Annotated in this window: 48 protein-coding genes and 1 riboswitch (2 of these 49 running past the window's edge); of the genes, 36 read left to right on the top strand and 12 right to left on the bottom strand. The window is 28.3% G+C overall.

Annotated features, from left to right (window positions below):
* From ACZ5TJ_RS02745 to ACZ5TJ_RS02785, 9 genes are all read left to right on the top strand, one after another.
* Positions 1-4481, top strand: the 3' portion of a protein-coding gene (locus ACZ5TJ_RS02745) for a fibronectin type III domain-containing protein (protein ID WP_464201130.1). It extends 682 nt beyond the left edge of the window; 4481 of the gene's 5163 nt are visible here — the last part of the coding sequence; its start codon lies off the left edge, out of view; its stop codon occupies positions 4479-4481.
* A gap of 16 nt (positions 4482-4497) precedes the next feature.
* The gene (locus ACZ5TJ_RS02750; RefSeq protein ID WP_464201131.1) at positions 4498-5373 is read left to right on the top strand and encodes a hypothetical protein; all 876 of its coding nucleotides are present in this window, start codon (positions 4498-4500) and stop codon (positions 5371-5373) included.
* Between the two features lie 301 nt (positions 5374-5674).
* Positions 5675-7534, top strand: coding sequence for a BglG family transcription antiterminator (locus ACZ5TJ_RS02755; protein ID WP_464201132.1), 1860 nt, complete (start codon positions 5675-5677; stop codon positions 7532-7534).
* A gap of 8 nt (positions 7535-7542) precedes the next feature.
* Positions 7543-8625 carry an aminopeptidase gene (gene ypdE, locus ACZ5TJ_RS02760; RefSeq protein WP_464201133.1) on the top strand — a complete coding sequence of 361 codons (1083 nt, stop codon included), beginning with the start codon at positions 7543-7545 and terminating at the stop codon, positions 8623-8625.
* Positions 8626-8628: 3 nt separating this feature from the next.
* A complete protein-coding gene (locus ACZ5TJ_RS02765) occupies positions 8629-8952 on the top strand; it encodes a PTS lactose/cellobiose transporter subunit IIA (RefSeq protein WP_464201135.1) in 324 nt (107 codons plus the stop codon).
* A 1-nt stretch (position 8953) separates the two neighbouring features.
* The gene (locus ACZ5TJ_RS02770) at positions 8954-9286 is read left to right on the top strand and encodes a PTS sugar transporter subunit IIB (protein ID WP_464201136.1); all 333 of its coding nucleotides are present in this window, start codon (positions 8954-8956) and stop codon (positions 9284-9286) included.
* 116 nt (positions 9287-9402) lie between these two features.
* Entirely contained in the window at positions 9403-10716 is a 1314-nt protein-coding gene (locus ACZ5TJ_RS02775; RefSeq protein ID WP_464201137.1) for a PTS sugar transporter subunit IIC, read from the top strand.
* A 110-nt stretch (positions 10717-10826) separates the two neighbouring features.
* A complete protein-coding gene (locus ACZ5TJ_RS02780) occupies positions 10827-11912 on the top strand; it encodes a M24 family metallopeptidase (RefSeq protein ID WP_464201138.1) in 1086 nt (361 codons plus the stop codon).
* Between the two features lie 3 nt (positions 11913-11915).
* A complete protein-coding gene (locus ACZ5TJ_RS02785) occupies positions 11916-13097 on the top strand; it encodes a MalY/PatB family protein (RefSeq protein ID WP_464201139.1) in 1182 nt (393 codons plus the stop codon).
* Positions 13098-13306: 209 nt separating this feature from the next.
* Here the strand turns inward: ACZ5TJ_RS02785 and ACZ5TJ_RS02790 are convergent, their stop codons facing one another.
* Positions 13307-13852 carry a DUF2628 domain-containing protein gene (locus ACZ5TJ_RS02790; RefSeq protein WP_464201140.1) on the bottom strand — a complete coding sequence of 182 codons (546 nt, stop codon included), beginning with the start codon at positions 13850-13852 and terminating at the stop codon, positions 13307-13309.
* A 251-nt stretch (positions 13853-14103) separates the two neighbouring features.
* Here ACZ5TJ_RS02790 and ACZ5TJ_RS02795 point away from each other — a divergent pair, with 251 nt between their 5' ends.
* The 3 genes from ACZ5TJ_RS02795 to ACZ5TJ_RS02805 are packed head-to-tail and all read left to right on the top strand — an operon-like array spanning position 14104 to position 17243.
* Positions 14104-14811, top strand: coding sequence for a response regulator transcription factor (locus ACZ5TJ_RS02795; protein ID WP_055207433.1), 708 nt, complete (start codon positions 14104-14106; stop codon positions 14809-14811).
* Positions 14786-15823, top strand: a complete 1038-nt coding sequence (locus ACZ5TJ_RS02800) for a sensor histidine kinase (protein ID WP_464201142.1) — start codon at positions 14786-14788, stop codon at positions 15821-15823. Before ACZ5TJ_RS02795 ends, ACZ5TJ_RS02800 begins: the two co-directional genes overlap by 26 nt.
* Positions 15810-17243, top strand: a complete 1434-nt coding sequence (locus ACZ5TJ_RS02805; RefSeq protein ID WP_464201143.1) for a sensor histidine kinase — start codon at positions 15810-15812, stop codon at positions 17241-17243. The genes ACZ5TJ_RS02800 and ACZ5TJ_RS02805 overlap by 14 nt, the downstream gene beginning before the upstream one ends.
* 52 nt (positions 17244-17295) lie before the next feature.
* Here ACZ5TJ_RS02805 and ACZ5TJ_RS02810 read toward each other — a convergent pair whose 3' ends face one another.
* From ACZ5TJ_RS02810 to ACZ5TJ_RS02830, 5 genes are all read right to left on the bottom strand, one after another.
* Positions 17296-17607, bottom strand: a complete 312-nt coding sequence (locus ACZ5TJ_RS02810) for a DUF3892 domain-containing protein (RefSeq protein ID WP_464201144.1) — start codon at positions 17605-17607, stop codon at positions 17296-17298.
* Positions 17608-17679: 72 nt separating this feature from the next.
* Positions 17680-18948 carry an alkaline phosphatase family protein gene (locus ACZ5TJ_RS02815; protein ID WP_464201147.1) on the bottom strand — a complete coding sequence of 423 codons (1269 nt, stop codon included), beginning with the start codon at positions 18946-18948 and terminating at the stop codon, positions 17680-17682.
* Between the two features lie 98 nt (positions 18949-19046).
* Positions 19047-19943: a DUF4097 family beta strand repeat-containing protein gene (locus ACZ5TJ_RS02820; protein WP_464201149.1), complete on the bottom strand. Its 897-nt coding sequence runs from the start codon at positions 19941-19943 to the stop codon at positions 19047-19049.
* Between the two features lies 1 nt (position 19944).
* Positions 19945-20766 carry a DUF1700 domain-containing protein gene (locus tag ACZ5TJ_RS02825; protein ID WP_464201151.1) on the bottom strand — a complete coding sequence of 274 codons (822 nt, stop codon included), beginning with the start codon at positions 20764-20766 and terminating at the stop codon, positions 19945-19947.
* Complete coding sequence (locus ACZ5TJ_RS02830) at positions 20759-21082, bottom strand: PadR family transcriptional regulator (protein ID WP_045724833.1); 324 nt, start codon at positions 21080-21082, stop codon at positions 20759-20761. The genes ACZ5TJ_RS02825 and ACZ5TJ_RS02830 overlap by 8 nt, the downstream gene beginning before the upstream one ends.
* Positions 21083-21753: 671 nt before the next feature.
* On the opposite strand from ACZ5TJ_RS02830, the gene sfsA reads away from it, so the two are divergent.
* Together sfsA and ACZ5TJ_RS02840 are read left to right on the top strand one after the other, a co-directional pair.
* The gene (gene sfsA / locus ACZ5TJ_RS02835) at positions 21754-22446 is read left to right on the top strand and encodes a DNA/RNA nuclease SfsA (protein ID WP_464201152.1); all 693 of its coding nucleotides are present in this window, start codon (positions 21754-21756) and stop codon (positions 22444-22446) included.
* Between the two features lie 70 nt (positions 22447-22516).
* Positions 22517-23014, top strand: a complete 498-nt coding sequence (locus tag ACZ5TJ_RS02840) for an NAD(+) diphosphatase (protein ID WP_039311520.1) — start codon at positions 22517-22519, stop codon at positions 23012-23014.
* A gap of 55 nt (positions 23015-23069) precedes the next feature.
* On the opposite strand, the gene ACZ5TJ_RS02845 is transcribed toward ACZ5TJ_RS02840, so the two are convergent.
* The gene (locus tag ACZ5TJ_RS02845; RefSeq protein WP_464201154.1) at positions 23070-23411 is read right to left on the bottom strand and encodes a hypothetical protein; all 342 of its coding nucleotides are present in this window, start codon (positions 23409-23411) and stop codon (positions 23070-23072) included.
* Positions 23401-24651, bottom strand: coding sequence for a DUF1576 domain-containing protein (locus tag ACZ5TJ_RS02850; RefSeq protein ID WP_464202263.1), 1251 nt, complete (start codon positions 24649-24651; stop codon positions 23401-23403). Before ACZ5TJ_RS02850 ends, ACZ5TJ_RS02845 begins: the two co-directional genes overlap by 11 nt.
* A gap of 169 nt (positions 24652-24820) precedes the next feature.
* Between ACZ5TJ_RS02850 and ACZ5TJ_RS02855 the strand changes: the two genes are divergently transcribed.
* The 7 genes from ACZ5TJ_RS02855 to ACZ5TJ_RS02885 all read left to right on the top strand — a co-directional run bounded on the left by ACZ5TJ_RS02855 (position 24821) and on the right by ACZ5TJ_RS02885 (position 32994).
* Positions 24821-25501, top strand: coding sequence for a beta/alpha barrel domain-containing protein (locus tag ACZ5TJ_RS02855; RefSeq protein WP_055207423.1), 681 nt, complete (start codon positions 24821-24823; stop codon positions 25499-25501).
* A 118-nt stretch (positions 25502-25619) separates the two neighbouring features.
* Positions 25620-25783, top strand: a riboswitch (Lysine riboswitch).
* Positions 25784-25947: 164 nt separating this feature from the next.
* Positions 25948-27243 (top strand): diaminopimelate decarboxylase, encoded by a 1296-nt coding sequence (gene lysA, locus ACZ5TJ_RS02860; protein WP_464201156.1) that lies wholly within the window; start codon positions 25948-25950, stop codon positions 27241-27243.
* A gap of 12 nt (positions 27244-27255) precedes the next feature.
* On the top strand, positions 27256-27762 hold the full coding sequence (lepB, locus tag ACZ5TJ_RS02865; protein WP_055207421.1) for a signal peptidase I: 507 nt from the start codon (positions 27256-27258) through the stop codon (positions 27760-27762).
* Positions 27763-27975: 213 nt separating this feature from the next.
* Positions 27976-28197 carry a DUF3006 domain-containing protein gene (locus ACZ5TJ_RS02870; protein WP_055207588.1) on the top strand — a complete coding sequence of 74 codons (222 nt, stop codon included), beginning with the start codon at positions 27976-27978 and terminating at the stop codon, positions 28195-28197.
* The gene (gene lepB, locus ACZ5TJ_RS02875) at positions 28197-28784 is read left to right on the top strand and encodes a signal peptidase I (RefSeq protein ID WP_082201711.1); all 588 of its coding nucleotides are present in this window, start codon (positions 28197-28199) and stop codon (positions 28782-28784) included. The genes ACZ5TJ_RS02870 and lepB (ACZ5TJ_RS02875) overlap by 1 nt, the downstream gene beginning before the upstream one ends.
* A gap of 26 nt (positions 28785-28810) precedes the next feature.
* Entirely contained in the window at positions 28811-30859 is a 2049-nt protein-coding gene (gene ftsH / locus ACZ5TJ_RS02880; RefSeq protein ID WP_055207420.1) for an ATP-dependent zinc metalloprotease FtsH, read from the top strand.
* Between the two features lie 23 nt (positions 30860-30882).
* A complete protein-coding gene (locus tag ACZ5TJ_RS02885; protein WP_464201160.1) occupies positions 30883-32994 on the top strand; it encodes a HelD family protein in 2112 nt (703 codons plus the stop codon).
* A 44-nt stretch (positions 32995-33038) separates the two neighbouring features.
* Here the strand turns inward: ACZ5TJ_RS02885 and ACZ5TJ_RS02890 are convergent, their stop codons facing one another.
* Positions 33039-34133: a P-loop domain-containing protein gene (locus ACZ5TJ_RS02890; protein ID WP_464201162.1), complete on the bottom strand. Its 1095-nt coding sequence runs from the start codon at positions 34131-34133 to the stop codon at positions 33039-33041.
* Between the two features lie 269 nt (positions 34134-34402).
* On the opposite strand from ACZ5TJ_RS02890, the gene ACZ5TJ_RS02895 reads away from it, so the two are divergent.
* The 15 genes from ACZ5TJ_RS02895 to pulA all read left to right on the top strand — a co-directional run bounded on the left by ACZ5TJ_RS02895 (position 34403) and on the right by pulA (position 55750).
* The gene (locus ACZ5TJ_RS02895) at positions 34403-35245 is read left to right on the top strand and encodes a transporter substrate-binding domain-containing protein (RefSeq protein WP_055207417.1); all 843 of its coding nucleotides are present in this window, start codon (positions 34403-34405) and stop codon (positions 35243-35245) included.
* An 89-nt stretch (positions 35246-35334) separates the two neighbouring features.
* Positions 35335-36021, top strand: coding sequence for an amino acid ABC transporter permease (locus ACZ5TJ_RS02900; protein ID WP_054199046.1), 687 nt, complete (start codon positions 35335-35337; stop codon positions 36019-36021).
* On the top strand, positions 36008-36730 hold the full coding sequence (locus ACZ5TJ_RS02905; protein WP_055207416.1) for an amino acid ABC transporter ATP-binding protein: 723 nt from the start codon (positions 36008-36010) through the stop codon (positions 36728-36730). Before ACZ5TJ_RS02900 ends, ACZ5TJ_RS02905 begins: the two co-directional genes overlap by 14 nt.
* Before the next feature lie 238 nt (positions 36731-36968).
* Positions 36969-39116, top strand: coding sequence for an alpha-amylase family glycosyl hydrolase (locus ACZ5TJ_RS02910; protein WP_464201166.1), 2148 nt, complete (start codon positions 36969-36971; stop codon positions 39114-39116).
* A 316-nt stretch (positions 39117-39432) separates the two neighbouring features.
* Positions 39433-40422, top strand: a complete 990-nt coding sequence (locus tag ACZ5TJ_RS02915) for a LacI family DNA-binding transcriptional regulator (protein WP_464201168.1) — start codon at positions 39433-39435, stop codon at positions 40420-40422.
* A gap of 88 nt (positions 40423-40510) precedes the next feature.
* Positions 40511-42340 carry a glycoside hydrolase family 13 protein gene (locus tag ACZ5TJ_RS02920; RefSeq protein ID WP_338587181.1) on the top strand — a complete coding sequence of 610 codons (1830 nt, stop codon included), beginning with the start codon at positions 40511-40513 and terminating at the stop codon, positions 42338-42340.
* 90 nt (positions 42341-42430) lie between these two features.
* Positions 42431-43534, top strand: coding sequence for an ABC transporter ATP-binding protein (locus tag ACZ5TJ_RS02925; protein WP_338587183.1), 1104 nt, complete (start codon positions 42431-42433; stop codon positions 43532-43534).
* Positions 43535-43586: 52 nt separating this feature from the next.
* On the top strand, positions 43587-44804 hold the full coding sequence (locus tag ACZ5TJ_RS02930) for a sugar ABC transporter substrate-binding protein (RefSeq protein ID WP_054199052.1): 1218 nt from the start codon (positions 43587-43589) through the stop codon (positions 44802-44804).
* Between the two features lie 46 nt (positions 44805-44850).
* Entirely contained in the window at positions 44851-45783 is a 933-nt protein-coding gene (locus ACZ5TJ_RS02935; protein WP_054199053.1) for an ABC transporter permease subunit, read from the top strand.
* Between the two features lies 1 nt (position 45784).
* A complete protein-coding gene (locus tag ACZ5TJ_RS02940) occupies positions 45785-46648 on the top strand; it encodes a sugar ABC transporter permease (RefSeq protein ID WP_055207411.1) in 864 nt (287 codons plus the stop codon).
* A 56-nt stretch (positions 46649-46704) separates the two neighbouring features.
* Entirely contained in the window at positions 46705-47739 is a 1035-nt protein-coding gene (locus ACZ5TJ_RS02945; RefSeq protein WP_054199055.1) for a LacI family DNA-binding transcriptional regulator, read from the top strand.
* Between the two features lie 14 nt (positions 47740-47753).
* On the top strand, positions 47754-49250 hold the full coding sequence (gene malQ / locus ACZ5TJ_RS02950; protein WP_055207410.1) for a 4-alpha-glucanotransferase: 1497 nt from the start codon (positions 47754-47756) through the stop codon (positions 49248-49250).
* Positions 49251-49253: 3 nt separating this feature from the next.
* Complete coding sequence (locus ACZ5TJ_RS02955) at positions 49254-51614, top strand: glycogen/starch/alpha-glucan phosphorylase (protein ID WP_055207409.1); 2361 nt, start codon at positions 49254-49256, stop codon at positions 51612-51614.
* An 18-nt stretch (positions 51615-51632) separates the two neighbouring features.
* Positions 51633-53654 (top strand): amylo-alpha-1,6-glucosidase, encoded by a 2022-nt coding sequence (locus tag ACZ5TJ_RS02960; RefSeq protein ID WP_055207408.1) that lies wholly within the window; start codon positions 51633-51635, stop codon positions 53652-53654.
* Between the two features lie 95 nt (positions 53655-53749).
* Positions 53750-55750 (top strand): type I pullulanase, encoded by a 2001-nt coding sequence (gene pulA / locus ACZ5TJ_RS02965; protein WP_464201174.1) that lies wholly within the window; start codon positions 53750-53752, stop codon positions 55748-55750.
* A gap of 46 nt (positions 55751-55796) precedes the next feature.
* On the opposite strand, the gene ACZ5TJ_RS02970 is transcribed toward pulA, so the two are convergent.
* The 3 genes from ACZ5TJ_RS02970 to ACZ5TJ_RS02980 all read right to left on the bottom strand — a co-directional run.
* Entirely contained in the window at positions 55797-56459 is a 663-nt protein-coding gene (locus tag ACZ5TJ_RS02970) for a DUF2628 domain-containing protein (RefSeq protein WP_055207407.1), read from the bottom strand.
* Between the two features lie 169 nt (positions 56460-56628).
* Positions 56629-57303, bottom strand: a complete 675-nt coding sequence (locus tag ACZ5TJ_RS02975; RefSeq protein ID WP_464201177.1) for a DUF2628 domain-containing protein — start codon at positions 57301-57303, stop codon at positions 56629-56631.
* Positions 57304-57423: 120 nt separating this feature from the next.
* A protein-coding gene (locus ACZ5TJ_RS02980) for a cation diffusion facilitator family transporter (RefSeq protein WP_054199062.1) crosses the window boundary here: on the bottom strand, positions 57424-57671 show its final stretch. Its footprint extends 934 nt past the window's final position; 248 of the gene's 1182 nt are visible here — the last part of the coding sequence; the start codon falls outside the window, past its right edge — the gene reads right to left on this strand; its stop codon occupies positions 57424-57426.

Genomic DNA, 57671 nt, shown 5'->3' on the forward strand with positions numbered 1-57671 from the left:
ACTATGTTCATAATAACATGGAAGTAAATAAAGAAAATCCTAAAATAGAAAACACTAATGCAATAATAGATCCTTCAAAAGTAAAGGTTGATAATACTAAAGAAGATCAAACTATTAAAGGAAATATAGAGGATATATTAGAAGATGAAGGTAGTGTATCACTTGGTCTTAAAGATAGCAATAAAATAATTTCAAAAGAAAATCCTGTTGAACTTAAGATGAAATTTGAAGAGAGTAATATTTTAACTGAAAAAATAGTTATAAAAGCTCCAAGAAACGGCAATGCACCAACATCAGGAGTTGTTAAAGTTTTAGATGAAAATGGTAAAACTCATACAGTTAATTATGATAAGAAATTAAGATCTAACGTAGGAGATGATATAGTTATTAATTTAGGAAAGCAAATAGCTGTAAAAGAGGTAACTATAGTAGTAACAGGTACAGCAACAGAAGCTAACTTAGCAGAAATAGCAAAGGTAGAATTCTTAAACAATGTATATGAAGAAGTTCCAGCACCTTCTATGAATATACCAAAAATTAATCTTGTAGAAACAGACCATGAAAAAATAACTGTTGGTTGGGGTCATGAAGCTAATGTAACTAGTTATTCAGTTAGACTTAGAAAGAAAGATGGAGAAACAATAAAGGAAGAAAAGGTAAGAGAGACAACCGATAATAAAGTAATATTTGAAGATCTTGATAACTTTGAAAATTATTATGTAAGTGTTCAATCTTTAAATGGTGACTGGAAAAGTGGCTATTCAGAAGAAAAAATAGTAATTCCAATGCCAAAGGAAAGACCTGCAAAACCAGAAGGTGTAAGCATTAAAAGCGAATATAGATCATTAAAAATAAATTGGAAGAAAAATGAGAAAGCAGAAAAGTATAGCCTTTTCTATAGAGAAAAAGGAACTGAAAAGTATGAGGAGATAAAGGATATAACTAGCACTTCATATACTTTAACAAATTTAAAAGATGAAACTGAATATGAAGTATACTTAACAGCTCATAACAGAATAGGTACAAGTCCTAATTCTGAAGTTTATACAGGTAAAACAATTAGTATAACAATACCTGAAATACCAAAGTATAAACAAATAAATACATCAAATGGATTGGGAGTTCCAACAAAGCATATAGTAGATGTTGAATATCCAGGTGGATACTCAGAAAGTGATTATCCTGATGGATTTAATAAATTTAATATAGTAGATGATGACTTTACTACACATTGGACAATAAGAGACTGGGATACAGCATTATATAGCAAAAGAGGACCTATTGTAACATTTGATAAAGAATTTAAAATTGACACAATAATGTTAGCAACAAGATTAGATGGAACACCATTCTCCTTATATCAATATAACGTTAAGTACTGGGATAAAGGCGGTAAGGAAAACTTAGTAACTGGAGGTCATTATACAAGAAGAAGTAATGATAAAAATTACTATATATTAAAGTTAGATAAGCCTATAGAAGCAAGTAAAATTCAAGTGAATTTAAGTGGATATGGAGGGGATATTGTAAGTATATCAGAGCTTAAGTTCTATAATTACGATAGCCTAGAAGATGATACAAGAGATTTATTTAGAGATGATTTATTAATTGATTTAAAAGAAGATGTAACTTTAGAAAGAATCAATGAACTTAAAGAAAGAGTTAATACTAAAGATTCAGTAAGTGACGAATATCATCCATTTAAAAATGTTATAGAAGATGAATTAAAACTTGCAGAAGATATATTTACGGATAAAAATATATCAAATGAAATAATTACAGTAAATCAAAATATAACTACAGCAAATAATAATCACCTAGGATTTAATATGGCAAATGACTATCAATCATTAGGAGTAGTAGCAAAAGAAGGAGAAGAACTTACAGTATATGTAGGAACAACAGGAAATGTTCTTCCTAAATTAGTATTTACTCAGTTCTATCCAGAGAGTGGTTCATGGAAGAGTAGAGAAATTAACTTAAGAAAAGGTAAGAACATTATAACAGTTCCAAAGATAACAGATATGGATGTTGAAAAAGGTGGAAGTGTATATGTTAGATATCCAAATGGAACACCTTCAGGGCATGATATAAAAGTTAGAGTAAGTGGAGGAGAAAAAATTCCTACACTATCTGTAGCAAATAAAATAAATAATGAACAATCAGAAGCAGAAATTAAAGAAAGCTTAAGACAATATATAAGAGAGCTAAAAGGACATGTAGAGGAATTACCTAATAAATATGAGAAGGAAACTTTCTTAAATAAAATAGATATATTTAATTTATTTACTGATAAAGAGAAATTTTATGATGAAAAGACAAGTATATTAAATAGTACAGAAATTGAAACAGATAAGGTTACATTATCATTCCCTGCAAGTAAAGTTTTAGAGGGAATAGTAGATGGAGCTAGCAGCGAAGATGAACAAGTAAATAGACTTTATAAATCACTTAAAGCTTGGGAGCAAATAATGGATATAGCTTATGCTGAAAAAGGTTTATATAAAAGTCCAGATAGAAATGGTGATGGAATAGTTGATGAAAATGAGAAGAAACATAAGCTTCCTGGATCAAGAATGAATATAAGATATACTAGAATGTTTGATGGAGCGTTTATGTATGCATCAGCTGGACATGTTGGAATAGAGATGAATTCAGTACCACCACTTATGAAAGGAACTCCATATGTTAAAGGTGAAGATGGAAAAGTAACTATAGAGAATAATTTATTTGGATGGGGTATAGCTCACGAAATAGGACACGTAATAGATCAAGGTAAATTAACATATGCTGAAACAACAAATAATATATTATCACTTTTAGTTCAAACATTTGATGATGAATCAAAATCAAGATTAGAGTTAAGTGGAAAATATGAAGATGCTTATGAAAAAGTTACATCAGGAACAGTAGGATTACCATCAGATGTATTTACAAAGCTAGTTATGTTCTGGCAATTACATTTAGCTTATGATAATGAGCCAAATTATAATATGCTTGATGAAAATAATAATAACTCATTCTATGCAAATCTTTATAGAAAATATAGAGAAGCCGATGAAGAAATGAATTCATTAAGTATTGAAGATAGGTTAATAAGAATAGCATCAGATGTAGCAGAAAAAGACTTAAGTGATTTCTTCTATGCTTGGGGACTTAGACCTTCAAAGGAAACATTACAGTATGTAGATAAGTATGAAAAAGAAACTAGGAAAATACAATTCTTAAATGATGAAGCTAGAAGACAAAAGTTAAATGGAATAACTAATATGAGTAAAGATACAAAATCAGTAGGAGAATTTAAAGATTACAAAGATGGTGATTATGTAAGAGATACAAAGAGAATAAACATCAATTTAAATACTACTAAAGATTCAGATAAAGTATTAGGTTATGAAATATATAGAAATGGTGTTCCAGTTGCATTTACAACAGAAAATAATTTCGAAGACATTATAAATGCAGAGAATAATAGAACATTTAAATATGAAGTAGTTGCATATGATTATTTATTAAATAAAACTGAAAAAAGCTTAATTGGAACTATAAAAGTATCACATGATGGTAGTTTAGGAAAAGGTACTTTCACAATTGATACAAATACTAAGTCAAATAAAGACTTAAATAATAGTGAAGATACAACAGGTCCAATAATGAATCCTGCAAAAAATGATCTTATAGATAATGATTTAAGTACAGTTTATGAAGGAGAAGTTATAGGTACAGAAGATCCTTATGTAATAGTTGAAATGAATAAGATTAATCAAATTACAGGTCTTAAGTACAAAACAGTAGATTCAAACTTACTTAAAGATTATGAAATTTACGTAAGTAAAGATAAGGAAAATTGGACTCTTGCTAAAAGCGGTACAGCTAATAGTGAGAATTCAGAGGAGATAATTTACTTTAATAAAGAAAATACAGAAGGTGGTAAACAACTTTGGACTTATGAAGCAAGTTATGTAAAGCTTGTAGCAAAAGGAGCAAAGAAGATATCACTTGCAGAAATTGATATCATAGGACAACCTGGGGATAATATCGATATTGGAGTAAATGGTGTTAATGGAGTAGGAAAATTATCTCATGATTTTGAATATGCAGATGGAAAAGTTATTAAAGAAGGTTCAATTATTGTAACTGGTGAATATCGTGGAAATCCAGCGTTTAATGTTGCACTTTTAAGAAATGATAGAAATGAAATAGTTAGTGGTAAACAAATATTATTAGCTGAAATTCCAAATGATGGTCATTTAGGTGAAATAAGTAGTGGAACATTTATTTACTTTATAGAACCAGAAAATATAGAAAAAATAGATTTAACAAATAAAGTTAAAATGGAACTTTATAGAGTAAATGATGCTTTAACAAATGAAGGACAAAGACTAGTTAGTGATAGTCTTTATGTAGATGTACCTGAAAACTTACCAAGTATATCTCTTCAAGGGGAAAATAATAACATAAAGGCACTAGTAGAAAGATAGGAGGGGGAGAAAAATAATGAATAGATTTAAGAGATATTTTAGTTTAGCAGTTATTACGGCAAGTTTAGTATCATCGTATTCTATTAATGCCTACGCAAAAGAAATGTTAGAACTTAATAGAACTAAGGTAGATGAAAATACAGTAAGCTTAAGTTTAGAAAACGTTCAGCATATAATAAAATCATTTAGCCTTACAGTTAAGCTTGATGGAGATGTAGAACTTGATAAGATCAATTTCTCTAAGGAACTTAAAGAGAAGGGAAAAGTAAATTATAAATATGATAAAGAGAAAAAGATAATAAATATATATGTAACATCAAAAGAAAATTTAGTATCTAAAAATGGAACTATAAATATAGGAACTATAGATGTTAAAGGAAAAGATGGTGATATATATAATGTATCATTAAATGGTATTACAGGAAAAAGTATATTCAAAGGTGTAGATAATAGGGAAAAGAAGATAGAGATAAATGAAGGAAAGCTTATTGGTGATAAGGAATTTGTATATGGGGTAGAGCAACCTGGAGACTCAGAAACTCCAGAAACTCCGGGTGAACCAGAAACTCCAGAGAATCCTGGCGATTCAGAAAAGCCAGAAAATCCTGGAGATGATGAAGTAATTCCGGGTAATCCAGATGAAGAGACTCCAGGAGCGCCAGAAAAGCCAAGCAAGCCAGAAGTTAATCCAGAGGATAAAGAAGAACAAGATAAAATAGATGAAGATAACAATAAGGATGAATCTTCAAAGAATGAAGAATCTAATAAAGAAGATAATAAAAATGATTCAGATAAGGAGAATATGCCAAGCACTGGATATTCAGCTTATATAGGATTATCAGCATTATTAATAGGGGCTGGAACAGCTTTAATAATTAAGAAAAAGAAATAATTAAAAATAAGAGAATCAAGTTAAATATAACTTGATTCTCTTTATTTAATATACTTATTTATTAAAATAATAATATCTATAATTAATAATAGATAAGACTTATATATAATGATAAGATTTGTTTCTATTTTTTATTAAATAATAAAGTAGTAAAACTATTGGTTTATTTTTTGCACATTAAAATGCAATTAAAAATCTTTTGTATTTGTATTGGATAAATTAAAATTATAAATGTAAACAATAACAGAAAAGGTTTTAAATGAAAAAGGCCGATAGTGTTAGTAAATTAGGGGGATGAAAAATGAGGGAATTGGATATAATCAATGAGTTAATTGAAGCTGATGATTATTTATCTATAGATTACTTTATAAATAAGTATTCTATTTCAAAAAGAACATTACAAAATGATTTTTCTTACCTAGTGAATATTACTAAGGCAAAAGGATTTCATTTAACTCAAAAAAGAGGTAAAGGGTATTTATTAGAGGTAACCGATGAAGGGAAGTTTAATAGCTTTCTTAATGAATTAAAGAGATTAGCTGATAAACCTAAAATTACTGTAGAAAATATAGTTGGATATTTACTTGTAAGTGATAATTATGTAACTATGGATAATTTAATAGATGTATTTAATTCAAGTAAATCTTTAATTAATGGATTTAAGTCTGAAGTAGATAGGTATATTAGTAAATTTGATTTAAACATAGATAGAAAAGCTCATTATGGTATGAAAATAATTAATCCTTTAATAAAAAGAAGAGAGCTTTTAGTTAAATTGTATCTTAAGGATAACAGAATTGTTAAAGAAGAAGTCAACAAGATTGTTGATGAGAGGTTTATTGTTATACAAGATTCTTTAATAGATATACTTAAGAGTAACCATTTAAACATAAATTATGTTGAGTTAAAAGAACTAATAGCATGGTTGAAGGTTACAATTTTTATCTCCACAAGATTGAATACAGATATTATTAATAACTGTGATTTACCTTTAGTAAATAGTATACAGGAAAGATTTAAGGTTGGAGTTAGCTTTGATGATATAGAGGAGTTTAGAAGCTTAATTAAGGCTAAAACTAGAAGAAATGAGCAAAACTCTATATATTTAGAAAAGTTATGTGTAGATATTGAAGAGTTTCTAATTAGTATTGATAAAGATAATAATACATCTTTTAATGAAGATGAAGATTTTAAAAGATTATTGTTAACTCATATAGGTTCTTTAATTAATAGGTTAAGCTACAAGATATCATATAGTAATCCAATTATTGATGAGTTAGCAATTAAGTATCCTATCATATTTAATATTGCAATAGCATTAGGTAATATGCTTAAGGAAAGATATGGGATAGAGCCTACTCGTGATGAGATAGGGTTTATAGCAACTCATTTTGCAGTTCATATGGAAAAAGAGATTATATATAAACTAGGTAAGTATAACAAAATTGCTATAGTTTGTTCATCAGGAGGGGGGAGTGCTTACCTTATAAAGCTTAAAATAGGCAATCTTTTTGGAAATGCTAATATAGAAACTTTTTCTATACTTGAGATGAGGGAGCTAGAAGAGTTTAATCCAGATATAATCTTCACAATAAGCGAGTTAAATACTAGTTTAAAAGTACCGTTGATATATATTAAGGAACTTTTAGATGATTATGATATTTTAAATATTAAACAATTAGTTATGTTTGAAAATTTTGATGAAGCTTTTGTAGATAAAACTAAATCGTATTATGTAAAAAGATTTTTTGATTCTAATTATTTTTCTATAGAGGATTCTTGTGATGATTACATTAAATGTATCACTAAGATGTCTCAGGAAATAGAGGAAAGTGGTATTGGTGGAGAGGATTACTCAAAGTATGTACTAAAGAGAGAGGAATTTTCCTCTACGATATATATTAATGGAATAGCAATACCCCATCCTATAGAAATGCAGTCTAATAGAGATTTAATCTCTGTAAAGATATTAAAAAATCCAATACTTTTTAATAATAAGAAAGTTTCAATAATATTTATGGTTGCTCTTAAAAAAGACAATTTAGAGTTCAATAAGGGTATAACGAATGATTTATTTGAGATAATGAATAATCTTGAAATGGTGCAAAGTTTAATTAAGGTTAATAGCTTTAAGGAATTTATAGCACTAGTAAGTAAGTAGGTGTAAAAATGGTAGATATTAAACTATTACAGGATCTGTGTAATTCAGATGGAATAGCATCAAACGAACAAGAGATAAGAGATATATTAGTTAAAGATATAAATGGACAAGTTTCCTTTGATGGCATTGGAAGTATGATAGTTAAACATAATGCTATGAATAATGACAACTACAATAGTAAGGATAATGCTGATAAGTCTAGAGCTCTTAAGCTTATGTTCTGTGCTCATATGGATGAGGTTGGCTTTATGGTTAGACATATTAGCGATATAGGAATATTGCATCTTATGCAGATAGGTGGAGTTAAAGATTCTGCAAAGAGCTTTCAAGCAGTTAATGTAACATTGGAAGATGGGAAGAAGCTAAGAGGACTAATGAATTGCTCCTATGATGATAATCATAAGGTTAAGGATGTTTATGTGGATATTGGATTAAGCTCAAGAGAAGAAGTTTTAAAAGCTGGAGTTAACATAGGTGATATGGTTTGTTTTGCTAGTAATAGTGAGATGATAAATGAGAATGTGTTAATGGCAAAGGCTCTTGATGATAGAGTTGGATGTTACATATTAAAGGAAGTTGATAAGAGACTTAAGGGTATAAATCACGATAATGATGTGTATCTAAACTTTACTAGTTCAGAAGAGGTTGGAACTAGAGGGGGTAAGTGTAGTACTGATATAGTAAATCCTGATATAGTTTTTGCTATAGATGTTGCTTGTGCACCTGATTTAGTAAGAAATTATACTAATCAACGTCAGATTTCAAAAGGATGTATGATAGTTCATTATGATAAAACTATGATTCCAAACAAGAAGTTTTTAAAGTTTATTAAGGATATAGCTTTGGAAAATAATATTAGCTTTCAATGCGATATGTTTAGTGGTGGAGGAACTGATGCAGCTAATGCACATTTAGTTAATGGAGGAAAGCTTGCGATAGTTTTAGGTATACCTCTTAGGTATTGTCATGGAAGTTATTCGATGACAGATTTAAGAGATGTAGAAGGGTTAGTAGAATTAATTATTAATATTATAAAAACATTAAATAGAGAAAAATATGAAGTTATATCGAGTTACTTGTGGGAGGTATAAAAAATGAATGAATTAGAGATGAAAATAATGCAGATTATAGGGGCTGCTGGTGAGAGTAAAGCAAAGGCTTTTCAAGCTTTAAAAAATGTTAAAGAAAGAGATTATGAAGGTGCTAGAGCTTTAATGGAAGAAGCAAGAGAGATAGATGTTGAAGCTCATAATGTTCAAACAAAATTAATTCAGGCTGAACTTTCTGGAGATGCTGAAAGCAAACCAATGGTTAACTTACTTATGGTACATGCCCAAGACCATTATATGTCTTCACAGCTATCTAGAGATTTAATAGAAGCATTAATAGAAGTATTTGAATCAAGGGAGGAGAAATAAAATGAGAATTGTATTATGTTGTGCTGGGGGATTTTCAACTACCATGTTAATGAATAACATGAAGAAGACTGTACATGAAAGTAAAAAGTTAAATGATGCTGATTTTGAATTTACAGCTGTACCTGTAGATTTATTAAAGCAAGAAACAGACAATTGTGACGTACTAGTTGTAGGACCGCAAATTGCACATAAGCTAGATTATATTAAAGAGATAATTGGGGAAATTCCATACACTGTTATCGATCAAGATACTTACGGAAAAATGGATGGAGCAACAGCTTTAAAGATGGCTTTAATAGCTCATAAAAAGGCAGAACTTGCAAAGCAAAAGTAAGTATAGAAGGTAAGTAAAATAAATGATTAAATATGGGTTTATCTAGGAGGGAATTATACATAAGGATTTTAGTATTTAATCATTAAGAATATAGGGATTTAAGGGAGGGAAATAATATGTTTGATAAATTCGAAAAATTTATGAATAAGTGGCTAACGCCTCTTGCTCAAAAAATGGACAAACAGCCACATTTAAGTGCAATTAAAAAGTCAATGGTGGCTATGACACCAATACTTATTATAGGAAGTTTATGTTTAATACCAGAAGCTATAGCAAATATGATTGGAGAAACAAATCCAATATCACAATTTATTTTAACTAATATGGATAATTTCTATTTACCATTCTACTTAACTATAGGAATGATGGGCTTCTATGTTTGTTTATGTATTACTTATTTCTTAAGTGATCACTATAAATTATATGTTCCAGGGGCAATGGTTCTTGGAGCAGTTGGGTTCCTTTTATTAGTATTTAGCTTTACTGAAGATGGCGGTATGGTTATTAAATACTTAGGAACTAAAGGTTTATTTATGGCAATGGTATCGGGGATATTAGCTGTTGAACTATACAGATGGTGTAAGAAGAAAAACTTCACAATACGTATGCCACAAAGTGTACCTGATTTCGTTTCTAGATCTTTTGAATTAATTCCTACAACTGTAATTATAGTTGGTACGTTTATGGCTATAAGATTATTAAGCTTAGCATTTTTTGATGTATTACCACCAGAAATATTAACTCAATTCTTATCACCATTAGTAGGATCATTAGATAATCCTTGGACATTTGTATTTATAACTTTCCTTGGATGTACACTATTTTTCTTTGGAATTCATCCATCAGTATTATCACCAATAACTGCTCCAATAGCAGCTCAATTCTTAGCTGAAAATATTGAAGCTATGCAAGCAGGTCAAGCACTACCACACTTCTACACTGGTGGTATGACAAGTGCCTTTGCCAACTTTACAGGAACAGGTGTTACTTTTGGACTTGTATTCTGGTGCTTATTATCTAAAAATCAAGCTAGTAAAAAAGTGGGTCAAGTTTCTTTAGTGCCAGCGCTATTTGGTATTAATGAACCAATATTATTTGGTGCACCAATAGTATTAAACCCAACATTCTTCTTACCATATGTTATTGGTGGAACGATTTTAGGTACATTCCCAGCGTTCTTAATGGAAGCTGGAATCTTAGCAAAACCAATTTTTAACCCACCATATGTTGGAGTATTCCTAGAAGGATTTTTAGTAAATGGAGATTGGTTAACTATTGCTGTTAATGCACTTCAAATGATTGGATCAATTCTTATTTGGTATCCATTCTTCAAGTTATATGAAAAACAAAATCAACTAAAAGTAGAAGATAATAAAGATTCTAAAATTTCAGAAGAAGATTCAGCATTATTAGGTGATTTAGATTTCTAAAAATTAAGGCAAGCGTAATGCTTGCCTTTTATAATTTTTTAGAAATTTGTAGCGAGATTTAATTAACAGGTATACATAATTTGGTAAGTAGATTTTTTATAGGAGGAAATATGGCAAGACATTTAGATAATATGAGGGACTTAATAGAAGAGTTAAGTTTAGATGGTATATTAATAAAATCAAAAACAAGTAAAAAATATTTAGACACTTTAACAGGAAGTGGTGTACAAATATTATTTACTAGAGATAATTCTTATGCAATTTTAGATGGAAGATATTTATCTGAAGCAAGAGAAAGAAAAGATGAGTTAATAATAATTGAAAATACTCCTGCTAAAAGTAATAAATCTCATTTTGATGTTGTAAGTGAAATTTTTAAAGAGTTTAATTATTCTAAGTTAGGGATAGAGGCTAATAGTTATTCAATTTCTGATTATGAAAAGCTAAAAAACTATGACTTTACTGTTACTTTAGTTAATGATGAAATAAATGAAGCCAGAATAATTAAGGATGACTTTGAAATTAATATTTTAAAGGAAGCTTGTAAGATTACTGATGAAGTATTTGCTGATGTTTTAAAGCATATTAAAGTAGGAATAAGTGAAAATGAAATAAATGCATTAATACATTATTATGCTTTAAAGGCAGGTGCAAGTAAGTTGTCATTTGAGCCAGTAGTAACTTCAGGTACAAGAACTGCACTGCCTCATGGAAGACCTACTGATAGGAGAGTTAAGGTTAATGAACCTATAATGATTGATTTTGGAATAGAGTATAAGAATTATCAGTCTGATATGACAAGAATGATATTTTTAGGAAAGCCTTGTGAAGAGTTAAATAATATATATAATGTTGTTAAGATTGCTCAGCAAGCTGGAGTAGATGCAATAAAATCTGGAGCGTTAGCTTCAGAAGTTGACTTTGTTGTTAGAGAGATAATTGAAAAGGCTGGTTATGGTGATAATTATAATCATGGATTAGGACATGGCATAGGAATAGGAGATGGATGTGAGTATCCATTTTTAAATCAAAGCTCAAAGACTATTTTAAAGGATAATATGGTAATGTCTTGTGAGCCAGGCATATATGTAGAAGGCTTAGGTGGAGTTAGGATTGAAGATGATGTATTGATTTCAGAGGGAATAGGTATACCTTTAAATCAAACTACGAAAGATATGATAATTTTGGAGGTATAGTATATGAAGCATAATTTTGATCAAGTTCATAATAGATTAAATACGTATTGTACACAGTGGGATTATATTCAAGATCGATTTAATAAATCAGACTTAATTCCTTTTTCAATATCGGATACTGATTTTACAGTGCCAGAGCTTGTATATAATAAGTTAAATAAAGCACTAGAACATCAAATATATGGTTATTCAAGATGGAATCATCATGATTATAAAGGATCAATTGCTGGATATTTTAAAAGAAGATTTAATAGCTATGTAGATGAAAAGTGGGTAATTTATTCTCCATCAGTAATGTATTCTGTTTCACTTTTATTAAGAATTTTAAGCGAAGATAAAGATAAAATAGGTACATTTAATCCTATGTATGATGCATTTATAAATGTTATTGAGCAGAATAATAGAGAATTAGTAAAGGTTGAGCTTCATGAAAATAAAGGGGAATTCTTTATAAATTTTAATGAATTTGAAGAAGTAGTTAAAGATTGTAAGGTATTTTTATTATGCTCACCTCATAACCCAACAGGTCGTGTATGGACAAAAGATGAACTAGAAAAGATTGTAGATATATGTAAAAGATATAATGTAAAAATAATAAGTGATGAAATTCATGCCGATATTGTAATGCCAGGGCATAAACATATTCCTATGATTAATTACTTAGATGAATATAAGGAAATTTATTTAGTTTCTTCAGGTAGCAAAACCTTTAATTATGCAGGATTAATTGGCTCTTATGCTATAGTTCCTGATGACAATATAAATGATTTATTTATACATCAAACTAGAACTAAGGATTTTTTAAACTCTGTAAGTATTTTAGGTATGTATGCAACAATGGTTTCTTATAATGAGTGCGATTATTATATAGATGGTCTAGTGGAGTATATAAATAGTAATATGGATTATATAGAAAACTTTATTAAAGAAAATTTTAAAAATATAAAGTTTAAGAAACCAAATGGAACATATTTAGCTTGGATAGATTGCAGAGAGTTGCCATTTACAGCAGACCAAATTCAAGATGTACTAGTAAACATTGGGGGAGTAGGAATAATGAAAGGCGAAGTATATGGCGGTGAAAAATATTTAAGATTAAATTGTGGGTGTCCTCTTTCTAAATTAAAGGAAGGCCTTGAAAGATTTAAGAAAAGTATTGAGTATCTTTATAATAGTCAATTATAAAATTATAAAAAGTTATATGATACATACTATACATTTGTTTTGAAGAAAGCTACAAATAAATTTAAAAATAAACTTCAAGAGAAAATTAAAAAACATTTGATTGAAATCTCAAATGAATAAATATAGAAAATAGTAATAAAAAGGGCTGTCTAAGTAAATGATTAAAAATAATTTACGTAGACAGCCACTTTCTTTAATATTCTTACTTATTAAAATATAAAGTTAGTAAAAGATGAATTTAAAAAAGATGATGCTATAGAAGCAAATAAAACAACAATTATAAGTGTTATAAATAGTGATATTGCAAGTAAGACTAAAGGAGCAACTATGTTAGTGCCACCATTAGCTTTTATTTGTTCATCTACATTACCAAATTGTTCGAAGAAGCTTCTTAAAGATTTAATCTTTCTTTTAGCATGAGTAATATAAATTGAATTAGCAAATATACCAACTAATATTGAAAGTATAAGATTACCTATTAAAGCAACATTAGAGCTTGTAAATTCTGCTATAAAAGCTATTATTACATTTATAACAGAGTAACCAATAAACCATTTATATAACTTTCTATATAAGAACCAGTATCCAGGTACAAAAAATGCTGCAAAATTCCATGACGGAAATTGTTTAGTACCATCTTGTTTTCTCATCTTTTTAAAATAATATTCAGTATTTGAATGACCAATAAAATTAACAAAGTCTTTTTCATCTTCAACTAAGTTGTTAAATTCATCATCGAATGTTTCATTTTCCATAAAAAAATCTCCTTTTGTCATAATTTTTATTATCTAAAGAATAGCACAAATTTTTTAATATAAAATAGATTAAACGTTAATAAAGATTATTATTTTATAAAGATTTAAAGAACATTTATAGAAAAAATAATGAATATAAAAATTTTAGAAACTTGTAAGATTTACAAAAGTTAAATTTTAGGGTTAAAGGTTATTATTACAATATAATAAGTTTTGATGATATAATCTTACAAGAGAAAGGGTGGGATAAAATGAATAAAAATAATATTTTAGTTGTAGATGATGAAGTAGAAATTGTAGATGCAATTGAGATATATTTAAAAAATGAAGAAACTAATATTATTAAAGCTTATGATGGGGAAGAAGCTTTAAAAAAGCTAAAAGAAAATGAGATACACTTAATAATTATGGATATAATGATGCCAAAATTAGATGGACTAAAGGCTACTATGAAAATAAGAGAAGAAAAAAATATTCCTATAATTATTTTGTCAGCTAAGTCTCAAGGGCATGATAAAGTATTAGGTCTTACTATGGGAGCAGATGATTATATAACTAAACCATTTGATCCATTAGAATTAATAGCTAGATCTAAATCACAACTTAGAAGATATAAAACATTAGGAAGCTATAAGGTAGAAGAAATTATTAAAGAAAATAAAATTGAGATAGGAAGAGTTACTTTAAATAAAGATAGCAAAGAATTAATTTTAGATAATACAAGTAGAGTTAAACTTACATTGACAGAATATAAGATATTAGATCTTTTAATGAGTAATAAAGGAAGAGTTTTTTCATCAGAGCAGATATATAGAAATGTGTGGGGGGAAGATGCAATAAATACAGATACAATTATGGTTCATATAAGAAGGATTAGAGAAAAGATAGAAATTAATCCTAAAAAGCCAGAATATTTAAAGGTGGTGTGGGGAATTGGATACAAGTTCGAAAAAGTATAAAAAAACTTTTAATAAAGGATTACTTTTTAATATAGCTGTAATTGGAGTAGTTTTAACCATAACATTAGTTGTTAATTATGTAATTTTTACTGGATATGAGAAGAGCAGAACTGCTATATGGTTATTAAGTTTTATAATAATACTAGCTATATTTACATGTGTAAGTAAGGTAAGGAATGCTTTATTATTCTTTTTATTAGATGATACATTAAATAAGCTTGATAACAATAAGAGTATAGATTACTCTTTAGCTGAAATATCAAACTTTCCAAAGTTTTTATTAAATGTATCAGGAAAAGGATATTTAAAATTTCATAATGGATTAGAAGAATTATTAGATTTAGCAATAGAAAGTGGTAGAAAAGTAAGTGAAAATAAAGGTGAAGAAAAAACAATAAATAATCTTATATTATCTTTAGAAAAACCATCTAATAATATAGTAAATCTTATAGAAAAGCTAGATGGTACTAGCGATAAAGAGATATTAGATAAGTTAGAGAAAGAAGAAATAGAATTAAAACTTTCTATAGAGAGATTATTCGAATGTTCTAAAATACTATCAAGAAAATTAGATGTAGAAAGGACTAATATTGATATAGTATCCATTATAAAAAATACTATAGAAGAGATGAAAGATAGTTTAATAAACAATGAGTTAGTATTTGAATGTGCACATGATACTTTATATGTTTATGGTGATGGAGAAAAGATATGGTTATCATTAAAATACTTAATTCAAAATGCAATAAAACATTCTCAAGATAAAAGTAGAATATTTATAGAAGTCATACCAGAGAGAAGCGATAAGTATGATATGTTTTCAAAGGTTTATATAAATATAAAAAATACATCAAAGCATATTTTAAAAGGGACTAGTGACGGTATAGAAATAAAAGCAGTTAGAAAATTAATTGAAGTGCAAAGTGGTGAATTAAATATAGTTAAAGATGGTGACCTTTTTAAGAGTATTATAACTTTAGAATATGGTGGTGAAAAAGATGCTAGTTTATAAATTGTTAGAGAAAAGGCAGAATAAAGAAAGGTGGTATTCTAAAGAAGAGGATAATATAAGTTCAAATGTTTATAAAAAAACTATATTAGAAAAGTGGATATTTTTAGTTGGATTTGTAGGACTTATAAGTTTGTATTTATCTAGTAGTAATTTGGAATTTAGTATTACAGAGATGATTTTAGAGTTTACTAGTGTAGGAGCATTAGCTTTATTAGGAGTATTAATTGTATCTAATGTGTTTTATTTAATAAAGTATTATATGTTATATAAAAATGAGACCAATAAATATAAGTGGTTATACTTAAATAGAATTAAATTAATAATATTTGAAGTAGTTATAGTAACATTATTTATGTTTATTTTCTATAATCTATATGAATTATCAATTAGTCACTATAAGATTATAGAAATTCAAAAATATATAGAAAATGAGTTGTATATAAGTAATATAAATCTATTAGAAATATTAATAGGAGAAAACTCACAATTTATAATAGCTATTGAAATTATTATATTAATTACATTACTTTATATATTTTTAAAAGATAAGTTTAGAGTATTTATGACAGGTACTTTTATTAAAAATGTAAGAAAAAGAGCTAAGAGTGGAGATTTTCATACTATAAAACGTGGATTAGATAATGAAATACATTTTGATAAAAAAGGAATATTATATGGAGCTGATTTTTCTATGATTTTGAAGGGGATTTCAGAGTTAATATCAAAATTGAAAATTAAGGGAATAGAAGAGGGAGTAAGTGAAGTAAGTAAAAATGAACTTATAACTAATGTTTCACATGATCTAAAAACACCACTAACATCAATAATAAATTATACTTATATACTTAAAAATAAAGACTATACAGAAGATGAAAGAAAAAAATATATAAGTATACTAAAAAGGAAAAGTAAGAGATTAAATGATATATTATTAGAATTAAAAGGTGAAGAAAACTATATTAATGATTTTAATATAGAGAAAGAAAGTGTATTTTATATGGTAGAAGACTGTGTTAATGAATATAAGCTAAAACTCAAAGGCAATAATATAGGAGTTTTATTTGAGAATTCAGTAGATGAAATAGTTAGTTTTAATAAGAAAAGCACTTTAAGAGTAATTCAAAACATTATAGATAATATAAAAAATTATGCTAAAGAAAATAGTAATATATTAATTTCATTTAAGATAGAAAATGAATATGTAACTGTTAAATTTAAAAATATATCAAAATATGAAATGAACTTTAAAAAAGAAGATGCACTTAGAAGGTTTTGGAGAGGTGACTTATCAAGAAATACTGAAGGAAATGGTCTTGGTCTTGATATATGTAAATCACTTATGGAAAAACAAAATGGAATCTTCGATGTAGAGATAAAAGGAAATACTTTTATAAACATAATAAAGTTTAGGAGACAATAAAAAGGAGGGCCCTATCCCTCCTTTTTATTGTGGTGTAGTTAAAAATATATAGTTATGAGTGTATTGCTATAACTGGTAAATTACTTAAGTTGTTGGATTCATTATCATCAGGTAAGCTTCTTATGTATTCTTCCCCTTTTCGAGAAACACTTACACCAACACCTTTGATTTCGCCATCCTTAGCCATTTGAACTGCAGCATTTTTATCGATTTGATGTCCATTTGAAAGTTCATATCCCACGATACGACTGCCATGTTTAACAACTCCAGTAATTTCTAGTGCATCGCTTTTAGGAGCTTCTGAAGGCTTATTAATACTTTTTGGTAAGTTACCAATCATATTATTATTTGTTTCATTATTCATAAAGTCTACCTCCTTATTTGATACACTAATAGTTTTAGTAATTTAAATAAAAATATGCATTATAGAGTTGTATTACTTAAAAATTTCAGTAATAACTTTGCCATCTAGATTATCAATTTTATCATTAAGCATATGGAATATAGTAGCACCTTCATCCATAAGGGTCATACTGGATATTTTATAATTATTTTTTATGCTTTTATCCTTTATAGTAAAAAATGTTTTATAATTATTATCTTTTGGAAAATATCCATGAGTTCCTAAATCGTATTTTTCTTTAGTTCCTTCTATGATATTAGGAGAGTAGTCATTAATGAAATAATAACCATCATTAGCTTCAAGCATAAAATCAGAGTTAGGGTCAGCACCAAAAGAAATAGCTTCCTCTTTTGAATAAATATTTTTTATACAGTTATTATTTTTAAGAGAAAAGTCTTTAAGCAAATTATAAACTTCATCTTTAATATTTTTATTATTTAAATATATATAAGCAGAACCATCACAATAATTACAGTAAGCATCATAACTCTTTATTTTCTCGTTTTTAACCTTAATATAGCCATTTTCTAAAAATAATCTATTTATTTTTATTACAAAGTTAGTGTCTTTGCAGCCGTGATCACCAAGTGTTATTATAGTAGCTTCATCATAAATATTATTTTCTTTTAAGTATGATACAATTTTTCCAAGTCTCTCATCATGCCTATTTAAAGCATTCTTAATTTCAGAATTTTTTGTACCAAGTTCATGTTTTTTTGTGTCCACATCTGTAAAATGAACTAATATAAAATCAGCTAAATCATTTTTTAGAACATACATTAAACTTTCAAAAGTAAAGTTGTCTAAGTTAGGTTGGTTTATTCCATCTCTTAAATGGCCAAACATATTATTTACTTTAAGCTGAAAACCTAATGTACCATTTAAAGCTGAGACAATTATTTGATTTTGCCAAAATCTATTTGGTAAAACTTCAGGGAGGTTAAGATCAACTGTCTTTGATTTGGCAGTTACTGGCCAGAAAAGTGCACATGTTCTAAAGCCCTTTTCTTTTGCAGAATCATATATAGTTTTTCCATTAATATAATCTTGTCTCCAAAACCAATCAGCTTTTTTTCTAAAAGGTTCAACCTTTATATTATTAATAATTCCATGATTTATAGGAAGTTTACCAGTTGAGATAGAAGTGTGAGCTGGGTAAGTAAGGGAAGGGTATACGGATTCAACATTTTCACAATAAGAACTATCTTTAATTAGAGCTTTAAAGTTCTTTAAGTTTCTTATATATTCAAAATCTTTATTAGACACTGCATCAAAAGATAATATAATAAATTTCTTTTTCATTAAAAAAACCCCTTTAATAGTAATAATATAAATATATTTTACTATAAAGGGAGTTCATTATATATAATTTTTATATTCTAAATTTTTAAAGAGTATATTTAGTTAAGATCAATATCGCCACTTATAGTTTTTACTTTAACTTTAGAATTTCCATTACCTTTTTCAAGATTAATATTATTGTGATTTATATCACCAGATGTACTATTTAATTCGAATTTTACATTATTCATAGTACTTGCATTCGAAAGTATAACATCACCAGAAGTTGATGTTATATCTAATAAATTAATGTTGTTAGAAAGATCTGCATTTATATCTCCAGATACAGTTTTAAACTTTGCCCTCTTAAATTTTGTTTGGGAATATAAAGATATAGTTCCACTTGTTGAAGTAATATTTAACTCATCTGAAATATTATTATCTCTTAATATTACATCAGAAGAAGTTGATCTAACAGCTAAATTACTAGCTTTTATACCATCTAAATTAATATTTCCGCTTACAGTATCAATTATTATATTGCCATTAAATTTATTAGGGATTAAGATTTCAATATTACCGTTATAAATTTTCTTTTCTGCATCATTCATAGATATATTAAGAGTATTATTTTTTTTATCTAATACAAAACCATCAGAAACAGTTTCGTTAGGTTTTGAAGAATTACCTGAATAATTAGCATTAAAATGATCTGAATCATAACTCTTTAAAGAGATATTAGATGATACAGTTTTAATATGAAGAGTTTTTATATCATTATTAATCACATAGCCGGATGTATCGGAAAAATAATGGGAGCTTCTCCAATTTGAAAAATCAAAAAGATTATCTGAAACATCAACGCCAAATATTTTTTTGAATTCTTCTTTATAATTAGATAACTTATAATTGCTGTTATATAAAACTACGAAACAAGATATATATGAAAAAATTGAAATTAGAAGGAGAACTAGCAATGTTATTTTAAATTTCTTTTTTATAATTTTTTTCTTCACCTTAGTTACCTTCCTTTCTAATTTTTTTTAATAAATTTATTATTGAAATAACTATCCATTTAATGAAATAGTAAGTAAGCATACATAAAAGTATTGTTAGTGCTAAAGATCCAATTATAAATAAAACTATAACTGAGTTTGGAAAATCTATTATAAATTTAGGAGTTTCACTAGCTCCTAAAACTACTAAACCAAGCTTAGATAATATAATTGCAATACCTGATATTGATAAACCGAAACTTCCACCTATAATTCCCATAAATATACCAATTATACCAAAAATGAGTCCGACACCAGCTGCACCTAAAGCAAGAATAAATGGGCTAAAGAATATAAAGGCTAAAATAATAAGAATAACTTTTAATGGGCCCATACTGCTAGATGCAAAATTTCTAGCAAACCAAGATTTATCCCTTGTATTGTTATTATTCATAGTATCATTATTGCTTGTAGTAGATTCATCATGTCTATTAGAGTTATAATCGCTGTTTATATCAGGATTAGAGTAGCTATTAGAGTCATAACTATTAGTATCTGTATAAACATCCTCATAATTTACATCACAATAGAACTTTGTATCATCCTTATCTAAATTAAGAGTATCTTTAGTATCATAAGATGTTTTTTCTAAATAAGCACATCTATATTGATAAACTATTTCATAAGGGTTTCCAAGTTCATCAATAATTTCTTCCTCAGTTTTCCCATTAGATTTTCCTATAGTAAAGTGCTCTTGATAATCAAAAAGAATATCAGCAAGCTCTTTTTCAGGAAAGTCTTTTAAGCCATTAGCTAGTATAGATAAAAAATCTTTTTTATTCACAGGTGTAACCTCCAATAATAATATTGTTAACTGCATTTTGGAATTCAAGCCATTCGCGTTCCAAATTTTCTTTATAATTGTATCCAATAGAAGTTAGACGATAATACTTCCTTGGTGGGCCTTCCATAGATTCTTGAAGATAAGTTGTAAAGTAACCCTCTTTAGTTAATCTTCTAAGAATGGGGTATACGGTACCGTCTGAAATTGATATATGCTTTGAAATTTCGCTTATTAATTCATAGCCATAGCAATCTTTTTTAGAAAGTACAGATAGAACACATAATTCTAGGACACCCTTTTTAAGTTGAGTATTCATGTGATTATATTACTCCTTTATCTCATATTAGTAAATTAATACCAATTAATAGCTATAGTATACAATAAGGTATTGTTTAATACAAGATAGTGAACTATGAATAATATGTATTTTAAGAATATTATAAGAATTATTAAGATTCGTTTATAAAAAAATTATAATAAAATAATTGACAAAATCTCTGAAAACGTTTAATATTAAATTAAAGATTGAGCCAAATTGCAGCCAACAAAAACATATTCATATAAATTTTACGCCTTTAGATTACATTTTCTAAGGGTTATTTTTTTTGCCATAAAACTGTGAATAACTTAAGAAATATGGGTAAAATATAGTATATTATAACCTTATTTTTACAAAATAATCAACAGGTCTCAAACCTTGGTAAACAGAGGGTTTATAAGGAATTTATGTTGAAAATGTGGATAAGTTCACCTAAAATGTGGATAAGTTGTTTTATATAGTAAAATTATTAACATAACATAATTAGACACAATATATACTTTTTGCAATAATAAATGTAACAATATAGTGGAATTTGTATAAATAAATATTATTGATTAAAATTAATTGTATAAAAACGATATATATTGGCAGAAGAAATTAACATTATGCACAAAACTGTGGATAAAAAATGTGGATAATGTGGACAAAGATGGAGGAAATGCTAAATGAAGTATGGAAAAGACGTATTAGAAAGTAAATTTATAAGTAGACCAAATAGATTTAATGCAGTTGTTAATTTAAATGGAGAAGACATAACGGTTCACGTTCCAAACACAGGAAGATGTAAGGAGCTTTTGAAAGAAGGGGTAACTGTACTTCTAAGAAAAGAAGATAATGAGAATAGAAAAACAAAATATGATTTAGTAGCTGTGTATAAAGGTGATAAACTTATAAGTATAGATTCTCAGATACCAAATAAAGTAGTTCTTGAAGCGTTAAAGAATAAAAAAATAGATAAGCTTAAAGAATATCCTATTATTTTAAAAGAAAAGACTTTTGGAAATAGTAGATTTGATTTTAAATTAGGAAAAGAAAACGGAGATGAATATTATTTAGAAGTAAAAGGGGTTACTTTAGAAGAAGACGGTAATGCTGCCTTTCCTGATGCACCAACTGAAAGAGGAAGAAAACACCTTTTAGAGTTAATAGAAGTTAAAAATAGTGGAAGAGGAGCTGGTGTTTTATTTTTACTTCAAATGGATGGAATGAAGAGTTTTAAGCCAAATGATGAAACAGATAAAAAGTTTGGAGATGCATTACGAGAAGCAAGGGATGCTGGAGTTGATATATTTGTTTATGAATGTTTAGTAGAAAGAGATGGTATAACATTAACGAAAGAAGTAAAAACTAGTTTTTAGAAAATTAACTTCTAAAAGAATTATGTATACTTTATAATATAGTTAACTATAGAATACGGGAGAGAATAATATGAAGTTTGAATATTGTCCAAAATGTGGAAGAAAATTAGAATTATTTAATTGTTGGGATGAAGGATATGTACCCTATTGTAAAGTAGATGATACTTTGTATTTCGATACCCCAAAGCCATGTATAGTTGTTGGAGTTATTAAAGAGGATAAAATACTGTTATTAAAGCAAAGTTATATATATAAGCATTCAAAAGTCTTAATTTCAGGATATGTAGATCAAAATGAACGAGCAGAAGATACTGTCCATAGAGAAGTACTTGAAGAAGCTGGTATAACTATTAAAGATGTTACTTACTTAGGTTCAGACTTTGTTAAGGATAAAGATCTATTTATGCTAACGTTCATGGCAAATTATGAAAGCGGAGAAATTAATAAATCAGATGAAGTTGAAGGTATTGGCTGGGTAGATTTAAAAGATGCATTATCACAAATGGAAGAAGATATAATAGGTAAAAAAGTAGTTAAGAAAATTATAGATATTAGAAACGGTAAATAGAAAATAAAGCCAAAGATAATTTATATAAGTTATCTTTGGCTTTATTAATTTAAATTTATTCGTTTCTAGTAAGTTTAATATGAAGAATGGAATTTTCATATGATACTTCACATTTATCAGTCATCATTCCAACTAAAGATAACTCACAGTCAAAGGCATTATCTCCACTAAGTTGCCAGTAATATTGTTCAACTTCATGTTGACGTGGAATGTTTAATGAGTGAACTAAATTATCAAAGTCTTCTTTTGGTAATTTATTAATGATAGCATTAATTGTTATTACTGAAGTAGAATTATCATTTTTTATATTTACGGTAACATCATTAGATGCAAAATGATAACAAAAAGATACTATTTCATTAATTATTTTTAAGTTTTTTTCAGTTTTAAATTTCATCTGTGCGAACCTCTCTTTTGAAAGTAGTTATAATTGGTAGTATAATCATTGCGACAAAACCACCTGCAAGTCCATTATTATAAAGATTTAGCCCCCCATGAAGATATCCTACATTTGATACTAATGCTACATGAAGCATTCCAGTAATTATCCCTATTTTCCATCCGAATTTACCTGAGATAGGAGCAAGGCAAGTACTAAATAATATTGCTAAAAGAATTCCTTCATCAGTGATATTAAATACACTAATTGAAGCAGCGATTGTTGCACCTAGCATTACAGGAATAATGTTTAATAAGTGTTTACCAAAGCATCCAAAACCTATTATAGTAAATAATCCACCGATAGTTGGACCATTTATATCACCACCTATTAAAACTAAGTAAAAGGTTGAAAATAATCCTATAATCCCCATATTTATATAAGCGCTATTTCCAAATAATAAGTAAAAATCAGAAACTAACTTACCAGATTGTTTATTTATTTTAGTTAAATTTGTTTTTATATCTCGTCCAAAATAAATTCCAACACTTATTAAGTAAAGACAGATTATTATTATAAATACTAGGAAAAATTTATTATTTCCAGTACTCCATATAAGTTGAGTTTCAAAATCAATTCCAACAAATCTAAATAGAGACATAAGTAGTGTAGCTAAAAGCCCACTTGCAAACCCAATATTATAAAGATTATATCCACCATGAGAGGATATACAATGAGCTGCAATTGGAGCTAATATAAAACCTATTAATACTCCAATTAATCCGCCACCTAATGATCCTAGTAAAATATTATTAGAAGTAAATCTAAGTTGACTTACTGTTGGAGCTAGAGTTGTTGATAGAATCATAACTAGTGCATAATTTAGTAGTGGAGCTTTTTGATACTTTGAAAATAAATAAACACCAAACATAACAGGCCATATATTAAGAATATTTTTTCCAAAGAAAGAGAAACCAGTCATAAGCCATAAGGCCATTATAGTTGATCCATTTGGCTTTATACCTAGAAGGTATAATATCAAAATACTAATTAAGCTAGTAAGTGCAGCATTTATTAAAGTAGCACCGATTCCCCCAATAGATATATAATCTGTTATTAAAATATCTGGAGTTAATATAATTGATTTTAAACCAGTTAAAATCTCATTAGGTGAATCAACAAAAAAGGCTGTAACAATAAAAAATAGGTATAAAGCAATTAATATTTTGTAAGGTAAAAAAAGCTTACGTTTTGTCATCACAGTCTATTCACCTCAATTTATAGAGTTATAAATATTATAATATATAAATGTATACGTTATCTATAATAAAATGTTGAAAATTTTTTAATATAAAATATTTTCAGAAATAAAAGTTAAGGCTATAATAAAGTGTAAAGTTATTAGATATTTTGGAGGGAGAAAGTAAATGATTAAGGAGAATGAAAAATACGTACCAGAAATATCAGGTACATTGAGAAATCATATAATAGAAGCGCCATCAGTAATAAGAAGATGTAGTGGTATAAAAATCTTTGGAAAAAGAATAAAATCTATAATGTTTTCAACTGATGTTGCAATGATAAAAAATACAAATGCAGATGCTATTATGGCGGTATATCCATTTACGCCCCAACCCAAAATAACAGAAGCTATAATAACAGCAGCGGATGTTCCAGTATTTTGTGGAGTAGGTGGAGGAATAACTCAAGGAAGAAGAGTTGTAAACTTAGCTCTAGATGCAGAGTTTAAAGGAGCTATAGGAGTAGTTGTAAATGCACCAACTTCAAATAGTATTCTTAAAAGAATTAGAAAAACTGTAGATATCCCAATAGTAGTAACTATAGTATCAGAAGATACAGATATAGATGATAGATTAAATTCAGGTGCTACTATATTAAATGTTTCAGGAGGAAAAAATACTCCAAGAATAGTTAGAAAAATAAGAGAAAAGTATCCATTGATTCCTATAATAGCAACAGGTGGACCAACAGAAGAGAGTATAATAGCAACAATAGAAGCAGGAGCTAACGTTATAAGTTATACACCACCATCATCAGCTGAGATTATGGGAGACCTTATGGACGTATATAGAGAAAAAGGTATTTAAAAATACATACAAATTTAGAAAAATGTATTAGATTTTAACTAAATGAAAAATTTTATTGAAAAAATAGAAAAATATGGTACAATAATATAAAAATATAATATTATGGTAAAAGAAACAGCCCTAGGGTAGAGGTGCCGAAATTATTAGTATTTTTCTCGAGACGCAATCTATGAAGGAAAAAGAAAGGAAAATCGGCCGAAGGGTTATATTTGCAAGATATAACTCTGGGTATACATATAACATATGTATAACTGTCACATAACGTGGAGAGCTACAAGGACGAATTGCATATCTAATATTTAATTATATAAGTAGTATTTATAATACTTTTTATTGTTGAATATTTTTTACGTGATAAGTAGACCTTATAACCCCACACGCTATTACCCGTCACAGTTTGTTCTGTGGCGTTTTGTTTTACTTAAAATAGAGTGGAGGAATCGTTTATGAAATTATTTGGTACTATGAAAACAGAGGAAAATTCTTTAGTAATTGGAGGAATAAAAGCTACAAAGTTAGTAGAAAAGTATGGAACTCCTTTATATGTAATGGATGAAGAATTTTTAAGAAACAATTGTAGAAAATATTATAGCTCATTTAAATGTGGTAGTAGAGGAAATAAAGTAGCATATGCAGGAAAAGCATTTTTAACTCTTGCAATGTGTAATTTAATAAATGAAGAAGGATTATATTTAGACGTAGTTTCAGGTGGAGAACTTTATACAGCATATAAAGCAGGATTTCCACTTGATAAGGTACTATTCCATGGAAATAATAAAACATTAGAAGAGATTGATATGGGGGTACGTCTTGGTGTTGGAACTTTTGTTGTTGATAACCTTTATGAAATAGAGCAGCTAAATCAAAAGGCAAAAGAACAAGATAGAATTCAAAATATTTATTTAAGAATAACACCAGGAATTGAAGCTCATACTCACGAGTATATAAAAACTGGACAAATAGACTCAAAGTTTGGTTTTGCACCAGTTGGAGATAATATTATAAATGCAATAAATAGAGCCATAAAATTAAAAAATGTTAATTTGTGCGGTCTTCACTGTCATATAGGTTCACAAATTTTTGATATTGAACCTTATGAAGAGGCTTCCGAAGTAATGATAAAACTTATGAAAAGAATAGAGGAGAAAACAGGATACCTAATTGAAGAACTAGATTTAGGTGGAGGATTTGGTATTTATTATAGTAAAGATGATTCTCCAAAAGAAACAAAAGAATATTGCGAAGCTATTTTAAATAAAGTAGATAATGTCTGTAAAGAGATAGGACTAAAAAGACCGACACTTATAATTGAACCTGGAAGATCAATAGTTGGTAATACTGGATTAACACTATATACTATAGGTTCTATAAAAAATATTCCATCTATTAGAAAGTATGTTTCAGTTGATGGAGGAATGACAGACAATATAAGGCCTGCTTTATATAATGCTCAGTATGAATGTATAGTTGCAAATAGAATGATATATGAATCAAAAGAAAAGGTCACAATATCAGGAAAGTGCTGTGAATCTGGAGATATACTTTTAGAAGGAATAAAAATACCATCAGTTTTAAGCGGAGATTTGCTTGCTGTAATGTCTACTGGTGCTTATGGATATTCAATGGCAAATAACTACAATAAGATTCCAAGACCAGCAGTTGTTATGGTTAAAGATGGTGAGAGTAGAGTAATATGCAAGAGAGAAAGTTATGAAGATATGATAAGAAATGAAGTGGGTTAATAAGGAGAAAATATGGGTGTTAGATTTATTAAAAATTGGGTTATTCCGATAGCTTCAGCAATTGTAGTTGCAGTGCTTATAAATAAGTTCTTAATATTTAGAGTTGAAGTTCCAACTGGCTCTATGGAACCTACGATAAATGTAGGAGATAAATTTTTAGCAACAAAGGTATATAACTTTGATAACATTAAAAGAGGGGATATATTAGTTTTCTATAATGAGGAATGTGAGAAAACTATGATTAAGAGAGTAATAGGATTACCTGGAGATAAGATTAATATAAATGGTGATTCACTATATGTAAATGGAGAAAAGTTAGAAGAAGATTATGTAAAGTATCCGCAAGAAACTTTTGGAAGTTATGAAGTTCCAGAAGGAAAGTATTTTTTCTTAGGAGATAATCGTGCAAATTCAGCTGATTCAAGATATTGGGTTAATCCATATATTGATGAAAAAGACATCGAGGGAAAAACTCAAATTAGAATTGCACCTATTAAAAATTTTGGTAGTATAAATTAGATAATTAATATAAGCTATTTTTATAAATTACATTCTTATAGATATATGAATGATATTTATGAAAATAGCTTTTCTTATTAACAAAATGAAAATAAATTTTTCAAAAACCTTAATAAATTAAATATTACTGAAAGAAAATTGACAAAAAAGTATGTTATAATTATTAAAGAATATGGAATTTTCAGAAAGGTTAAAAAGGTCGATAATATATTTATGAAGGAAAAATATATAGTTGATAGAATAGAATCAGAACATTATATCCTTGAAACATCTAGTAGTAAAATGATAAAAATCCCTAAAAGCAAAGTAAAAGAACCTTTAAAAGAAGGAGATGTACTTTATAAGATTGGGGAAGAATATATCTTTAATAAGGAAGCTACACAAAAACGTATTGATGAGATAAATGAGCTTATGAAAGGGATGTGGGAGGAATAATGAATGAAGAAAAAAACGAAATAAAAATTACAGATTATACAGAGAAAAGAACAGAAAGAAATAAAAAGAATAGTTTATCTAAGAAAAACAATTTATTTTTTGATTGGGTATTACCAGTAATCATAGCAGTTGTCCTTGCAGTACTTATTAACAAGTTCTTGATATTTAAAGTATACATTCCTAGTTCCTCAATGGAACCAACATTAAATGTTGGTGACAATCTTTTTGTAACAAGGGTTTACAATCCAGAAAAGCTACATAGGGGAGATATTGTAGTTTTTGATTCTAAGGAATTAAATGAAACAGTTATTAAAAGATTAATTGGTCTTCCAGGAGATACAATTAAGATTGATGGTGGAGTTGTATACGTAAATGGAAAGAAATTAGATGAGCCATATGTTAAAAATCCAATGGATACATATGGGGAATATAAAGTTCCAGAAGGAAAGTATTTCTTCTTAGGAGACAATAGGGCAAATTCTAATGATGCACGTTTTTGGAAGAATCCGTACATTGATGGTAGTGATATAAGAGGAAAAGCACAAATTAGAATATATCCGCTAAATAGAATTGGCTTACTAGAATAATAATACAAAAGAGAGAGGTGGAGTAAATGCAACAAGAAAATAAAAAAAGAAATAAAAGTGGGATTATATATTTTATAATAGCTTTAGTTATAATAGCGTCTTTTAACTACGTAAGAGAAACTTCTATGAATAAAGAAATTACGTATACCAAGTTCCAAGAGATGGTTAAAAATGAGCAAATTTCTAAAGTTGTAATAACAAGCGATAATTTAATAATCACTCCAAATGATAAGAGTGATCTTAAAGGAAAAACTTTATATACTGTAAATATTAAAAATGATGATTTACTTAAAGAACTTAACGCAGCACACATTGATGTAACAGGTCAAAATCCTAAACAATCACCTATATTTGATTTCTTATTAATTTATGGATTACCAATAATATTATTCTTTGTTATGTGGAGATTCCTATTTTCTAAGATGGCAGGCAAAATGGGTGGCGGCATGATGTCAATGGGAAAAAATAATGCTAAAGTTTATATGGAAGATGAAATTGGAGTAACATTTAAAGATGTTGCAGGTCAAGAAGAAGCAAAAGAATCATTAGAAGAAGTTATTGATTTTTTAAATGATCCAAGTAAGTATACAGAAATAGGAGCTAAGCTTCCAAAAGGTGTACTTTTAGTTGGACCTCCAGGAACAGGTAAAACATTACTTGCCAAGGCAGTTGCAGGAGAAGCTAAAGTACCATTCTTCTCAATTGCAGGTTCAAGTTTCGTTGAAATGTTTGTTGGTGCTGGTGCAAAGAGGGTTAGAGAACTATTTAAAGATGCTCAAGAAAAAGCACCATGTATCATATTTATAGATGAAATTGATGCTGTTGGTAAGAGCAGAGATAGCCAACTTCAAAGTAATGATGAAAGAGAACAAACACTAAATCAATTACTTGCAGAAATGGATGGATTTGATTCATCAAAAGGTATAGTAATACTTGCAGCTACAAATAGACCAGAAATATTAGATAAAGCATTACTAAGACCTGGTAGATTTGATAGAAGAGTAATAGTTGATAGACCAGACTTCCCAGGAAGAGAAGCGATACTTAGAGTTCACGCTAAAGATATTAAACTTGGAGAAGATGTAGATTTAAAAGAAATTGCAAAGAGTACTCCAGGTGCAGTTGGGGCAGACCTTGCAAACATAATGAATGAAGCAGCACTTAGAGCTGTTAGACAAGGAAGGAAAGAAGTTATCCAAGACGATTTAAGGGAAGCTGTTGAAGATATAATAGCAGGTAAAGAAAAGAAAGATAGAATTTTATCTCCTAAGGAAAGAAAGGCAGTTGCATTCCACGAAGTTGGGCATGCTTTAGTTGCAGCACTTTCAGATGGAGACCCTGTTCATAAAATTACAATAGTACCAAGAACTATGGGTGCACTTGGTTATACTATGCAATTACCAGAAGAAGAAAAGTATTTAATTTCTAGAGAAGAGTTATTAAATCAAATAACTGTAATGCTAGGTGGAAGAGCTGCTGAAGAAGAAGTATTTAACTTAGTATCAACAGGTGCTTCAAATGATATTGAAAGAGCAACTCAAACAGCTAGAAGTATGGTAACTGTATATGGTATGACAGATACATTTGATATGATGGCTCTTGAATCTATTCAAAATAGATATTTAGATGGTAGAGCAGTTAGAAATTGTAGTGAAGAAACTTCAACATTAGTAGATAAAGAAGTATTAAAAATAATAAGAGAAGCTCACAATAGAGCTAGAATGTTATTAAAAGAAAATAGAGACTTATTAGATAAGATTTCAAATGTACTTCTTGATAAAGAAACAATTTTTGGAGATGAATTCATGGAAATAGTTTATGAAAAATATCCAGAAATAAGAGCTAAAAGAGAAGCAGAAGAAAAGAGAAAAGAAAAAGAAAAAAGAGAAGCTAGAATAATTCAAGAAAGCAAAAATGAAAGAAAAAAAGAAGATGTTCTTATGAATGAAGGAACAAATGAAGAAACTGCTTTCTTAGAAACTGTAGTGGATGAAGAAAGCTTAGACCTTTTAAAAGATAATAAAGATGGCAATACTAAAGAAGAGGAAAACACTCCAGATAAGGATGAAATTTAAATTTAAAGGAGATATAGAATATAGTGAATAATAATCTAGATTTTCTGACAGAAGAAAAACACTTAAATCAAACTATAAGTTTATTGAATGAAGAAATATTAAATTATATAAATAAAAGAAAATATATAACAGAATATATTGTTGATTATAGAAAAAAGGTTATAGAAGAGTATAGAGATGATGAAGATAAAATATTAGAATACTTTGACCATGAAGCTTATGTAAAAGAAGAGGCATATAAAAGTATTGATAAGAAGCTTAAAGAATATACTATTTTAAAAGAATCACCATACTTTGGGAAAGTAACATTTATTGAAGATGGCGATAGAACCGCTGAAGAAATATATATAGGAAGATTTGGATTAACTAAAGAAGGAAGCTTTGAGCCAGTTATTGTTGACTGGCGTGCTCCTATTGCATCACTTTTCTATAAAGGAACTCTTGGAAAATCTTCTTACGAATCACCAGTTGGTGAAATTGAAGCAGATATTTTAGGCAGAAGACAACTTATAGTTAAACGTGGAGAACTTAAAGGGGTATTTGATTCAGCATTAGATGTTAAAGATGAAATACTTCAAATGGTTTTAACTAATAATTCTTCTGATAAGCTTAAAGATATAGTAATGACAATACAAGAAGAACAAGATGAGATAATAAGAGCACCAAAAGATAAGGTTGTTGTTGTAAATGGTGTTGCTGGATCAGGTAAAACAACAATAGCCCTTCATAGAGTATCATATCTTTTATATAATTTTAGAAAACAATTTGGAGATAAAGTTCTTATCCTTGGTCCAAATGATATTTTTATGGATTATATAAATGGTGTTTTACCATCTTTAGGTGAAGATGGAATAGATAATATGACTTTTGAGTCTTTTGCTATAAAAGAAATAGGATTAAAAGAAAACTTCACTGAGTTCTCTTATTACATCGAAAAAGCAATGCAAGGTGATGAAAAATCTTTACTAGATTATAAAGAGAAAAGTTCTAAAAGCTTTGCTAAAGAGTTAGATAAAAAAGTACAGGAAATGAATGGAAATTACTTCAATATAAAACCTGTAATATTCGATGGTGAAGAGATTGTATCAAAAGAAGAAATAAAGGAATTATTTGATAAGCACTATGCTTATATGCCTTTATTTAGAAGAAGTGAGAAGATAAAAAGAATACTTATCTCAAAGATAAAAGATAAGAGAGATGAGTATGTTTGGAAGCTTAATAAAGATATAGAAGAAAAAATTAAATCTATTAAAGAAGAAGATCTTATATTTGAAAAAAATAATTTAGATTTCCAAAGAAGATTAAGAATAAGAGAAATCATAAGATATGTAATGAATGCAAGAGATGAGTTAAATACTTGGATTTTACATGAAGATGTAGTAGATATATATAAGAAAGCTACAAATACTACAGATTTAGGATATATGGATCTTGCAGGAATTCTTTACTTAATGATTAAATTAGAAGGTAAAAAATCTAAGAAAGAATATAAACATGTAGTTATAGATGAAGCTCAAGATTATAACTTTATGCAATTTGAAGTAATTAAAGAGCTAACAGGTTCAACAAGTTATACAATAGTTGGAGATAGCAATCAAAGACTTATAGAAACGGATGAAAAACCTGCTATGACAAACTTAGATACAATATTTGAAAAATCAAGAATAATGAATTTCTCTTTAAATAAGAGTTATAGATCAACTCAAGAAATTATGGAATATGCAAGTAAGTTCTTAAAAGAAGAAAGAATAGTTCCACTTGTTAGAAATGGGGAAAAAGTTCTTGAAGAAGAAACTGAAAATATGGAAGAGACAATAGATACTATAAATTCAATTATAGAGGATTATGAAGAAGAAGGTCTTGAAAGTATTGCAGTTATAACTAAAAACAAAGAAGAACTTAAAGAAATATCTCATAGATTAAAGGAAAAAGTTAAGATACTTACTTTTGATAGAAATGATATTATCTATAATGGAGGAAAAGTTCTTATTCCTGCATACTATGCAAAAGGATTAGAATTTGATGGTGTAATTATATTAGAAAATGAAAATAATACACCAGATCTTGTTAACTATATTATGTGCACAAGAGCACTTCATAGGTTATCAATAATTAAAACTAAGAATATTTTATAATAAATTAAAAAGATATGATGTTTAAACATCATATCTTTTTTATATTATTTATTAGGTTTAAATGATTCAAATTCCTTAACTATATCATCATATAAAGCATTAACTATATCAAAATCCATATTATCAACATAGAATTTTTCAAGTTTGTCATGAAGAAGTTTAGCTTCAGTTATAAGGGATAAACCTTTATTTAATAATATATCAAATTCACATCTATCAAAATCAACTTCATCTTTAACGGCGTCAAGTTTCTTCTTATCACAAAGAGAAGTTAAATCAAATGAAGTTCCATTAAGTTTAAGTTTAGAAATTTCATTTTCTGTAAATATTCCTATTTTAGCTTCAGGAATTATAATGTGTTCAACTTCTTCAGGAAGTAGTGGACAATGGAAGTACTCAACATCTAAACCATGATTTAAGAATTCTTTTGCAAGATTCTTAAGCATATAACTCTTATATAAACCAGGTTCTCCTTTAAGTACAAATATATTATCAGTAAATGTTGATAGATTATCACCAAAAGATACAATTCCATTTGGGGTAAATGCTGTTGCAAATAGATGTCTTTCTTTTCCTACATGACCAGTAGAAACACTTGGAATAACAGCTGATTTTAATGTGTTTTCAAAGTTAAGAAGTAAATCTTTATCTACGCAAGTATTATTAATTTTTCTCCAGTCTAAATAAACTTTACTTGCTGCATTAAAGAATCTATAAGCTCTTGTAAATGAGTTACTTATATCGTTGGATACAGCTAGAATTTCCTTTTTTTGAGGTCTAATTGATTTCATATCTAAAGCCTTAGCCAAGTCTATAATCCTATCAACAGCCCCAGGGTTTTTTGGATCAGTCATATGAGGTGCAGTTGCATCTAATATAGCAACTTTAAGTTCTTTAACTAATACACCGTCAAGAGATTGGTCATCAGAAGAACAGTGATATTCTTCAACTGTATAGGAATTTGTAGCAAAATAAAATGCTAATTTTTTCATTAAAGATGACTTACCAGTACCAGGACCACCTTTTAAACATATTATTTCATTTGCATCTTCTTGAGAAAGAAGATATTTAAAATGTGAATAAAAGCCTTCGGAAGTATTTCCTCCTAAAAACATGTGACGATTCTTTGATTTGCTCAAGATACCACACTCCTTATAGCAATTAATAATTTAACTAATACATTATATAGAGAGCTATAAATTTTGGTGATATAAAATATATAAATTAAATTGTATTACAAATTATGTATATACAACATTATGTATATAAAGTGTTAAAAAATATGTATATTTGCATAAATATAAAAAATATTAAAAAATACTTGCATAAATATAAGGAGATGATGTATAATATGAGTAAGTTAATAAATGGAAAATAAATTTGGGGAAATAAAAAGGGGGATTTTAAAATGAAAAAAGGATTATTAAAAAAGGTGATTGCATCATGTCTTGCTTTAGCAATGACATTTAGCATAGTAGCATGTGGAAATAAAGAGGATAAAGGTACTTCAAATGAGAGTAAGACTGCAATTACAGAAATAAAAGATAAAGGTGAATTAGTTGTTGGATTAAGTGCAGATTATGCGCCATATGAATTCTATACAATGGTAGATGGTAAAAAGACAATAGTTGGTTTTGACGTAGAACTTGCTAAAGAAGTAGCTAAAGACCTAGGAGTTAAACTTACTTTTAAAGAAATGAAATTTGATGCTTTACTTACAGCATTACCAGCTGGACAAATTGATATGATTATTTCAGGTATGAATCCAGATGAAGAAAGAGCTAAAGTAATGGATTTCTCAGATATTTACTACACAGCTCAACATGGAGTTTTAGTAAATAAAAAAGATTTAGATAAGTATAAAGCTGTAGAAGACTTAAAGAGTGCAAAAGTTGGAGCACAAATGGGTTCAACTCAAGCAGACATAACAAAGGAAAAAATAAAAGCTGAAAATCCAACATTACTGGCTAATGTAAATAACTTAATATTAGAACTTAAATCAGGAAAGATTGATGCTTTAGTTACAGAAAAACCAGTTGCAGAAATGGCTATTAAAAACAATAATGAATTAGCTTTATCTAAAATAGAATTCAAAGATGAAACAGGTGGAAATGCAATTGCAGTTCAAAAGGGAGAAAAAGAATTAGTAGAACAAGTAAATAAAACAATAAAAAGACTTAAAGATAGTGGAGACTTAGATAAGTTTATAGTTGAAGCAAATGATTTAGCTTCAAAGCAGATTGAGAAATAAAAGTGCAAAAAGATAAATATATATAATATTAAGAATTAGATGCTTGGCTAAAATTTAGCCAAGCATCTAAAATAAAGGAGGGAATTTAAATGGGGTATCAATTTGATTTTAGCTTCTTAAAAGAGTACTTACCGGTTTTCTTAGAAGGGGCTAAAATGACATTAATAATTTCATTAATAGCAGTGTTATTTGGAACGATATTTGGTTCTATTTTATATTTCATGAAAGCATCAAAATTTGGAATAGGAAAATTTAAACCCTTGTCTATTATTGCAACAGTATACATAGAGATAATAAGAGGAACACCTATGATATTACAAATATTAATGGTGTACTCAGGTACCGCATTATTTCTAGGTCTTGACTTTAAGCCAATTACAGCAGCAATAATTGCTGTATCTTTAAATTCAGCAGCCTATGTGTCAGAAATAATAAGAGCTGGAATAAATGCAGTAGATAAAGGACAAATGGAGGCTGCAAGAAGCCTTGGAATGACACAATTTCAAGCAATGAAGATGGTAATAGTACCACAAGCTATAAAAAACATATTACCTGCTGTTGGTAATGAATTTGTTGCAGTAATTAAAGAATCATCAATGGCATCATTTATAGGTGTATCAGAACTTTTATTTAGTGCGGATATAGTAAAAGGTGCAGTCTATTTACCTTTTGAGCCATATATAGTTATTGCAATATTCTATTTTGTTATGACTTTCTCATTAGGTCGTCTTATGGGATATTTAGAAGGGAGGATGAAAGCTAGTGATTCACGTTAATAATTTGCATAAATCTTTTGGAAAAAATGAAGTATTAAAAGGTATTAATGAACATATAAAAAAGGGAGAAGTTGTTGTTATTATAGGACCTTCAGGTTCAGGGAAAAGTACTTTCTTAAGATGTTTAAATCTACTTGAAGTACCAACTGAAGGGGAAATAACTTTTGAAGGAAAAAATATAACAGATAAGAAAGAAAACATAAATAAAATTAGAGAAAAGATGGGAATGGTGTTTCAACAATTTAATTTATTCCCACATAAAACTGTATTAGAAAACTTATGTTTAGCACCTATTAACGTAAAAGGACTATCAAAGGAAGAAGCAAAAAATAAAGCTATGGAATTATTAAATAGAGTTGGACTTAGTGATAAAGCTTCAGAATATCCAAATTCTTTATCAGGTGGACAAAAGCAAAGAATAGCAATAGCTAGAGCACTTTGTATGGAACCAGATGTTATGTTATTTGATGAGCCAACATCAGCTCTTGACCCAGAAATGGTAGGAGAAGTTTTAAGTGTTATGAAGTTACTTGCCAATGAAGGAATGACTATGGTAATAGTAACTCATGAAATGGGATTTGCAAAAGAAGTTGGGGATAGAATTTTATTTATGGATGAAGGAAAGATAATGGAAAGCGGAACTCCTGAAGAGATATTCTTAAATGCTAAAAATCAAAGAACTGTAGATTTCTTATCAAAAGTATTATAAAGCTAAGATATATAAAGTTAATAATAGTCTGCAAATATATTATAAATTGAAATTTTATAATATATTTACAGACTTTTTTATTTAGAGAGGAATATGCTTAGCAAAACACGGAAACTTTTTCGTAAATAGTAATTGTTGTAAAAAGTTTATGGGGATTTTATAATTAATTTATAAATATTATGAAATTGCAATTTTATATATTAATTTTTATGTACAAAAGATTAGGGGGAGAATCATTATGAACAAAAGGTTAAAAGCAACTTGTGTAGCTCTTACTATTATAGTATCACAATCAATGTTTATTACACCTATGGTTGGTAAAGCGGAAACTGTACATGCGGCAGAAAGATATTCTAGTGATGCATCAGTTGATAATAAGGTTAATTTTAATACAGATGTAATATATCAAATTGTAACGGATAGATTTTATGATGGAGATAGTAGCAATAATCCAAAAGGTGCAATGTATGATGCAAATAAGAAGAATCTAAAAAAATATTTTGGTGGTGATTGGAAGGGGATAGAAGATAAAATAACTAGTGGTTACCTAAAGGATATGGGAATAACAGCAATTTGGATTTCACAACCAGTTGAAAATATTTATAGTGTATTTGAAGATGGTAGTACATCGTATCATGGATATTGGGCAAGAGATTTTAAAAGGACCAATCCAGCATTTGGAAGCATAAAGGACTTTAAAAATTTAGTTAAAGTTGCACATGATAATAATATAAAGGTTGTTATAGATTTTGCACCAAATCATACATCACCTACTAGTAGTAAGCTATCAGAAGATGGTAAGTTATATGATAATGGAAAGTTAATAGCAAGTCACTCAAATGATCCAAATGGAATCTTTAATCATAATGGAGGTACTGATTTCTCAACAATAGAGAATGGAATATATAAAAACTTATATGATTTGGCTGATTTAAATCATGAAAATAATACTGTTGATAAATATCTTAAAGATGCTATTAATATGTGGTTAAATACAGGAATTGATGGTATAAGAATGGATGCAGTAAAGCATATGCCAGAAGGATGGCAAAAGAATTTTGTTGATAATGTATATGATCATAAGCAAGTATTTACTTTTGGTGAGTGGTTCTTAGGTAAGAGAGAGGTCGATCCTAAAAACGTAGAATTTGCAAATAATAGTGGGATGAGTTTACTTGATTTTAGATATGCTCAAAAAGTAAGAGAAGTTCTTAGAGATGGATCAGATAATATGTACGGATTAAATGAAGTTATTTCTAGTACAGCTAATGATTATGAACATGTAAACGATCAAGTTACATTTATTGATAATCATGATATGGATAGATTTCATACTGATGGATCAGATAAGAAAAGTGTAGATGAGGCATTAGTTTTAACATTAACATCAAGAGGGGTTCCTGCTATATATTACGGAACAGAACAGTATATGACAGGAAATGGTGATCCTTATAATAGAGCGATGATGACAGGATTTAATAAGGATACTACTGCATATAAAGTAATCCAAAAATTAGCTCCTTTAAGAAAGACAAATCCAGCTATAGCTTATGGAAGTACAGAGCAAAGATGGGTTAATGATGATGTTTATATTTATGAAAGAAAATTTGGTGATAATGTTGCTTTAGTAGCAATAAATAAAAGTAAATCTAAGAGCGTAGATATAACAGGAGCACTTACAAGTCTTCCAAAAGGAAATTATGAAAGTGTGTTAAATAATATAACATCAAATAATAATATCAATGTAGATTCAAAAGGAAATATTGAAAAATTCACATTAAAACCAGGAGCTACAGCAGTATGGAGTTATGTTGCTAAAACTAATTCACCGACTATAGGTCATATAGGAAGTCCTACTTCCGAACCAGGGAAAATTGTAACTATCGATGGTAGAGGATTTGGAGATTCAAAGGGAACTGTTAATTTTGGAGAAAAACAAGGAGAAGTAGTATCTTGGAATGACAGAGAAGTAAAGGTTAAAGTTCCAGATATCTCTGCGGGAAAGATTAACGTTTCATTAAAAACATTACAAGGCGTTAAATCAAATTTATATAAAGATTTTAATGTATTAACAGGTAAACAAGAATGCGTAAGATTTGTAGTTAAAAATGCAAAAACTTTAATGGGAGAAAATATATACTTAACAGGAGATACAGGAGAACTTGGAAACTGGAATCCTAATAATGCAATTGGTGCAATGTACAATAAAGTAGAATATCAATATCCAAACTGGTATTTTGATGTAAGTGTTCCAGCGGGAAAAACAATTAATTTTAAATTTATCAAGAAAAAAGGTAACCAAGTAATATGGGAAAGTGGAAAGAATCATACTTATAAGGTGCCAGATAACTCAACAGGAAAAGTAGTTGTGGATTGGCAAAACTAAAGGGGATAAGATTAACATTAATATAGCATTTTTATTTAAAAAACTAAAAAAGCTATATTAATGTTACATATAATTTAATGATAAAAAATAGATAAATTAATTAAAAGAGGAACAAAACTCGGAAACGTTTTCGGAGTCGAAGTTAAGATATCTATATTGAATAGTTGGAAAACTGAGAATATAATTACATATAGGTAAACATTTTCAAAAAAATATACTTAGAATAGTATATATACTTAAAAATGGTAAATTTGTTGAAAACATGATATGATTATAACTGTATTTATAATGTTAAATGGATAAAGGAGAGAAAAAATTGAGTACAATTAAAGATATATCAAGAAAATGTCATATATCAATATCGACAGTATCTAGAGCATTAAATGGATATAATGATATTAATGAGGAAACAAAGGAGTTAGTTTTAAGAACCGCAAAAGAGTTAGATTATATACCTAATAAACATGCCAGGGAGTTAGTTAAAAGAAATAGCAATCATTTAGTAATAATAACAAAGGCTTTAAATGAACAGGATAATTTATTTCAAATACTTAGAGGGTTATATAGTTATGGAGAAAAATTTAATTATTCAGTTTCATTATTTACATTAGGAACTTCAATAAAATGTGGTAAATCATATTATAAATTTTGTAGAGAAAATAATATAGCGGGAGCATTATTATATGGAATACATACAAATGATCCATATATAAAAGAATTAATTGATAAAAAGTTTCCAACTGTAATGATTGATTGTGAAATTACAGGAGAGAAAGTTGCTAATATAAGTATAAATAATTTTAAGGCTGCATATGAAGCTGTTAGCCATATGATTAATAATGGTTGTAAAAATATAAAAACAATTCAAGGTGGAGAGGGCTCTTATGTAACTAAGGAAAGAGTTAAAGGTTACATTAAAGCCTTAGAAGATAATAATATAAAAGTTAAAAAAGAAGATATATATTATGGAAACTTTTCTAAGGAGTTTGGAGAAAAAACTATAAAAAAAATTATAAAAAATAAAGATGTTGATGGAATATTCTGTGGAGCTGATAGCATTGCAATTGGAGTATATCAAGGATTAAATACATTAAATATAAATATTCCTACTGAGATTTCTGTAGTAGGATTTGGAGATATAGAAATGGCAGAGTATTTATCACCAGCATTAAGTACAATTAGACAAAGTATGTATAATTTTGGATATGAAGGTGGAAAAGTATTAGACAAGCTTATAAAAGATGAGGAAGTAAAAAAAATAGTAAGATTAGAGCATGAATTTATAAAGAGAAGATCAGTAAGGTAATTTTTGGATTTAAGGTTCATTTTTTAAATAACATTTTTGGAAACGATTCAATTAGAAGAAAAATAAATATGAGGAGGCAAAAAGTTTTATGAAATCTAGAATTACAAGAGAAGCAATACATCATATTGTACAGAGTAATTATTCATATGGATATGATAGTGAGACATTACACTTAAGGATAAAAACTAAAAAAGGAGAGGTTAAAAAAGCACAAATAAGAATTGGAGATCCGTACATATGGGATGCTGGTGGATGTGATGGCGGAAATATGAATGCTACAGGAGGACGATGGATAGGTGGAAAGAGCTATCCTATGAAAAAAGAATGTGAAACAGAATATTTTGATCATTGGATAGTTGAATACAAACCTGAAATGAAGCGTTCAAGATATGCATTTATATTAGATGGAGAAAATGAAACAATATTATATACAGAAAAAAGAGTACATGAATTAAATGGATATGAAGATGAAAAAAAATTATCTGCAATAGGAGATTTCTTTTGCTTCCCATATTTAAATAACATAGATGTGGCAAAGACACCAAAGTGGGTTAAAGATACAATCTGGTATCAAATATTTCCAGATAGATTTTATAATGCAGATGAATCAATAAATCCTAAGAATGTTGAGCCGTGGGGAACAGAGCCTACTGGAGATAACTTTATGGGGGGAGATCTTCAAGGTGTATTAGATAAATTAGATTATTTATGTGATCTTGGAATAACAGGATTATACTTCTGTCCGATATTTGAAGCTACTACAAATCATAGATACGATACTATAGATTATTTTAAAGTAGATCCATCACTTGGAGACAAAAAGATATTTAAAAAATTAGTAGATGAAGCTCATAAAAGAGGCATGAAAATAATGTTAGATGCCGTGTTTAACCATATAGGATATTTTGCACCACAGTGGCAGGATGTAATAAAAAATAATGAAAAATCTAGATATAAAGATTGGTTTCATATAAAAAAGTTTCCTGTAGTTGATAGAGAATTAGAAGAATTAGATGGTAATAATTTAAATTATGAAACATTTGGAAGAACTCCATTAATGCCTAAACTTAACACAGAAAATAAAGAAGTTGTGGAATACTTATTAAATGTTGCAAAGTATTGGGTAGATGATATGAAGATCGATGCATGGAGATTAGATGTATGTAATGAAGTAGATCATGTATTTTGGCGAAAATTTAGAGAAGTAGTAAAAACTATAAATCCAGATGTATATATACTTGGAGAGGTATGGCATGATGGATTGCCATGGTTAATGGGGGATCAATTTGATGCTGTTATGAATTATCCAGTAACTGAAGCCATTAAAGAATATTTTTGCTTAGATGAAATTAGTTCTGAACAGTTTAAGTTCATGGTTGAAGATAATAAAGTAAGTTATTTAAGACAAATTGGGGAGAGTATATTTAATCTTTTAGACAGTCATGATACTCCAAGAATATTAACTGTTGCAAAAGGAAATAAAGAAAAGATGAAATTATCATATTTGTTTATGTTTACTCAAGCCGGATCACCATGCATCTATTATGGAGATGAAGTTGGGATGGAAGGCGATCAAGGCATGGGAAAAGAGTTCCATAGAAGATGTATGATTTGGGATGAAGATAAACAGGATAAAGATATGTTTAAATTTATGAAACGAATTATTGAAATTAGAAAAGAAAATAGCGAATTCAAACTTTTAGATAATACATGGATAAATGCTAGTAGAGAGGATAAAATACTAGTTTATTCTAAAGGAAATATAGTAATTATCATAAATAATTCTAATGTGGAGGAAAAGATATTATTACCTAATGAACTTATAAATAAAGAAGTTATTAATTTATTTGAAAATAAAACTGAAACATTAGAAAGAGAAATTACATTAGAACCATATGAATTTAAGATTTACAAATAATTAGTTAATAAAAATACATCAATAAAATATAGCAATATAGAAGAATTAGTTAACAAATATATGTAACGATTCTTTTAAGAGGAGGTTTTTATGGCTGGATTAACATTTAAAGGTATAAAAAAGATATATGAAAATGGATATGAAGCAGTAAAGGATTTTAATCTTGAAATAAAAGATAGGGAATTTATTGTCTTTGTAGGACCATCCGGTTGTGGTAAATCTACGACCCTTCGTATGGTAGCTGGATTAGAGCACATATCAGGTGGAGAACTTTATATAGGAGATAGATTAGTAAATGATGTTCTTCCAAAAGATAGAGATATAGCGATGGTCTTTCAAAATTATGCACTATATCCTCATATGACTGTTTATGACAATATATCCTTTGGGTTAAAACTTAAAAAGATGCCTAAGGAAGAGATTGATAAAAAAGTTAAGGAAGTAGCCAAAATACTAGATATTGAAGAACTACTTAATAGAAAACCAAAGGCATTATCAGGAGGACAAAGACAAAGAGTAGCAATGGGGAGAGCTATTGTAAGAAAACCTAAAGTATTTTTGATGGACGAACCTCTATCAAATTTAGATGCAAAATTAAGAGTTCAAATGAGAATGGAAATATCAAAGTTATATAAAAAATTAGATACAACATTTATATATGTAACTCATGATCAAACAGAGGCAATGACACTTGGTACAAGAATTGTTGTAATGAAAGATGGCGTTATACAGCAAACTGATACACCAAATGAAATTTATGAGCATCCAGTGAATATGTTTGTTGCAGGTTTTATTGGGAGTCCTCAAATGAATTTCTTTTATGGAGATATAAAAACAACTGATAAAGAGAAATTTATAAAAACTTTTAATTCAGAGATTAAAATAACTGGAGAAAAACTAGATAAGTTAAAGGATATACATAACAAAGAAGTTATTTTAGGAGTAAGACCTGAAAATATAATTATTGATAAGAAAGAATTAGAAAGCATTGATATACAAAAATTCATTGGAAAAGTTAATTTAATAGAAAATCTAGGTTCAGAGTTATATATTCATGTAAGTAAAGATGATAGAAAAATAATAATAAAATCAAATAGATATTTAAGTTATGAAATTGGTCAAGCAATAGAATTTGGATTTAAATTAGATTCAATATGTATTTTTGATAAAACTACTCAAGAAACAATAGCTTAGCAATTTAAGGCATATAAAAATGCTTAATATAAAATCTAGGAGGTAAATTAATATGATTAACAAAAAACTAGTTGCAACTATTATAACAGGTGTAATTATGACATCATTATTTGTAGGATGTTCTGGTGGAAAAGATAAATCAGAATCTACATCAGGTAAAGAACTAACAGTTTGGACAAAATTACCTGAAAAAGAGGTTCCAGTATTGCAAGAAGCTGCTAAGAAGTGGGAAGAGAAAACTGGAAACAAGGTTAAGGTAGTTAGGGATGATGGAGATTTCCAAGCATTTTTACAAGCTGCCAATTCATCAAAAGGACCAGATATATACTTTGGATCAGCTCATAATCAGTTATCTGCATATCAACAAGCAGGAATAGTAGATGAAGTACCATCAAAATATGTAAAAGAAGATGAATATATAAATAAAGGCGTATGGGATGCAGTAAGTATCGATAATAAAAAATATGCAATTCCAATATCAATAGAAACAACAGCATTATTCTATAATAAAGATTTAGTAAAAGAAGCTCCAAAGACAATGTCTGATCTTACAAAAATGGCATTAAAGAAGGGGGCTGGATCATTCCAATTTAATATAAATGATCAATATACTAATTTAGGATTCTTATTAACAAACGGTGGTTATATATTTGCTGAAAAAGATGGAAAGTATGATGTAAACAATATAGGACTTAATAATGCAGGATCAGTAAAAGGTTTAAAAATGCTTCAAGACTTTGTAGTTAAAGATAAGTTTATGCCAGCAGATATCACAGGTGATATAGCATTAACTAATTTTAAAGAAGGTAAATCTATGTTCTATATTTCAGGACCTTGGGATATACAACCATTAAGAGATGCAAAAGTTAACTTTGGTGTATCAGAAATTCCATCAATAGATGGAAAGCCATTTAAAGCTATGTCAGGAGTACAATGTGCTTTCGTAAGTTCAAAATCTAAGGATAAGGATTTAGCTTGGGAATGTTTAGATTATTTAACAAAAGAAACTCAACAAGGACTATATGAAAAAGGAAAAATACCAGTATCAAAAGCAATGTTAGATAAAAAAGAAGTAAAAGAAAATCAAGATGTTCAAGGATTCTTAAAAGCAGCTAAAAATTCAGTACCAATGCCAAATATTAAAGAAATGAATGCAGTTTGGGAACCAATGAAAAATGTACAAAGAGTACTTCAAGGGGAAAACCCACAAAAGGTTGCTAATGAAATTGTAGATGGAATTAAGAAAGGAATACAAGTACAAAATCAATAATTAGAGGGGGAAGTAATTCCCCTTTTTATATAAGAGGTGAATAGTTATGAAGAGTAAAAAAATAAAAAATAGAGATAACTTGACTGCTTCAAAATTTTTAGCTCCGGCTTTGATTAGTATGTTTATATTATCAATTATCCCAATTGTATTAACAATAATTATAGCTTTTACAGACTATAACCTACAGACTGTAAATACAGGATGGAAATTTGTTGGATTAGAAAATTTTAAAAGTATTCTTACAGGTCCATTAAAAGAAATATTTATACCTGTTTTTATATGGACAATAGTAGCAGCTACATTAATTACACTAGGTAGTTTCATATTAGGATTAATATTTGCAATGGTTTTATCAAATAAGAATTTGAAAGAAGCCCCTATTTATAAAGGTATATTAATACTTCCTTGGGCTTTACCTGCAACAATTATAATAATTGCATTTGAAGGTTTATTAAATAGTCAATATGGAGCAATAAATCAGATATTAATGAACTTACACATTATAAATGAGCCTGTTATGTGGTTAACTCAAATAGGCCCAGCAAGGGTTGCGCTTATTTTAGTTAGTATATGGATTGGGTTCCCATATATGATGAATGTTTGTATGGGCGGATTATCAGCAATTCCAGATACATACTATGAAGCTGCTGATATTGATGGTGCAAATGGAATACAGAAGTTTTTCAAAATAACTCTTCCATGCCTTGCAAAAACAGCATATCCATTATTAATTGGTTCTTGGGCAATGAACTTCGGTAATTTTGGAGTTGCGTTCTTGCTATTTAAAGGAGGTCCTGTTAGACCTGAGTCACCTTTTGCTGGATATACAGATATTTTAGGATCAGCAGCATATAAAATGTCTACACAATTTGGTAGATTTGAATTAGCAGCAACACTATCAATATTAATGTTTATTATTGTAGGTGGAATTTCATTTATTCAAATGAGAGCATCAGGACAATTTAAAGAGGTGGATTAGTATGAGTGGAAAAGAGATATTATATAAAAGAAAACTTACTAAACAAGAAAAATTTAATGTTTGGGCAAGTAGAATATTTTTATGGATATCAATACTTGTTATAGCATTTCCAATATGGGCAATTATATCTGCATCATTATCACCTGGGACAAGTTTTTATGAAAATGGAATAATTCCAAAAGAGATAACATTTAGTAACTATTCACATGTAATTAATGATACTGATTTTTTAATTTGGATAAAAAATAGTTTGATAGTATGTTTATTTGTTTCAATAGTACAAGTTTTAATGACTCTTCCAGCAGCATATGCATTTAGTAGATTGAGATTTACTGGAAAAAAATATGGCCTGATGACATTATTAATACTTCAAATGTTTCCAGCTACAATGGCAATTCCAGCTATATTATCAGTAGCATATAAGTTGCCTTTTGGGATGGATAACTTACCATTTTTAATTTTAGTTTTATGTGGATCAAGTGCATATAATATATGGCTTATGAAAGGGTTTGTGGATGGAATTCCTAAAGAATTAGATGAATCAGCATTTGTTGATGGAGCTTCACACTTTAAAATATTTACAAAAATTATAATGCCTCTATCAAAACCAATGCTTATAGTAATATTTTTCTTCTCATTTATAGGAGTATTTGGAGAATTTATGATTTCAGCAGCTCTTTTAAAAGCACCAGAAGTAAAAACTTTAGTTCTAGGATTAAATGGGATGATGAATAGCGGTTCAACAACAAGTTGGCCAATTTATGCAGCAGCATCAGTTATTGCAACAATACCTTTAACAATTTTATTTATTTCTATACAAAAGTTTATAGCTAAGGGATTGGTAGCAGGAGCAGTAAAAGAATAGTATAATACAATAAATGGAATATAAATTTCAAATATTTAAGCGTTAAGGAGAAGAATATGCAAATTACTGATATAGCAAAAATTGCTGGAGTTGGTGTAGGGACTGTCTCAAGGGTAATAAATAACCATCCCGATGTAAGTGAAAAAACAAGAGCAAAGGTAAAAAAAGTAATTAAAGAACATAATTATGTTCCAAATAATAGTGCTAGACTATTAAAAATGAATAATACAAAAAATATATGTGTATTTGTAAGAGGTATATATAACCCATTCTTTTCAGAAATTATTGATTATATTAGAAAAGAAATATCAAAGGCAGGATATTTTATGATATTACAACAAGAGGATTATAAAAATGAAATAGATGAAATAAGAAGTATGGTAGCAATAGCGAAAGAAAATAAACTAAAAGGTATGATTTCTCTTGGTGCTCAGTTATATGATATAGAAAATGAATTATTTAAAGATATAGATATACCTATTGTATTTACATCAGCTAATAGACTAAATGGTAAAAATGCAGAAAAATTTTCTACAATATCAATAGAAAATACTTATTCAGCATATATGGGGGTTGAACATTTAATAAGCAAAGGTCATAAGAAAATAGCAATATTACTTGGAAATGAAAATGATAAAGGTATAGGTAATGCTAGATTTGAAGGATATTTAAAGGCCTTATCGGATAATGATATTAAATTAAATGATGAGTATGTAATATATGGAGAATTTAATTATAAAGATGCATATGATAGTACAAGTAAATTATTAAAAAAAGATAAAAATATAACTGCTATCTTTGCTATATCTGATATTATGGCAGTAGGTGCAGCAAAGGCTATAACTGATAATAATTTAAAGATAGGTGAAGATATAGCTTTATTAGGATTTGATGGAATGGAAGTAACTAAATATTATTCACCATCCATCTCAACAATAGAACAGCCAAAAGAATTATTAGCGAAAGAAAGCATAAACTTATTATTAGATCTAATTAATGGCAAATCTCAAAATAAACATATAGTTATAGATACGAACTTAATAGAGAGAGAATCATCAATAAAGGAATTTGAACATAATAAAGATATATAATAGGAGGATATAAAATGAAAAAGAGAAGTAGTGGTATATTAATGCATATCTCTTCTCTTCATGGAAGTTTTGGAATCGGTTCCATGGGGAGAGAGTCTTATGAATTTGTAGATTTTCTTGTATCAGCAGGACAAAAATACTGGCAGATACTACCCCTTGGTCATACTAGTTACGGAGATTCACCTTATCAATGTTTTTCAGCATTTGCTGGAAATCCACATTTTATAGATTTTGAAATATTACGTGATGAGGGATTATTGGAAGAAGAGGATTATAATGATAAGAATTTTGGAGATGATCCAGAAAGAGTAGATTATGGACTTATATTTGAACTAAGAAATGGAATTCTTAAAAAAGCATATGAGAATTTTAAAAATAAGAATTTAAAAGGATATCAAGAATTTAAATATAAGAGATTTAAAGAAGAAAATAAATTCTGGCTTGAAGATTATAGCTCATATATGGCTATAAAAGAGCATTTTGGCTTAGTATCATGGCAAGAATGGGATGAAGATATAAAAAATAGAGAAGAAAAAGCTCTAAAAAGATATAAGGAAGAGCTTAAAGATGAAATAGAATATTATAACTTTATTCAATTCATATTCTTTAAACAATGGAATGAGCTTAAAGAATATGCAAATTATAATGGCGTGGAGATAATAGGAGATATTCCAATATACGTTGCAGAAGATAGTGCTGATATGTGGAGTAATCCTAAAATGTTTAAGGTAGATGAAAATAATATTCCAAAGTTCGTAGCAGGATGTCCGCCAGATGCCTTTGCAGTAACAGGGCAATTATGGGGAAATCCAATATATGATTGGGATGCTATGGATAAGGATGGATATAAGTGGTGGATTCTTAGAATGAGAGAAAGTTTAAAGCTTTATGATATGGTTAGAATTGATCATTTTAGAGGATTTGAATCTTACTGGCAAGTTCCTTATGAAGATGAGACAGCAGAAAATGGAGAATGGGTAAAGGGACCGGGAATTAAGTTATTTAGTGCAATTAAAGATGCTTTAGGTGATGTAAATATAATTGCAGAAGACTTAGGATTTATGACAGATGAAGTAATAGAATTTAGAAATGAAACTGGATTTCCAGGGATGAAGGTACTTCAATTTGGATTTGGAGGAGAGGATAGTACGGACTTACCCCACAATTATGTAAACAATTCCGTAGCATATACTGGCACTCATGATAATGATACAGTACTTGGTTGGTTTAAAAATAATACTTCAAAAAAGGAAATTAAAAAGGCAAAGGAATACTTATCATTAAATGAAGAAGAGGGTGTAAGCTTTGGATTTATAAGAGGTATTTGGAGATCTGTAAGCTTTTTATCAATAGCAACTATGCAAGATTTATTAGGTCTTGGTAGTGAAGCTAGAATGAATATACCTTCAACTTTAGGGGGAAATTGGGAGTGGAGAATAAGATCAGGACAATTAACTAATGAACTGGCAAAAAAGATATACGATTTAACAAAGTTATATGGGAGGCTGTAAAAGATGAGAGAAGAATTAAAAAAGAGTATGGAAAGAGAATTAAAAATTAGGTATGGAGTAAGTTTAAAGGAAGCCGATGCAGGACAAATATTTAGTAGTCTTTCATCAGCATTAATGGAAACTATAATAGATGATTGGAATAATACAAAAGAAGTTTACGAAAAAGGTAAACAAGCATACTATTTCTCAGCAGAATATTTAATGGGAAGAGCACTTGGTAATAATTTAATAAGTTTAGGATTATATGAAGAAGTAGAAGTATTACTTAAAGAATTAAATATAGATATAAATGTTATTGAAGAAGCTGAAGATGATGCAGCTCTTGGGAATGGAGGACTTGGAAGACTTGCAGCATGCTTTATGGATTCAGCAGCATCAATGGAAGTTCCTTTAAAAGGTTATGGAATTAGATATTCAAATGGATTATTTAAGCAATACTTTGAAGACGGATTCCAATATGAATGCGCAGATAACTGGTTAACTCATGGTGATCCTTGGAGCATAAGAAAAGATAAAGATGAAGTAATAGTTAAGTTTAAGGATATGAATGTTAAAGCAATACCATATGATACTCCTATAATTGGATATAAGAGCAAGAATATAAACACTTTAAGACTATGGAAGTGTGAACCAATAGAAGAGTTTGACTTTAATGCATTTAATGAAGGTAAGTATGCTAAAGCTGTAGAACTTAAAAATAAAGCAGATGATATATCAAGAGTATTATACCCAAATGATGATATGAAGCCTGGAAAATTATTAAGACTTAAACAACAATATTTCTTAGTAAGTGCATCTCTACAAGATATACTTAGAAATCATATAAGACTTCATGGAGAAAATTTTGACGAGCTTTATAAATATCATGCAGTTCAATTAAATGATACTCATCCAGTGATTGCAATTCCAGAACTTATAAGAATTCTAGTAGATGATTATGGATTATCTTTTGATAAGGCACTTAATATAACAAAGGGTATATTTGCATACACTAACCACACAATATTAGCAGAAGCTCTTGAAAAGTGGGATAACAAGTTAATGGTTGCTTTATTCCCAAGGATAGTACAAATCATTAAAATGATTGATACTAGATTTATAAAGGAATTAAAGAAAAAAGGTTACACAAAAGAAGAAATAGAAGAATTCAGAATAGTTAAAGATGGAGTAACTAGAATGGCAAATCTTGCAATTCATATAGGATTTGCAGTTAATGGTGTTGCAGAGTTACACACTGATATATTAAAAGATATTGAGCTTAACAATTGGTACAAGTTATATCCTGAAAAGTTCCAAAACAAAACTAATGGTATAACTCCAAGAAGATGGCTTAGATTATGTAATAAACAATTATCATCATTTATAACAGAGCTTTTAGGAGATGAATCTTGGGTTAAGGATTTAGGAAAACTTAAAGAACTTGAAAAATTTAAGGATGATGAAGAGATATTAAATAGATTTATGAAAATAAAACATGAAAAGAAAGAAGAACTTGCTAAGTACATTAAGGAAACAGAAGGAATAGAAATTGATCCAAACTCAATATTTGATATTCAAATAAAGAGATTACATGAGTATAAGAGACAATTATTAAATACATTATATGTTTTAGATCTTTACTATAGATTAAAGGAAAATCCAAAACTGGATATTCCAAAAACAACATTTATATATGGAGCTAAGGCATTCCCAGGATATAAAAGAGCTAAAGCTATTGTTAAGTTTACAAATGAAGTTGCAAAACTTATAAACAATGACAAAGATATAGATGGAAAGATAAAAGTTGTATTTGTAGAAAATTACAGAGTTTCTTATGCAGAAAAGTTATTCCCAGCAGCAGATATATCAAAGCAAATTTCAACAGCTGGTAAGGAAGCGTCAGGAACAGGCAATATGAAGTTTATGTTAAACGGAACTCCTACATTTGGTACTTATGATGGTGCAAATGTTGAAATAGTTAGAGAAAGTGGAGAAGAAAATAACTTTATATTTGGATTAAGAGTTGAAGATATAGAAGCTTTAAAAGGAAAGTATGACTGCAAGAAGTTCTACAAGGAGGATCCTTCACTTAAGAAGGTCATAGATTCACTAATAGACGGAACATTTAGTGATGGAGGAACTGGATTATTTAAGGATTTATATAATTCATTAATAGAAGAAGGCGATGGATACTACTTATTAGCAGATTTTGAAGCATTTAAAAAGGCTGAAGATAAAGTATTTAAAGCTTACAAAGATAAGAAGAGATGGGCTAAAATGTGCTTTGAAAATACTTGTAATGCAGGTACATTCTCATCAGATAGAACTATATTAGAGTACAGCAAAGATATTTGGGGAATTAATCAAACTAAAAATACAAAGTAGTATTTTGGAGAATTTATTATGAAGTTTGGCAAGAATAGCTTTAAAAGTTATGGAAGAGGAATAGAAAAGGAATGGATGCTTTCAAATGGGAGAAGTGCTTTTTCAGGTAGCACTATTATAGGTGCAAATAGTAGAAAGTATCATGCCATATTAATAGCTTCTATTAAGTCACCTGATGAGAGACATATGATATTACCTAAAGTTTGTGAGACATTTATAAAAAATGGCATTAGGTTTCCATTAGCAACAACTAAGTATAAAAATGAAGTTATTGAAGGTTATAAAAACCTTCAAAGCTTCTCTTATAATGGAATACCAGAGTATACTTATTTTATAGATGGAACTTTAATAAAGAAGAGAGTATTCTTAGAAAAAGGAAAAAATACAGCTATAATAGAGTACTTAATAAAAGGCAATAAAGATGGAGGGGAGCTTATACTTACACCATTTATGTCCTTTAGAAATCCAGGGGAAGTAAGCAGTGATGATAACCTTAAATTTATTAAAAAGGATTTAAAGAGTGGATTTAGTATTAATCCAAAACTTAAAGAAGATATAAATATTAGAATATTTCTTTCAGAGGGAGAAGTTTTATCTAGGTCAGAAAAAATAACTGAAGAAGTATATTATGATGTAGATAAAACAACTGGAGATAAATATTTAGACAGAAATTATATTCCAGGTGATATGGTTGTTAAAGTTAAAAAATATGAAGAGAAGAGAGTTCATTTAGTTTGTACTATTGAAGAAGATGAAGAGATTGATGCAGAAAAAATAGTGCAATATGAAGAGAAAAGAATAAGTGATTTAAGAAATACTTTTAAAAATGATAATAGAGTATTAGCTAAATATCTTCCTATTTCAGCAGATCACTTTATAGTTGATAGAGATTCAATAAATAGCAAGACAGTTCTTGCTGGATACCCATGGTTTTTAGATTGGGGAAGAGATACTATGATTGCATTAACTGGTATAGGAATGTGTACAGGAAGATTTGATGATACTAAAGATATTTTAAGAAGCTTTAGTCTATATGAAAAGAATGGACTAATTCCTAATATGTTCCCAGACCTTGGACAGGAACCTTTGTATAATACAGTAGATGCATCACTTTGGTACATTCATGCTATATACATGTATTTATTATATAAAAATGATACAACAGAATTAAACTTTGTAAAAGAAGAACTGTATGGAACAATAAAAAATATTATTAAAGCATATATGGAAGGAACAGATTTTTCAATAAAGATGGATGAAGACTCCTTAATTATGGCAGGAGATGGACTAGATCAAGTTACATGGATGGATGTAAGAGTTAATGGAATAGTTGTAACTCCAAGACATGGTAAACCTGTTGAAATAAATGCACTTTGGTATAATGCATTAAAAATAGCAGCATTACTTGGTGAAAAGTTTAGTGATGAAGAATTCAAAGAGTATGAAAGTCTTGCAGAAAAAGTTAAAGCATCATTTAATGAAAAGTTCTGGAATGAAGAGGAACAATGTCTCTATGATGTAGTTAATAACATAGAAAGTGACCCATCTATAAGACCAAACCAAGCATGGGCAGTTTCTCTTCCATTTACTATGCTTTCTAAAGAGAAGGAAATAAAAGTAATAGAGAAGATTTATGATTATCTATATACTCCTTTGGGACTTAGAAGTTTAAGTAAGGATCATGATGATTATAAGCCTGTTTATAAAGGTAAACTTATAGATAGAGATATGGCGTATCATCAAGGAACAGTTTGGTCATTCCCTATGGGATCATTCTTAAGTGGTTATTGTAAAGTACATGAGTACTCAGATGATTCTATAAAGTTTGTTGATGAAGCACTTAAAGAAATGGAGATTCATATAGAAGATCAATGTCTTGGTGGAATAGCTGAAATATTTGATGGAGATTCTCCACATAACCCTAGAGGTTGTTACAATCAAGCCTGGGGTGTTGGGGAAATAATAAGAGTGTATTATGAGTGTATAAGAGGCAATAATAAAAGATTAGAAGAAGCAAGGAAAAATATGTTTAATAAATAGAAGAAAGTCCTATAATCATAAAGAGTAAATAACTTCGTTTTGATTATAGGATTTTTAATAATAAAGAATTAGTTTATTTAAGGATGTGAGGGTAAATGAATATAAAAGAAATATATAACACATATAGTGGTGATAAAAAGGTACAATTAAGAGATATTTTTAATTCGAAAGAATTTGAAGAGAAGTATACTACTAAGTTAGAATTAGGTTCAATATATTCAAAAGAGAAAACTACGTTTAGAGTATGGTCTCCAGTAGCAACAAAAGTAACTATTGAGTTATTTAATAAGGATAATAAGAACGAATTCAATAAATTTGAAGATTTAGAAATGAAAGAAGAAAATAATGTATGGACTGTAGAGAGGCTTGGGGATTTAAATAAAATATATTATAGATTAAAAGTGCAAATTAATGAAAATATAAATATAATTACCGATCCATATTCAAAGGCAGTATCCTGTAATGGGGGATATTCAATGGTAGTTAATTTAGAAGAAACTAACCCAGACGGATGGGATGAAGACTTTAGACCATTTATTAAATCACAAGTAGATTCAATAATATATGAAGCACATGTACGAGACTTTACTATAGATAATAATTTAAATGAGAATTTTAAAGGTAAGTTTAAAGGTTTTTGGCAAAAGGGTACAACTACAAAAAATGGATATAAAACAGGAGTAGATCATTTAAAAGAACTTGGAATAACTCATGTTCACTTACTACCTATATTTGACTTTAGGACGGTTAATGAAGAAGATTTAAATAGTAAAGAATATAATTGGGGCTATGATCCAGTTCATTATAATGCAATAGAAGGTTCCTATTCACTTGATCCATTTAACGGAGAAGCTAGAATTAAGGAATTTAAAGAATTGGTATTAAATTTACATAAAGAAGGCATAAGAGTAATAATGGATGTTGTTTATAACCACACCTATGATACTAATGATTCTATATTTAATAAATTAATGCCATATTACTATTATAGAGAAGATAGTAATGGAAACTTTTCAAATGGATCTGCATGTGGAAATGAATTAGCATCAGAAAGAGAAATGGTTAGAAAGTTTATAGCTAATTCAGTTTGTTATTATGCAAAAGAATATCATATAGATGGTTTTAGATTCGATTTAATGGGATTACATGATATTGAAACTATGAAGATAATAAGGGAAGAACTTAATAAAATAGATAAAACAATAATTATGTATGGGGAAGGCTGGATTGGATCTGAGACCCCACTAAATGAAGAAGGTAGAAGTATAAAGAAGAATATAAATAAATTCAATGGTATGCAAATTGCAGCATTTAATGATGATATAAGAGATGGAATTAAAGGAAATGTATTTTCAGAAGAAAGTTATGGTTTTATAAGCGGAGGATATTGGTTTAATGAAGCGATAAAAAGTGGAATTGTAGCCTCTACAAATCATAAAGATATTGATTATTCTAAAGTATCTTACTGGGCTAATGAACCATATCAAGTAATTAATTATTCATCTTCTCATGATAATTATACTTTATGGGATAAAATTTCATTATCATGTAAAGAAGAAAGTGATTATGAATTAATTAAAATGAATAAGCTTGCGGCAGTAATAGTATTAACATCACAAGGAATTCCATTTATTCATTCAGGAGAAGAATTATTAAGAACCAAAACAGATACAGATAATAATATTATAGAAAATAGTTACAACTCATCTGATTATGTTAACAAAATAGATTGGAATAGAAAGGGAAAATATATAGATGTATTTAATTACTATAAGGGATTAATAGAATTAAGAAGAAATCATAAAATTTTTAGAATGAGTAATGCAAGAGATATATTAAATAATATAAAATTTATAAATACAGATAGTGAAAATGTAATTGCATATAAAATTACTAGAAATAATATTGGAGACTCATTTAAAGAATGCGTAGCTATATTAAATGGTGGCAAGGAAACTAGTTTTTTTAATATAGATAATGATATTTGGGATATTATATTAGATGAAAATTCTATAAATGAAGACGGATTAAGAAAGGTATGTGGAAATAATATATCTGTAAACGGACGAAGTGCTATTATAATGGTTAAAAAATAAAAGGCTAAGTAACTCTTAGCCTTTTTATATTGCTTTATAATATACTTTAGAAAAATATTGATGTCATTAAACCTAGGTATATAATTACTGTAATAATAATAAGCGGAGTAATAAGTAATAATAGTATAATTGGACCAACAAAACTTACTCCACCATTATGAATAAGACGATTATTAAGATCCATATGACTTATATTAGAAGAAAATCTTTTAATATTTTCAATCTTTTTTATAGAATCTTTTACATATAGTAAGTTACCATAAGTACCACAACCTATCATAATAATTAAAGTAAGAAGAGAAGAGCCTCCAATTAAAAATAAACTTAATAAATTAACTGCAAAAAGAATACCTGCAAGCTTGTACAGTTTTCTATATAATATCCAAAACATACCTAAGAAAAATGCTGCCCAGTTCCAAGAAGCAAAATTTTGATTTGATTGATATCTCTCGAACTTATCTAGATAGTATTCTGTATTTTTTTCACCAACAAATGCTATGAAATCTGCTTCTGTTACAGCATTAGGATTACTATAGCTATTACTATTTTCATAATAGAAATTATTAGAATTACTAGATGAGAATTCATTAGAATAGTCTTTTGACATGTTTAGATTATTTCTTGAATCATTCCCCCTGTTAGATTCACATAGAGGATTAGTACAGTTTCCATCTAACCCTATATTTCCCCCACATTTTTCACAAAACATAAAAGTTCCCCCTTAAATAAATAATACAAGGAAAGTATAACATATGAAAAAATTACAAACAATTTAATATTAAGAAAAATATGTAAAATTGGATAAAAATAAAAAAGATATAGAAAAAATGATTAAATTAGATTTTTCTATATCTTTTTGCTTTAATATAACTATAAAATTAATAATAGTAAGATCCAAAAGATGAGGCAAAACCTATTAAAGAAATTGCTGCAATAAATATTATAGCTATTACTATTCCAGCGAATATAAATATTGCAGCAATATTTGTACCTCCGCTAAGCATAAGTCTGTTACTATATTCATTTTCTCTTAAATTAGATGAAAATCTTTTAATATCAGTAATCTTTTTTATAGAGTCTTTTACATATAGTAAGTTACCATAAACACCAAGACCTATCATAATAGCAAGTGAAGCTATTGGTGAGAAAATACTCAAGATAGATGCTGATACAATATTGATTACAAATACTATAGCGGCGATTTTATACATTTTTCTATATATTAACCAATATACAGTTAAGAAAAATGCTGCCCAATTCCAAGAAGTAAAGCTTTGATCAATCTCATATTTTTGAAACTTATCCATATAATATTCTGTATTTTTTGGTCCAACAAAAGTAGCAAATTCATTTAATGATATATCTAAAGTATTTTGCTGTGCATAATAATTTCCATATTGTGCATTTTCATTGGTTTGATTGTTTTTATTAAGATTTATAAACTCTTCTGCATTATTATTTGTATTACTTGAAGAGTTTATGTTTGTATTACACAAAGGATTATGGCACCTTTTATCAGGTCCTAATTCCTTCCCACAATGCGTACAATACATTAAATATCCCCCTTAATTATATACTTGCAAGATGAGTATAGCATAAAGTAAAAACTCAATCAACCAGAAAATGGAAAAAGAGATTATAAATAAACTTATAATCTCCTTAGTAAAATAAATTTAACTAGTAAAGTCATGATCTATAGTTATAACACAATTATATTGTGGATGAGTTTCTTTTATAGAAGAAATTATAGATTCTCTTAGTTCATTTTCATTAGAAACCTTTGCTAAAGCTTTACTATTAACAACTACATCAAATATTAGATTTTTTTCATTACCTTCACCAACAACTCTAAAATCATGCATTGATTTTATTAGTGGATTATATTTTACTATTTTTAATACCTCATCATAAGCATGCTTTA

The organism is Clostridium budayi (assembly GCF_055396605.1).

Coding starts and splice junctions, on each gene's coding strand:
- lepB (WP_055207421.1), top strand. CDS start 27,256: ATGGGTGTTAGATTTATTAAAAATTGGGTTATTCCGATAGCTTCAGCA.
- ACZ5TJ_RS02850 (WP_464202263.1), bottom strand. CDS start 24,651: ATGACAAAACGTAAGCTTTTTTTACCTTACAAAATATTAATTGCTTTA.
- ACZ5TJ_RS02750 (WP_464201131.1), top strand. CDS start 4,498: ATGAATAGATTTAAGAGATATTTTAGTTTAGCAGTTATTACGGCAAGT.
- ACZ5TJ_RS02970 (WP_055207407.1), bottom strand. CDS start 56,459: ATGTTTTGTGAAAAATGTGGGGGAAATATAGGGTTAGATGGAAACTGT.
- ACZ5TJ_RS02780 (WP_464201138.1), top strand. CDS start 10,827: ATGGCAAGACATTTAGATAATATGAGGGACTTAATAGAAGAGTTAAGT.
- ACZ5TJ_RS02755 (WP_464201132.1), top strand. CDS start 5,675: ATGAGGGAATTGGATATAATCAATGAGTTAATTGAAGCTGATGATTAT.
- ACZ5TJ_RS02795 (WP_055207433.1), top strand. CDS start 14,104: ATGAATAAAAATAATATTTTAGTTGTAGATGATGAAGTAGAAATTGTA.
- lepB (WP_082201711.1), top strand. CDS start 28,197: ATGAATGAAGAAAAAAACGAAATAAAAATTACAGATTATACAGAGAAA.
- ftsH (WP_055207420.1), top strand. CDS start 28,811: ATGCAACAAGAAAATAAAAAAAGAAATAAAAGTGGGATTATATATTTT.
- malQ (WP_055207410.1), top strand. CDS start 47,754: ATGAAAAAGAGAAGTAGTGGTATATTAATGCATATCTCTTCTCTTCAT.
- ACZ5TJ_RS02775 (WP_464201137.1), top strand. CDS start 9,403: ATGTTTGATAAATTCGAAAAATTTATGAATAAGTGGCTAACGCCTCTT.
- ACZ5TJ_RS02870 (WP_055207588.1), top strand. CDS start 27,976: ATGAAGGAAAAATATATAGTTGATAGAATAGAATCAGAACATTATATC.
- pulA (WP_464201174.1), top strand. CDS start 53,750: ATGAATATAAAAGAAATATATAACACATATAGTGGTGATAAAAAGGTA.
- ACZ5TJ_RS02955 (WP_055207409.1), top strand. CDS start 49,254: ATGAGAGAAGAATTAAAAAAGAGTATGGAAAGAGAATTAAAAATTAGG.
- ACZ5TJ_RS02925 (WP_338587183.1), top strand. CDS start 42,431: ATGGCTGGATTAACATTTAAAGGTATAAAAAAGATATATGAAAATGGA.
- ACZ5TJ_RS02765 (WP_464201135.1), top strand. CDS start 8,629: ATGAATGAATTAGAGATGAAAATAATGCAGATTATAGGGGCTGCTGGT.
- ACZ5TJ_RS02845 (WP_464201154.1), bottom strand. CDS start 23,411: ATGAAATTTAAAACTGAAAAAAACTTAAAAATAATTAATGAAATAGTA.
- ACZ5TJ_RS02940 (WP_055207411.1), top strand. CDS start 45,785: ATGAGTGGAAAAGAGATATTATATAAAAGAAAACTTACTAAACAAGAA.
- ACZ5TJ_RS02855 (WP_055207423.1), top strand. CDS start 24,821: ATGATTAAGGAGAATGAAAAATACGTACCAGAAATATCAGGTACATTG.
- ACZ5TJ_RS02810 (WP_464201144.1), bottom strand. CDS start 17,607: ATGAATAATGAAACAAATAATAATATGATTGGTAACTTACCAAAAAGT.
- ACZ5TJ_RS02895 (WP_055207417.1), top strand. CDS start 34,403: ATGAAAAAAGGATTATTAAAAAAGGTGATTGCATCATGTCTTGCTTTA.
- ACZ5TJ_RS02815 (WP_464201147.1), bottom strand. CDS start 18,948: ATGAAAAAGAAATTTATTATATTATCTTTTGATGCAGTGTCTAATAAA.
- ACZ5TJ_RS02960 (WP_055207408.1), top strand. CDS start 51,633: ATGAAGTTTGGCAAGAATAGCTTTAAAAGTTATGGAAGAGGAATAGAA.
- ACZ5TJ_RS02975 (WP_464201177.1), bottom strand. CDS start 57,303: ATGTATTGTACGCATTGTGGGAAGGAATTAGGACCTGATAAAAGGTGC.
- ACZ5TJ_RS02910 (WP_464201166.1), top strand. CDS start 36,969: ATGAACAAAAGGTTAAAAGCAACTTGTGTAGCTCTTACTATTATAGTA.
- ACZ5TJ_RS02790 (WP_464201140.1), bottom strand. CDS start 13,852: ATGGAAAATGAAACATTCGATGATGAATTTAACAACTTAGTTGAAGAT.
- ACZ5TJ_RS02935 (WP_054199053.1), top strand. CDS start 44,851: ATGAAGAGTAAAAAAATAAAAAATAGAGATAACTTGACTGCTTCAAAA.
- ACZ5TJ_RS02805 (WP_464201143.1), top strand. CDS start 15,810: ATGCTAGTTTATAAATTGTTAGAGAAAAGGCAGAATAAAGAAAGGTGG.
- ACZ5TJ_RS02770 (WP_464201136.1), top strand. CDS start 8,954: ATGAGAATTGTATTATGTTGTGCTGGGGGATTTTCAACTACCATGTTA.
- ACZ5TJ_RS02920 (WP_338587181.1), top strand. CDS start 40,511: ATGAAATCTAGAATTACAAGAGAAGCAATACATCATATTGTACAGAGT.
- ACZ5TJ_RS02785 (WP_464201139.1), top strand. CDS start 11,916: ATGAAGCATAATTTTGATCAAGTTCATAATAGATTAAATACGTATTGT.
- ypdE (WP_464201133.1), top strand. CDS start 7,543: ATGGTAGATATTAAACTATTACAGGATCTGTGTAATTCAGATGGAATA.
- lysA (WP_464201156.1), top strand. CDS start 25,948: ATGAAATTATTTGGTACTATGAAAACAGAGGAAAATTCTTTAGTAATT.
- ACZ5TJ_RS02830 (WP_045724833.1), bottom strand. CDS start 21,082: ATGAATACTCAACTTAAAAAGGGTGTCCTAGAATTATGTGTTCTATCT.
- ACZ5TJ_RS02945 (WP_054199055.1), top strand. CDS start 46,705: ATGCAAATTACTGATATAGCAAAAATTGCTGGAGTTGGTGTAGGGACT.
- ACZ5TJ_RS02840 (WP_039311520.1), top strand. CDS start 22,517: ATGAAGTTTGAATATTGTCCAAAATGTGGAAGAAAATTAGAATTATTT.
- ACZ5TJ_RS02900 (WP_054199046.1), top strand. CDS start 35,335: ATGGGGTATCAATTTGATTTTAGCTTCTTAAAAGAGTACTTACCGGTT.
- ACZ5TJ_RS02930 (WP_054199052.1), top strand. CDS start 43,587: ATGATTAACAAAAAACTAGTTGCAACTATTATAACAGGTGTAATTATG.
- sfsA (WP_464201152.1), top strand. CDS start 21,754: ATGAAGTATGGAAAAGACGTATTAGAAAGTAAATTTATAAGTAGACCA.